The sequence below is a fragment of the Arthrobacter wenxiniae genome (genome assembly GCF_013376105.1).
Taxonomy (GTDB): domain Bacteria; phylum Actinomycetota; class Actinomycetes; order Actinomycetales; family Micrococcaceae; genus Specibacter; species Specibacter wenxiniae.
In genome coordinates, this window is the sequence record NZ_JAAMFM010000006.1 from 115,108 (window position 1) to 166,818 (window position 51,711).

Annotated in this window: 43 protein-coding genes and 1 pseudogene; 36 read left to right on the forward strand and 8 right to left on the reverse strand. The window is 69.2% G+C overall.

The features are described 5' to 3' along the window. Nucleotides 1-530: 530 nt before the first annotated feature. Nucleotides 531-1,175, reverse strand: a complete 645-nt coding sequence (locus G6034_RS06580; protein WP_343037961.1) for an acVLRF1 family peptidyl-tRNA hydrolase — start codon at nt 1,173-1,175, stop codon at nt 531-533. 43 nt (nt 1,176-1,218) lie between these two features. Here G6034_RS06580 and G6034_RS06585 point away from each other — a divergent pair, with 43 nt between their 5' ends. The 14 genes from G6034_RS06585 (at nt 1,219) to nusB (ending at nt 14,452) form a co-directional block, all read left to right on the forward strand. Next, on the forward strand, nt 1,219-2,661 hold the full coding sequence (locus G6034_RS06585) for a replication-associated recombination protein A (protein ID WP_343037962.1): 1,443 nt from the start codon (nt 1,219-1,221) through the stop codon (nt 2,659-2,661). A 236-nt stretch (nt 2,662-2,897) separates the two neighbouring features. Then, entirely contained in the window at nt 2,898-3,524 is a 627-nt protein-coding gene (gene rpsD, locus G6034_RS06590; RefSeq protein ID WP_176634301.1) for a 30S ribosomal protein S4, read from the forward strand. A 133-nt stretch (nt 3,525-3,657) separates the two neighbouring features. After that, nucleotides 3,658-4,032 (forward strand): DUF948 domain-containing protein, encoded by a 375-nt coding sequence (locus tag G6034_RS06595; protein WP_176634302.1) that lies wholly within the window; start codon nt 3,658-3,660, stop codon nt 4,030-4,032. A gap of 103 nt (nt 4,033-4,135) precedes the next feature. After that, nucleotides 4,136-4,372: a hypothetical protein gene (locus G6034_RS06600; RefSeq protein ID WP_176634303.1), complete on the forward strand. Its 237-nt coding sequence runs from the start codon at nt 4,136-4,138 to the stop codon at nt 4,370-4,372. Between the two features lie 85 nt (nt 4,373-4,457). Continuing rightward, the gene (gene alaS / locus G6034_RS06605; protein WP_176634304.1) at nt 4,458-7,136 is read left to right on the forward strand and encodes an alanine--tRNA ligase; all 2,679 of its coding nucleotides are present in this window, start codon (nt 4,458-4,460) and stop codon (nt 7,134-7,136) included. Between the two features lie 58 nt (nt 7,137-7,194). Next, nucleotides 7,195-7,764, forward strand: a complete 570-nt coding sequence (gene ruvX / locus G6034_RS06610; RefSeq protein WP_246295384.1) for a Holliday junction resolvase RuvX — start codon at nt 7,195-7,197, stop codon at nt 7,762-7,764. Further along, nucleotides 7,761-9,068 carry an endolytic transglycosylase MltG gene (gene mltG / locus G6034_RS06615; protein WP_176634306.1) on the forward strand — a complete coding sequence of 436 codons (1,308 nt, stop codon included), beginning with the start codon at nt 7,761-7,763 and terminating at the stop codon, nt 9,066-9,068. Before ruvX ends, mltG begins: the two co-directional genes overlap by 4 nt. Continuing rightward, nucleotides 9,069-9,965, forward strand: a complete 897-nt coding sequence (locus tag G6034_RS06620) for a shikimate dehydrogenase (protein WP_176634307.1) — start codon at nt 9,069-9,071, stop codon at nt 9,963-9,965. A gap of 29 nt (nt 9,966-9,994) precedes the next feature. Beyond that, nucleotides 9,995-11,194 carry a chorismate synthase gene (aroC, locus tag G6034_RS06625; RefSeq protein ID WP_176634308.1) on the forward strand — a complete coding sequence of 400 codons (1,200 nt, stop codon included), beginning with the start codon at nt 9,995-9,997 and terminating at the stop codon, nt 11,192-11,194. After that, a complete protein-coding gene (locus G6034_RS06630; protein ID WP_176634309.1) occupies nt 11,194-11,772 on the forward strand; it encodes a shikimate kinase in 579 nt (192 codons plus the stop codon). Before aroC ends, G6034_RS06630 begins: the two co-directional genes overlap by 1 nt. Then, nucleotides 11,769-12,860 carry a 3-dehydroquinate synthase gene (aroB, locus tag G6034_RS06635; protein WP_176634310.1) on the forward strand — a complete coding sequence of 364 codons (1,092 nt, stop codon included), beginning with the start codon at nt 11,769-11,771 and terminating at the stop codon, nt 12,858-12,860. Before G6034_RS06630 ends, aroB begins: the two co-directional genes overlap by 4 nt. Further along, nucleotides 12,861-13,361 (forward strand): tetratricopeptide repeat protein, encoded by a 501-nt coding sequence (locus G6034_RS06640; protein WP_176634311.1) that lies wholly within the window; start codon nt 12,861-12,863, stop codon nt 13,359-13,361. A gap of 81 nt (nt 13,362-13,442) precedes the next feature. After that, nucleotides 13,443-14,006 carry an elongation factor P gene (gene efp, locus G6034_RS06645; protein WP_176634312.1) on the forward strand — a complete coding sequence of 188 codons (564 nt, stop codon included), beginning with the start codon at nt 13,443-13,445 and terminating at the stop codon, nt 14,004-14,006. Between the two features lie 32 nt (nt 14,007-14,038). Further along, nucleotides 14,039-14,452, forward strand: coding sequence for a transcription antitermination factor NusB (gene nusB / locus G6034_RS06650; protein WP_176634353.1), 414 nt, complete (start codon nt 14,039-14,041; stop codon nt 14,450-14,452). A gap of 60 nt (nt 14,453-14,512) precedes the next feature. Here the strand turns inward: nusB and G6034_RS06655 are convergent, their stop codons facing one another. Beyond that, complete coding sequence (locus G6034_RS06655; RefSeq protein WP_176634313.1) at nt 14,513-15,790, reverse strand: PrsW family intramembrane metalloprotease; 1,278 nt, start codon at nt 15,788-15,790, stop codon at nt 14,513-14,515. Nucleotides 15,791-16,041: 251 nt separating this feature from the next. Between G6034_RS06655 and pyrR the strand changes: the two genes are divergently transcribed. The 13 genes from pyrR to G6034_RS06720 all read left to right on the forward strand — a co-directional run bounded on the left by pyrR (nt 16,042) and on the right by G6034_RS06720 (nt 31,362). After that, the gene (gene pyrR / locus G6034_RS06660) at nt 16,042-16,650 is read left to right on the forward strand and encodes a bifunctional pyr operon transcriptional regulator/uracil phosphoribosyltransferase PyrR (RefSeq protein ID WP_176634314.1); all 609 of its coding nucleotides are present in this window, start codon (nt 16,042-16,044) and stop codon (nt 16,648-16,650) included. Beyond that, a complete protein-coding gene (locus tag G6034_RS06665; RefSeq protein WP_176634315.1) occupies nt 16,647-17,669 on the forward strand; it encodes an aspartate carbamoyltransferase catalytic subunit in 1,023 nt (340 codons plus the stop codon). Before pyrR ends, G6034_RS06665 begins: the two co-directional genes overlap by 4 nt. Next, entirely contained in the window at nt 17,666-18,991 is a 1,326-nt protein-coding gene (locus tag G6034_RS06670; RefSeq protein WP_176634316.1) for a dihydroorotase, read from the forward strand. Before G6034_RS06665 ends, G6034_RS06670 begins: the two co-directional genes overlap by 4 nt. Next, nucleotides 18,991-19,566, forward strand: a complete 576-nt coding sequence (locus G6034_RS06675; RefSeq protein WP_176634317.1) for a PH-like domain-containing protein — start codon at nt 18,991-18,993, stop codon at nt 19,564-19,566. Before G6034_RS06670 ends, G6034_RS06675 begins: the two co-directional genes overlap by 1 nt. Further along, nucleotides 19,559-20,770 (forward strand): glutamine-hydrolyzing carbamoyl-phosphate synthase small subunit, encoded by a 1,212-nt coding sequence (gene carA, locus G6034_RS06680; protein WP_176634318.1) that lies wholly within the window; start codon nt 19,559-19,561, stop codon nt 20,768-20,770. Before G6034_RS06675 ends, carA begins: the two co-directional genes overlap by 8 nt. After that, nucleotides 20,770-24,096 (forward strand): carbamoyl-phosphate synthase large subunit, encoded by a 3,327-nt coding sequence (gene carB, locus G6034_RS06685; protein ID WP_176634319.1) that lies wholly within the window; start codon nt 20,770-20,772, stop codon nt 24,094-24,096. Before carA ends, carB begins: the two co-directional genes overlap by 1 nt. After that, the gene (gene pyrF, locus G6034_RS06690; RefSeq protein WP_425485467.1) at nt 24,071-24,940 is read left to right on the forward strand and encodes an orotidine-5'-phosphate decarboxylase; all 870 of its coding nucleotides are present in this window, start codon (nt 24,071-24,073) and stop codon (nt 24,938-24,940) included. The genes carB and pyrF overlap by 26 nt, the downstream gene beginning before the upstream one ends. A gap of 114 nt (nt 24,941-25,054) precedes the next feature. Next, nucleotides 25,055-25,375 carry an integration host factor, actinobacterial type gene (gene mihF / locus G6034_RS06695; protein ID WP_176634321.1) on the forward strand — a complete coding sequence of 107 codons (321 nt, stop codon included), beginning with the start codon at nt 25,055-25,057 and terminating at the stop codon, nt 25,373-25,375. Nucleotides 25,376-25,392: 17 nt separating this feature from the next. Then, the gene (gene gmk / locus G6034_RS06700) at nt 25,393-25,992 is read left to right on the forward strand and encodes a guanylate kinase (RefSeq protein ID WP_343037964.1); all 600 of its coding nucleotides are present in this window, start codon (nt 25,393-25,395) and stop codon (nt 25,990-25,992) included. Nucleotides 25,993-26,027: 35 nt separating this feature from the next. Further along, nucleotides 26,028-26,285 carry a DNA-directed RNA polymerase subunit omega gene (gene rpoZ, locus G6034_RS06705; protein WP_176634322.1) on the forward strand — a complete coding sequence of 86 codons (258 nt, stop codon included), beginning with the start codon at nt 26,028-26,030 and terminating at the stop codon, nt 26,283-26,285. 25 nt (nt 26,286-26,310) lie between these two features. Beyond that, the gene (locus G6034_RS06710) at nt 26,311-27,705 is read left to right on the forward strand and encodes a bifunctional phosphopantothenoylcysteine decarboxylase/phosphopantothenate synthase (RefSeq protein ID WP_176634355.1); all 1,395 of its coding nucleotides are present in this window, start codon (nt 26,311-26,313) and stop codon (nt 27,703-27,705) included. A 79-nt stretch (nt 27,706-27,784) separates the two neighbouring features. Beyond that, nucleotides 27,785-28,987 carry a methionine adenosyltransferase gene (gene metK, locus G6034_RS06715; protein ID WP_176634323.1) on the forward strand — a complete coding sequence of 401 codons (1,203 nt, stop codon included), beginning with the start codon at nt 27,785-27,787 and terminating at the stop codon, nt 28,985-28,987. 203 nt (nt 28,988-29,190) lie between these two features. Then, nucleotides 29,191-31,362, forward strand: coding sequence for a primosomal protein N' (locus G6034_RS06720; protein ID WP_343037965.1), 2,172 nt, complete (start codon nt 29,191-29,193; stop codon nt 31,360-31,362). A 201-nt stretch (nt 31,363-31,563) separates the two neighbouring features. On the opposite strand, the gene G6034_RS06725 is transcribed toward G6034_RS06720, so the two are convergent. Further along, nucleotides 31,564-33,354, reverse strand: coding sequence for an HNH endonuclease signature motif containing protein (locus G6034_RS06725; protein ID WP_176634324.1), 1,791 nt, complete (start codon nt 33,352-33,354; stop codon nt 31,564-31,566). 464 nt (nt 33,355-33,818) lie between these two features. On the opposite strand from G6034_RS06725, the gene G6034_RS06730 reads away from it, so the two are divergent. Further along, nucleotides 33,819-34,313: a VanZ family protein gene (locus G6034_RS06730; protein WP_218063653.1), complete on the forward strand. Its 495-nt coding sequence runs from the start codon at nt 33,819-33,821 to the stop codon at nt 34,311-34,313. A 150-nt stretch (nt 34,314-34,463) separates the two neighbouring features. Here G6034_RS06730 and G6034_RS06735 read toward each other — a convergent pair. The 5 genes and pseudogenes from G6034_RS06735 to G6034_RS06755 all read right to left on the reverse strand — a co-directional run bounded on the left by G6034_RS06735 (nt 34,464) and on the right by G6034_RS06755 (nt 39,688). Further along, a pseudogene (locus G6034_RS06735) lies at nt 34,464-35,388 on the reverse strand (IS1595 family transposase). Between the two features lie 312 nt (nt 35,389-35,700). Then, on the reverse strand, nt 35,701-36,759 hold the full coding sequence (locus G6034_RS06740; RefSeq protein ID WP_176634357.1) for a glycosyltransferase family 4 protein: 1,059 nt from the start codon (nt 36,757-36,759) through the stop codon (nt 35,701-35,703). Nucleotides 36,760-36,812: 53 nt separating this feature from the next. Beyond that, on the reverse strand, nt 36,813-37,736 hold the full coding sequence (locus G6034_RS06745; RefSeq protein ID WP_176634326.1) for an alpha/beta fold hydrolase: 924 nt from the start codon (nt 37,734-37,736) through the stop codon (nt 36,813-36,815). A gap of 19 nt (nt 37,737-37,755) precedes the next feature. Continuing rightward, on the reverse strand, nt 37,756-38,589 hold the full coding sequence (locus G6034_RS06750) for an aldo/keto reductase (protein ID WP_176634327.1): 834 nt from the start codon (nt 38,587-38,589) through the stop codon (nt 37,756-37,758). Nucleotides 38,590-38,677: 88 nt separating this feature from the next. Next, nucleotides 38,678-39,688, reverse strand: coding sequence for a sugar-binding transcriptional regulator (locus G6034_RS06755; RefSeq protein ID WP_176634328.1), 1,011 nt, complete (start codon nt 39,686-39,688; stop codon nt 38,678-38,680). A 120-nt stretch (nt 39,689-39,808) separates the two neighbouring features. On the opposite strand from G6034_RS06755, the gene G6034_RS06760 reads away from it, so the two are divergent. The 8 genes from G6034_RS06760 (at nt 39,809) to holA (ending at nt 51,688) form a co-directional block, all read left to right on the forward strand. Then, nucleotides 39,809-41,593, forward strand: a complete 1,785-nt coding sequence (locus G6034_RS06760) for a glycerol-3-phosphate dehydrogenase/oxidase (protein ID WP_176634329.1) — start codon at nt 39,809-39,811, stop codon at nt 41,591-41,593. A gap of 80 nt (nt 41,594-41,673) precedes the next feature. Beyond that, nucleotides 41,674-42,414, forward strand: a complete 741-nt coding sequence (locus G6034_RS06765) for an MIP/aquaporin family protein (RefSeq protein ID WP_176634330.1) — start codon at nt 41,674-41,676, stop codon at nt 42,412-42,414. Nucleotides 42,415-42,530: 116 nt separating this feature from the next. Continuing rightward, nucleotides 42,531-44,045, forward strand: coding sequence for a glycerol kinase GlpK (gene glpK / locus G6034_RS06770; RefSeq protein ID WP_176634331.1), 1,515 nt, complete (start codon nt 42,531-42,533; stop codon nt 44,043-44,045). Nucleotides 44,046-44,285: 240 nt separating this feature from the next. Beyond that, complete coding sequence (gene leuS, locus G6034_RS06775) at nt 44,286-46,787, forward strand: leucine--tRNA ligase (RefSeq protein WP_425485471.1); 2,502 nt, start codon at nt 44,286-44,288, stop codon at nt 46,785-46,787. Between the two features lie 20 nt (nt 46,788-46,807). Then, a complete protein-coding gene (locus G6034_RS06780) occupies nt 46,808-47,785 on the forward strand; it encodes a DegV family protein (protein ID WP_176634333.1) in 978 nt (325 codons plus the stop codon). A 60-nt stretch (nt 47,786-47,845) separates the two neighbouring features. Further along, entirely contained in the window at nt 47,846-48,667 is an 822-nt protein-coding gene (locus G6034_RS06785; protein WP_176634334.1) for a ComEA family DNA-binding protein, read from the forward strand. Nucleotides 48,668-48,723: 56 nt separating this feature from the next. Continuing rightward, nucleotides 48,724-50,622 carry a ComEC/Rec2 family competence protein gene (locus G6034_RS20280; protein WP_218063654.1) on the forward strand — a complete coding sequence of 633 codons (1,899 nt, stop codon included), beginning with the start codon at nt 48,724-48,726 and terminating at the stop codon, nt 50,620-50,622. 70 nt (nt 50,623-50,692) lie between these two features. Beyond that, nucleotides 50,693-51,688, forward strand: coding sequence for a DNA polymerase III subunit delta (holA, locus tag G6034_RS06795; protein ID WP_176634336.1), 996 nt, complete (start codon nt 50,693-50,695; stop codon nt 51,686-51,688). Nucleotides 51,689-51,711 lie beyond the last annotated feature (23 nt).

Genomic DNA, 51,711 nt, shown 5'->3' on the forward strand with positions numbered 1-51,711 from the left:
CTGACCTCTGCCGTGGTGGAGGACCGCCTGCGCGCAATCGTCGTGGGGGCCTGGTGAAACTCTAGATCGTGCACGCGGCGCTGGGCAGTGGCAGGCGGAAATATCTGGCCGGCGGCTCGCGTGCCATGCTGCAATGACCCACGCCGCCCAGCCCCCGGTTGAACTGGACGAACTCGAATTGTTGATGGATCGGGCGTGGCTGGCGCCCGACCGGGAGGGACTCGACGGCTGGATCCTGCGCTCTGCCGCCGGCCTTGACATTTTTCGGTCCTGGACGCACGGCTCGCCGCCGGAGAGGAATCCGGCGCAGCCAATTTCCGGCTCATGGCCACCGAGGCCGATGGCGGGGCCCGTGGGCTCTACGAAAGTGCCGGCTTTGCCGGGGCCGGCCGCCACCACTGCCGCCAGACCCCACCTCGGAGGGCACCGAGCGCCTGCTGACTGCCCTGCACCCGAACGCGGCCATCCCTTTACGCTGGTCTTCCGCCGACGCGCCATCACCCCGGTGGTGCGGCGTCGGGCGCAGGGGGTCAGGCGGCGTCGGTGACCTGGATGCGGACGGCACAAAAGTCGGCGGCGGCGCGTGAGAGCACGGCCAGGTTTGGGTCCACCACCGCCAGCGGCGCGAGCCGGGGCCGGGCTGCCCAGGGCCGCAGCACGGATTCGGCCAGCACTGCCTCCACGAGCGCCCGGTCCCCACCCGTGGCCAGGTACTCGAAACCGTGCCCGGTGAAAATGCGGGCGGCTTCCCGGGCCGCCCGCACCACCAGGGCGTCGGCCTGGTTGCCGCGGCGGCGGGCAAACCGGTGCTGCGACTGCCCGCCGGCGGCCGAACGCGACTGCACATGCTTGGTGCCGTTCTTGTGGGCCAGCAGCCTCCCGCCCACCGCAACTCCCACGGCATACCCGCCGCGGCGGACCAGGACCAGCCCCAGGGACCGTTCCTGGGACGCCAGCGACTCCAGCCGTTCCAGCAGCCCGGCACCGCGCCCCGGACGGCCGTCGTCGGGCCAGGGAGGGGCGAGGAGGGCCGCGGCGCCGTCGTTCATGCGCAGCTCGAGGCCGCCGTCCGTGTCCGCCATCAGGGACTGGCCACCGTGCGCGGCGGCGAAGCGCGCCACCCAGCCGGACAGGCGGGCGGCGGGGACCAGGGCGGTGCGGCTGGGCTCTCTCACGCCTGCCACGATACCTGTCAGCGGCGGCGGATAGGCTACAGGGGTGACTGACCTCTTTGACAGTGCCTTCGGGGACGATGACGGGAACGACGACGGCACCCCCACCTTTGGTGCCGCCGCCCCCGCCAGCGGGTCCCGCCCCCGGAGCCCGCTGGCCGTCAGGATGCGCCCGCGCACCCTCGACGAAGTGGTGGGGCAGCAGCACCTGCTGGGTCCCGGCTCGCCGCTTCAGCTCCTGGCCGGCGGCGGGGCCTCGGGCGGCCCGGCCGGCCCCGCCTCCGTCATGCTGTGGGGCCCGCCCGGGACGGGGAAGACCACGCTGGCCCACGTCATTGCCCGCGGCCCGGGCCGGAAGTTCGTCGAACTCTCCGCCATCACGGCCGGCGTCAAGGACGTCCGGCGCGTCATGGACCAGGCGCTGACGGACCGCGACCTGCACGGGCGCACCACCGTGCTGTTCCTGGACGAGATCCACCGCTTCAACAAGGCCCAGCAGGACGCCCTGCTGCCCGGCGTCGAAAACCGCTGGGTGGTGCTCATCGCCGCCACCACGGAAAACCCGTCGTTCTCGGTTGTCTCGCCGCTGCTGTCCCGCTCCATCCTGCTGACACTCAAGCCGCTGACCAGCGCTGACATCCAGGCCCTGGTGGAGCGCGCCGTCACCGATCCCCGCGGCCTGGACGGGCTGGTCACGCTGACCGACGAGGCCCTGGACCACCTGGTCCGGCTCGCCAGCGGCGACGCGCGCCGGGCGCTGACCACCCTGGAGGCCGCGGCCGGAGTGGCGCTTTCCGAGACGGAGGGCCCGCACGACGCCGGGACGCCAGTCGAGGTGGACCTCGCCATTGCGGAGCGCGCCATCGACGCCGCCGCGGTGCGCTACGACAGGGCGGGGGACCAGCACTATGACATCATCAGTGCCTTCATCAAGTCCGTGCGCGGCTCCGATGTCGACGCGGCCCTGCACTACCTGGCGCGGATGCTGGAGGCGGGGGAGGACCCCCGCTTCATCAGCCGGCGCATCATGATCTCCGCTGCCGAGGACGTGGGCATGGCGGACCCGACCGCACTGCAGACGGCTGTCGCGGCAGCCCAGGCTGTGGCGCTGATCGGCATGCCCGAGGCCCGGATCATCCTGGCGGAGGCGGTGGTCCATGTGGCCACGGCGCCGAAATCCAACGCAGCCTACCTGGGCATCAATGCGGCAATATCCGACGTGCGGGCCGGGCGCGGCACCATGGTGCCGCCGCCGCTGCGCGACGCCCACTACGCGGGGTCCGCCGCGCTGGGCCACGGCAGGGGCTACATCTACTCCCACGATTCCCCGCATTCCATCGCCACCCAGCAGTACGCGCCGGACGACCTGGTGGGGCGGGACTACTACCAGCCCACGGGCAACGGCCTGGAGCGGGACCTCTCGGTGCGGGTGGAGCGCCTGAGGGCGATCATCCGCGGGACCGAGGCCCCGCCAACGCCCTCCACCTGAGGACGGCCGCCCGGGCGGCAGGGCACGGAGGAGGCCGCGCCGGTGGTAGAGTTGAGGGCGCACTGGCAAGCCCCGGCTCCATGCCCAACCCCAGGAACGACTGACGCGGCCCTACCGCCGCTAAGACGTGCGCGGATGGCCATGCCCGGGTGCTGCAGCGGAAGGGCCGCAACAGCCCCAACTCTCCACAATGGAGGCCAGGACACACACTTGTTGCACATATTGGAAGGACACAAGTGGCTAACAGCACACGTGCCCGCCGGCAGGCCCGCCTTTCGCGGTCCCTCGGCATTGCTCTGACCCCCAAGGCAGCGAAGTACCTCGAGCGCCGCCCGTACGGCCCCGGCGAGCATGGACGCGCCCGCAAGAAGCAGGACAGCGACTATGCCGTCCGTCTCCGCGAAAAGCAGCGTCTGCGCGCCCAGTACGGCATCCGCGAAGCACAGATGACCCGTGCCTTCGAGGAAGCCAAGCACACCAAGGGCATGACGGGTGAAAACCTGGTTGAGATCCTGGAAACCCGTTTGGACGCCCTGGTCCTGCGTGCGGGCTTTGCCCGCACCACCGCCCAGGCACGCCAGCTGGTTGTGCACCGCCACATCATGGTTGACGGCGCCCGCGTGGACCGCCCGTCGTTCCGCGTTGCCGAGGGTCAGCTGATCCACGTGCACCCGCGCAGCCAGACCATGGTTCCGCTGCAGCTTGCTGCGGCCGGCGCCCACCGCGACGTGCTCCCCAACGTCCCGGCCTACCTGGATGTGAAGCTGGAGAGCCTGCAGGCCCGCCTAGTTCGCAGGCCCAAGCGCGTCGAGGTTCCCGTAACCTGTGAAGAGCAGCTGGTCGTCGAATTCTACTCACGCTAAATCCATAGCGGACAGTAGGGCCGGCGTGATCCGGCCCGACACCTTGGGAGCAGCCCGCGGCACTCGCCGCGGGCTGCTCTTGGCTAAGGTATTCAAAGAGACATTTGGCTAAACGGAAATGAGGCGGCCCTCCATGACTGGTGGAGACATTGCGGGACTGATAGCGGCAGGCGTATTTGCCATCCTGGTTGCCTTGCTGGCCGTGCCCATCTTCAAGCTCGGCCGCGTCCTGGACGAAGTCCGGACCACCATCAAGCAAATCGGAGACGGGACCACGCCGCTCATCGACGAGGTCACCAGCACGGTGGCCACCACCAACACGCAGCTTGGCAAGGTGGACGGGATCTCCAACAACATCTCCGACGCCACCGCCAACATCTCGGCGCTCACGTCCCTGTTCGCCGCCACCCTGGGCCAGCCGCTGATCAAGGTCGCGGCGTTCTCCTACGGCGTCCGCCAGGCCTTTGCCGGCCGCAAGAAGCCAGTCCGGGCGCGCCGGAGCCGCTGAGGCACGGGCGGGAACCGCCGGGGCACAGGCGGGAGCCGCCGGGGCACGGCGGCCGTGCCGGGGCGCGACGCACCATGGAGGACAATTTGGAGGGAAAGCACGCATGAAGAAGATCTTTTGGCTGGGCGTTGGCATCACCATTGGGGTGGTTGCCGCCCGCAAGCTTGCCGCGGCCAAGGGCGCCATCGGCCCCGAGGGGCTCAACCGGGCCGTGGGCCGGGCGGCCGACGCCGTCCACGACTTCGCCGACGCCCTGCGCGAGGGCATGGGGGAGCGGGAGGACGACCTCCGCGCCGCACTGGGGCTGGACCCCGGGCGTCCCGTGGGCCCGCGCCACTAGCTGTCCGGCCCGCGGGCCCGGGCATTGCCACCTCGCTTGAACCGCCGTTTTTGACCAGGAACCATTGAAGGAGCCACCAGGTACGATGAAATCCCACGACATTGCAGATCGCTGGATCACGTTCTTCTCCAGCAAGGGCCACACGCCGGTGCCCTCGGCATCCCTGATCTCGTCGGATCCGTCGCTGCTGTTCACGGTGGCCGGCATGGTGCCCTTCATCCCCTACCTGACCGCCCGCGAGGAGCCGCCCTACAAGCGGGCCACGAGCGTGCAAAAGTGCATCCGCACCGGCGACATCGACGAGGTCGGCAAGACTGTCCGCCACGGCACGTTCTTCCAGATGTGCGGCAATTTCTCCTTCGGCGACTACTTCAAGGAAACCGCCATTCCCTACGCGTGGGAGTTGCTCACCACCCCGGTGGCGGACGGCGGCTACGGGCTGCCCGCTGACAGGCTCTGGGTCACCGTCTATTCGGAGGACGAGGAGGCGCTGGCCATTTGGCGCGACACGGTGGGCGTTGCCCCCGACCGCATCCAGCGGATCGGCAAGGAGGACAACTACTGGTCCACCGGCCAGCCCGGCCCCGCCGGCCCCTGTTCGGAAATCTTCTACGACCGCGGCCCCGAATACGGCGTCGAGGGCGGCCCCATCGCCGACGAGACGCGCTACATCGAGATCTGGAACCTTGTGTTCATGCAGTACCAGATCGACAACGTGCGCTCCAAGGTTGACTTTGACGTGGTGGGCGAGCTGCCCAACAAGAACATCGACACGGGCCTGGGACTGGAACGGCTTGCCATGATCCTGCAGGGCGTTGAGAACATGTACGAGACCGACCAGGTCCGCCCGGTCCTCGACAAGGCGGCCGAACTCTCGGGCAGGAAATACACCTCCACCGAGGACCCGGCGGACCCCCACCACACCGACGACGTGCGCCTGCGCGTGGTCGCGGACCACATCCGCTCGGCGTTGATGCTGATCTCCGACGGCGTCACCCCCTCCAACGAGGGCCGCGGCTATGTGCTGCGCCGCCTGATCCGCCGTGCCGTGCGCGCCATGCGCCTGCTCGGCGTGGAAACCGCCGTGCTGCCGGAGCTGCTGCCCGTCTCGCGCGACGCCATGAAGGGGGCCTACCCGGAAGTCGAAAGCGACTTCGCCCGGATTGCCAGGATCGCGTACGCCGAGGAAAAGTCGTTCCTGCGCACCATCGCCAGCGGCACGGCCCGGCTGGAGGAGTCCGTCAAGGAATCCAAGGCAGCCAACACCCCGCTGTCCGGCGCCGAGGCCTTCGCCCTGCACGACACCTACGGCTTCCCGATCGACCTGACCCTGGAAATGGCCGCCGAGGCCGGCCTGGCCGTGGACGAGGCCGGATTCCGCACGCTCATGCTCGAGCAGCGCGACCGCGCCCGCAGGGACGCCAAGTCCAAGAAGAGCGGCCACGCGGACCTGACCGTCTTCCACGAGCTGCTGGCCCGGGGCGAGACCGTCTTCACCGGCTACACCGAGCTGGAGGGGCAGGGCCGGGTCCGGTCCATCCTTTCCAACGGGGCGGCGGTGGCCCACGCGTCCATGGGCGAGGAGGTCTCGATCGTGCTCGATGCGACCCCGTTCTACGCCGAGGCCGGCGGCCAGGCCGCCGACACGGGGCTGATCACCGGCGACGGCTTCGTCGTCGAGGTCCTCGACGTGCAAAAGCCCATCAAGGGCCTGAGCGTGCACCAGGCCATCGTGCGCGAAGGTGAACTGCCGGCGGACGCCGTGGTGCGGGCCGCCGTCGACCGTGAACGCCGCCACGCCGCCGAGCAGGCGCACACCGGCACGCACATCGTGCACGCCGCCCTCCACCAGATCCTCGGCCCGGAGGCGCTGCAGCGAGGCTCCTTCAACAAGGCCGGCTACCTGCGCTTCGACTTCGCCTGGGGCGAGGGCCTGAGCGCCGCCACCCGCTCGGAGATCGAGGAAGTGTCCAACATCGCCATCCGCAACAACTTCCGCGTCGACACCAAGGTCATGGCCCTGGACGCCGCCAAGGCCCTCGGCGCCACGGCGCTCTTCGGCGAGAACTACGGTTCCGAGGTGCGCGTGGTGGAGATCGACGGCGCATGGTCCCGCGAGCTGTGCGGCGGCACCCATGTGGACAGCACCTCCCGCATCGGCTCCCTGACACTGCTGGGCGAGGCGTCCGTGGGCTCCGGCAACCGACGCGTCGAGGCCTTCGTGGGGATGGACGCCTTCCGGCACCTGGCCGCCGAACGCGCCCTGGTGTCGTCCCTGACGGACCTGCTCAAGGTGCCCTCCAACCTCCTGCAGGAGCGCGTTGCCGCCACCCTGGCCAAGCTCAAGACGGCGGAGAAGGAGCTGGAGCGCCTGCGCCGGGACCAGCTCAGCGCCGCCGCGGCGGGCCTGGCGGGCACGGCCGTCGACGCCAACGGCGTCCAGGTCATCGCGCACGACGCCGGTGAGGTCTCGGGCGCCGACGATCTCCGCGCGCTGGCCCTGGACCTGCGACAGCGGCTGGGCTCCGCGGCCGCCACTGTGGCCGTGGCGGGCGCCAGCGGCGGCCGCCCGGTGATCCTCATCGCCACCAATGAGGCAGCGCGCGACGCCGGGGTCAAGGCAGGCGCGCTCGTGAAGCTGGCCGCCGGTGTCCTGGGCGGCGGCGGCGGCGGCAAGCCGGATGTGGCCCAGGGCGGCGGCACCGATGTGTCGGCCATCCCGGCAGCGCTGGCAGCCGTCACGAACGCCGTCAAGGACCGCTAGGGACGTTACTGTGCAGCCAGGCTACCTTCACGGCGTGAAGCTGGGCATCGACGTGGGCATGGCCCGCGTCGGCCTGGCTTCCTGCGACCCCGGCGGCATCCTCGCCACGCCCGTTAAAACCCTGGCGCGGGACGCCAAACGGAACTCCGACATCCGGGTCGTCGTCAGCGAGGCCGCCGGGCGTGGCGCCGTGGAGATCTTTGTGGGGCTGCCGCGCACGCTCAAGGGCGCCGAGAAGGGCTCCGCCCGGATGGCGCGGGACTATGCGCAGCTGCTGCTTGCCGCGCTCGGCAGGGCCGGACTGGACGTGCCCGTGCGGCTCATTGACGAGCGCCTGAGCACCGTCAGCGCACACCAGGCGCTGCACGCGGCTGGCATCGGGAGCCGTGATCATCGTAAACTGGTGGATCAGGCAGCGGCCGTTGGCATCTTGCAGCAGGCCCTTGACATGCAAAAGGCACGCAACACAAGCGTTGGCGAGCTTGTGCGTGCACCCAAGCCGGGCACCGTGGGGAATGCCATTCCGTCCGAAGAAGAAGAAGGTTCGGCCATCTCCGATTCAATGCCAATGCCAACCAGCGGGCCCGTGCCGCCGCAGGGGCCCGCCCACCAGGAAGGGCCGCGATGAGCGGGGGCGCCGGCGGCGGCCACCACCCGTCCCACCTGGCCGACGCCCCGGAGCAGCACTGGTCCGAGGAACACGACCTGCCCGTGGAAGGGGCCTGGCAGGAGCCCGGCGCCGGCCACGCGGCCTATCATGGGGAGCCCCAGGAGGCGCACTACACCGGGCCCTGGGCGGCGGAGCCGGAAGAGGCACCGCTTTTCGACGGGGCCCCGCTCCCGTCCCGGCGCAGCACGCGCGTGTCCAAGCGCGTCCGCCGGCGCCGCCGCACGGTGGTCTTCTTCATCGTCCTGGCGCTGTTCGCCGTCGTCGTTTTCTTCGTGGTCCAGACCGTCAGGCCCCTGCTGGGCGGCTTCCAGGCCGCGGACTACCCCGGCCCCGGCACGGGCGGCGTGCAGGTGGTGGTCCCGGAAGGGTCCACGGCCCGCTCGGTTGCCTCGGAACTGCGCACGCAGGACGTGGTTGCCAGCGAGCAGTCCTTCCTTGACGCCCTTGACGCAGCCCACGGGGCGGGATCGCTGCAGCCGGGCTCGTTCCAGATGCGCAAGCAGATGAAGGCGTCGGACGCCGTCTCCGTGCTGCTCTCCAAGGACGCCGCCAAGGTCCACTACGCGGCCGTGGCGCAGAACCTGCGCATCGGCGAGACGCTGGCAGTGCTGGCCACGAGCACGGGCATTCCGAAGGCCGAGTTTGAACAACTCGCCAACGACCCCAAGGCCTTCGGCCTGCCCGCGCAGGCAAAAAACCTGGAGGGCTACCTGTCGCCGGGCGAGTACCGCTTCCCGGTCGAGCTCGGCGCCAAGGCGATCCTGGCCCAAATGGTCGACGCCACGAAGGCCCGCCTGGTCAAGGCCGGCATCACCGACCCCGCCGCGCAGTACCGCACCCTCATCATTGCCAGCATCATCGAATTCGAAGGCAACGAGGCGAACTACGCCAAGATCTCCGGCGCCATTGAAAACCGCATCAACAACCCCAACGGCGAAACCGGCGGCAGGCTGGAATCCGACGCCACCGTCGCCTACGGGCTGGGCATCAAGACCTACAACATCACGGACGCCCAAAAAGCGGACAAGAAAAACCTGTACAACACCTTCGCCAACCCCGGCCTGCCCGTGGGTCCGATCGGTTCCCCGGCCGGTGCCGCCATCGAGGCGGCCGCCCATCCGGAAGCCAACCCCTACTATTTCTGGGTCACGGTCAACCTGAAGACGGGTGAGACCCTGTACGCCACCACCTTCGCCGAGCACCTGAAGAACGTTGCCAAGTACACCGCCTGGTGCGGCGCCAACCCGGGGGAATGCAAATAGATGGCGGCAGCACTTCAAGGCGCCGTGCTGGGGCACCCCATAAGGCACTCCCAGTCACCGGCAATGCACCGGCGCGCCTACGCCGAGTTGGGCCTTGACTACAGCTACGGTGCCGTCGACCTGGACGTGGCGGACCTGGCGCCCTTTCTGCAGCGGGTGCGCGCGGACGGGAACTGGTACGGGCTGTCCGTGACCATGCCGCTGAAAAACCGGGCGGCCGAACTGGTGGACGCCCTCACCCCGGCGGCCCGGTCCTTGGGGTCCGTAAACACCGTGGTGGTCACCCGGACGGACGACGCCGGCACGCACCTGTTGGGGGACAACACCGACGTCGCGGGGATCGTCAACGCGCTGCGCCATGCCGGCGCGCCCCGGCAGCCCCGGGCAGCCGTGCTGGGCGGGGGAGGCACCGCCGTCTCCGCCGTCGCGGCCCTGGCGGACCTTGGTGCCGCCGCCGTGGACATTTACGTGCGCCACCCGGGCAAGTCCGCCGGGACGCTCGAGCTGGCCCGGAGGCTCGGCCTTTCCGCCTCACTGGTGCCCTTCACGGCCGCGGCCGGCGCCCTGGCAGGATACGGGGTCGTCATTTCAACACTGCCCCCGCACGCGCCGGACGCGCTCGCGGCGGACCTTGCCGCCACCGCCCCGGACACTTCGGGCCGGTGCCTCCTGGACGTCGCCTACGACCCCTGGCCCAGCGCCCTGGCCGCCGTCTGGGAACGGCACGGCGGCACTGTCGTTCCGGGGATTGAGATGCTTTTGTACCAAGGCGTGGAACAGGTGCGGCTGTTTGCCGAAGCCGGCGGTTTCCGGGAGCGGGCAGATGAACACGCCGGAGCCGTCCTTAATGTGATGTGCGACGCACTTGGGCTCCCCCGGCGCCCCGCGCACGAATAGCTCCCGCAGAACATGGCAGGATGGATGATATGTTGCGTTGGTTGACCGCCGGGGAATCACATGGACCGGCCCTTGTGGGAATTATCGAAGGCGTGCCGGCCGGGGTGGAACTCACCAGCGCCCTCATCCGGGACGCACTGGCCCGGCGCCGGCTCGGCTACGGCCGCGGGGCGCGGATGAAGTTCGAGCAGGACGTGGTCACCATTGTGGGCGGCGTGCGCCACGGACTCACCCAAGGCGGCCCCGTCGCGATCCAGATCGCCAACTCCGAATGGCCCAAATGGGAACAGGTCATGTCCGCGGACCCCGTGGACCCCGCCGAACTGGCCGAGCAGGCCCGCAACGCCCCCCTGACCCGCCCCCGTCCCGGCCACGCCGACTTCACGGGCATGCAGAAGTACGGCTTCAGCGAAGCGCGCCCCGTGCTCGAACGCGCCAGCGCCCGCGAAACCGCCACCCGCGTGGCCCTGGGCGCCGTGGCGGCGCAGATCCTGGCCGCCGTGGGCGTGGAGCTCGTCAGCCATACTGTCCAGATTGCCGGCGTGGCGTCCCCGCAGGACGCCGCCGTCCCCGCCTTCAGCGACGTGGCGGCCCTTGACGCGGACCCGCTGCGCTGCTTCGACGCCGCCACCTCCGCCGCCATGGTGGCCGAGGTTGATGCCGCACACAAGGAAGGCGAGACGCTCGGCGGCGTCGTGGAGGTCCTCGCCTACGGCCTGCCGCCGGGACTGGGCAGCTACGTGCACTGGGACCGGCGCCTCGACTCCCGCCTAGCCGGCGCCCTCATGGGCATCCAGGCCATCAAGGCCGTGGAGGTCGGCGACGGCTTTGCCACCGCCGCCCGGCGCGGCTCCGCCGCACACGATGAAATTGTGCGCGACGCCTCCGGCCGCATCGCCCGTACGTCCAACCGCGCCGGCGGCATCGAAGGCGGCATGAGCATCGGGGACGTGCTGCGCGTGCGCGCGGCCATGAAGCCCATCGCCACGGTGCCCCGCGCCCTGCAGACCATCGACGTTGCCACGGGCGGCGCCGCCAAGGCCCACCACCAGCGCTCGGACGTGTGCGCCGTGCCGGCCGCCGGCGTCGTCGCCGAGGCGATGACCGCCCTGGTCCTCGCCGATGCCCTCGTGGAAAAGTTTGGCGGGGACTCGATGTCCGAAACCAAGCGGAACATGGAGAGCTACCTGGCCGCCATCCCGGCCAATCTGGACACCTTGGGGCACTGATGGCAGCGGGGACGGGACAGCCCGTGGAGCCGCAGTACCTCCCGGAACGCCCCATCGTCATGGTCGGGCCCATGGCGGTGGGCAAGTCGGTGATCGGCGCCGAGCTGGCACGGAGGCTCGGGCTCGAATTTGTCGACACCGACCAGCGCATTGTCGCCCGGCACGGCTCCATCGGACGGATATTTTCCGCCCGCGGGGAGCACCACTTCCGCCAGCTGGAAGCACGCGCCGTGGCCGACGTCCTGGACGCGCCACAGGCGAAGGTCGTGGTCCTCTCGCTGGGCGGGGGGGCGGTGCTGGACACCGGAACGCAGCAGCTGATGGCCCGGGCCACCGTGGTTTATCTGCGGGCCACCCTGGACATCATCAAGGAAAGGATCATTCGCAGCTCCGGCCGCCCCCTGCTGGCCTCCGACCCCCTGGCAGCCTGGTCGCGGCTCGCGGCCGCCCGCGGCCCCGTCTATGCCCGCCTGGCCGACATCACCATTGACGTAGGCACGTCAAGCGTGCCGGAGCTGGTTGACCGGCTCATTGGCCTGCTGGCCGCTGAATCCAGAAAAGAGAACACCGCACCGTGAATGCATTGAACACCGTCATCAAGGTCACCGGCACCGCCCCCACCGATAACTACGACGTCGTGGTGGGCCGCGGGCTGCTGGCCCGGCTTCCCGGCCTGCTGGGCGAGCGGGTCAAACGCGTGCTGGTCATCCACCCGCGCGCACTTCGCGCCACCGGCGAGGCCGTGCGGGAGGACCTTGCCGCCGCCGGGTTCACCTCCCTCACCGCCGAGATCCCGGATGCGGAAGAAGGCAAGCACATCCAGGTCGCCGCGTTCTGCTGGCAGGTGCTGGGCCAAAACGACTTCACCCGCTCGGACGCCATCGTGGCCGTGGGCGGCGGGGCCGTGACGGACCTCGGCGGCTTTGTGGCCGCCACCTGGCTGCGCGGCGTCACGGTGGTCCATCTCCCCACGTCCCTGCTGGGCATGGTAGACGCCTCGGTGGGAGGCAAGACCGGCATCAACACTGCCGAAGGCAAGAACCTGGTGGGCGCCTTCCACCCGCCGGCCGGAGTGCTGGTGGACCTGGACACCCTCGACACGCTCCCGCCCAACGAGCTGCTCTCCGGCATGGCCGAGGTGGTCAAGTGCGGCTTCATCGCCGACCCCGCCATCCTGGACCTCATCGAGGCCAACCCGGAGGCCGTCAAGGATCCGCGCTCCGACGTGCTGCGCGAGCTGATCGAGCGGGCCATCACGGTCAAGGCCAGGGTTGTCTCGGAAGACCTGACGGAGAAGGGCCTGCGTGAAACCCTCAACTACGGCCACACGCTGGGCCACGCCATCGAACATGCCGAGCGCTACTCGTGGCGGCACGGCGCGGCCGTCTCGGTCGGCATGATGTTCGCTGCCGAGCTGGCCCGCAGCGTGGGCCGGCTCAGCGACGCCGAGGCTGACCGCCACCGCAGCATCCTGGAGCTCATGGGCCTGCCCCTGACGTACCGCAAGGACCGCTGGCAGGCGCTGCTGGACGGCATGCGCAGGGACAAGAAGACCCGCGGGGACCTCCTGCGCTTTGTGGTCCTGGACGGGATTGGCCGGCCCGGCATGCTCGACGTGCCGGACCCGTCGCTGCTCTTTGCCGCCTACCAAGAGATTGCGTCCTAGATGGGGCTGAAGGATTGGCCGTCGGCGGGGTTCCCGGGAACGGCCGTGAACCCGGAGACCCTGCTGCCCGAGGTGGTGGACGAGGACGAGTGTGCTGCCGCCCTGGAGGAATCCGGCGACGCCGCCGACCACGTGTTCGTGCTGCTGGCGCGCGGGCTCAATGCCGAGGCCGCCGAGATGGCGGCAGACGCCCGCCTGCTGGACCCGACGTCGCTGCGGTTGCAGGTCCTGGACGCCGAGGTGCTGCGGGCCATGGGGCAATTCGACCGGGCCGAGCGCGTGCTCAAGGGCCTGCTTCCCACCGTGGCGGACTCCTCCATGGAGGCGTGGGTCAACCAGCAGCTGGGCAAGGTGTACTTCTCCAACGGGAACTACCCCGCCGCCGCACGGTGCTTTTCCGCGGCGCTGGAGCGGCGTGTTGCCGCCGGCGCGGACGCGTCGGCCATCTATTCCTCCACGGTTTCACTGAAACGCGCCCTGGACCTGGCCGAGCGCGGCTAGCCGGGCCCGCCGGGCGGCCGCCACCCGATGCGGTAGTATGGTCAATGGATTTTTGATAACACTTATACGTAAGAGGCTACTGTGGCAACGACCAACGACATTAAGAACGGCACCGTTCTCAAACTTGAGGGACAGCTCTGGAACATCATCGAGTTCCAGCACGTGAAGCCGGGCAAGGGCGGGGCCTTTGTCCGCACCAAGATGCGCAACATCCTCTCCGGCAAGGTCGTTGACAAGACGTTCAACGCCGGCCTGAAGATCGAGACGGCCACGGTCGACCGCTCCGACTACGAGTACCTGTACCAGGACGGCGACGACTTCGTCTTCATGGACACCCAGAACTACGACCAGCTGACCGTCTCCGGCGCCACCGTCGGCGACGCCACCAATTTCATGCTGGAGAACCTGCACGTCACCATCGCCCTGCACGAGGGCAACCCGCTGTACCTGGAACTGCCGCCGTCGGTCCAGCTGCGCATCACCTACACCGAGCCCGGCCTGCAGGGCGACCGCTCCTCGGCCGGCACCAAGCCAGCCACCGTGGAAACCGGCTACGAGATCCAGGTGCCCCTGTTCATCGAGAACAACACCCTGGTCAAGGTCGACACCCGTGACGGCAGCTACCTGGGACGAGTCAGCGAATAGTGGCAGGCAGTCAAGCGGGCCCTTCAGGCAAACTGAACTCCGCCCGCAGCAAGGCGCGCCGCCGCGCCCTGGACATCCTGTTTGAGGCCGAGCAGCGCGGGGTGACCGCGTTCTCCGCCCTGACGGCGCGGCGGGAAAAGACGGACCAGATCATCAACCCCTACACGGTTGACCTGGTCGAGGGCGTCACCGCCATGCAGGAAGGCATCGACGAGCACCTGCAGACGTATTCCCAGGGCTGGACGCTCGAGCGCATGCCCGCCGTCGACCGCATCATTTTGCGTGTCGGGGCCTGGGAGCTGCTGTACAACGACGACGTTCCCGACGCGGTCGCCGTCAGCGAAGCCGTTGAGCTGGCCAAGGTGCTCTCCACGGACGAGTCCCCGCAATTCATCAACGGGCTGCTGGGCCGCCTGCAGCAGGTCAAGCCCACCCTGCTCGCCTAGCCAGCCCGCCGCGCGCCCAATTGTTTCCGCGCGCCCAATTGTTCCGCGCGCCCAATTGTTTCAGGGGCGGTGCCGGGCATTCCAGGCGGCGGCGCCGTGGCGCCTCAGCAATTCGCTGCGCGCCGCCGTCGCGGCGTTGAGAAGTTCCAGCTCCTGCACCTGGGCCGCGGCGAAGCGTGCGGCCGCGGCCGAGCCGGCGGCTCCCTTGGCATCCACCAGGAGGCGCTGGCGGGTGAACGCCAGCCGCGTCGCCAGCCGGATGAACTCCTTCATGATGTTTCCCGCCCCAAAGGTCCTTGACCACGCCAGCACACGGCGCCGGCCGGAAGCCGAGGCGAGCATCGGCACCTCGGGCTGGCTGAACCAGCCGGACGGGACGTAGTCCGAGAGTCGCCGGCGCGTCAGCCGGGCTTCAGCGCGCCGCAGGAAGATGATCCCGGTGATGAACAGGACAAAGACCGGGACCTGCAACACCAGGTACAGCACAAAGAAGTTGCCATGGATGAACGTCAGGCTGTTCCACAGACCGTGCAGCAGCATGGCCGGGACCAGGCCCACGAACCAGGCGCCAAGCACCATGGCCGGACCGCCGTGGCGGGCGGCGTAGCCCACGCAGGCACCCAGGGCGCCGGTGAACATGACATGCGCAAACGGGGACATCAGCCCCCGCATGATGAATATCCCCACGAGCCCGCCCGGCTGCCCGCCGCTGTCGTTGAACGCCTGCCCGAAGTAGAGGATGTTCTCGGTGAAGGCGAAGCCGGCCGCAATGATGCCGGCATAGACCACGCCGTCAACGGGTCCGTCGAAGGTGCGGCGCCGCAGGAAAAACAGCAACAGCACGCCGGCGCCCTTGCAGATTTCCTCCACGAGGGGCGCCTGGACCACGGCGCCGACCATGTCCGGATCGGCAGAGGCATTGGAGGCCATGAGCAGCGGCTGCACCCAGCCCCCCACCACCAAGGCGGTCACCACGGCCGTGCCCGCGCCCCAGCAAAACCCGAGGGCCAGGGCCGACTTCGGCTCCGGCTCCCACCGGTCAATCCACATGAGCGTCGTGACGCAGATGGCCAGCGGGATCAGGGCCAGCGCCCCGCACACCAGGAAGACGCTGGCGCCGATCGAGAAAGCGAACACCGCCAGGGTGCCCACGGCCACGGTCAGGAACACGCACAGCAGGATGAGGTTCGTCACCTTGGCCCCCGGGTGCAGCCGCCTGGAGCGGTGGGATGCCGGCGCCGGATGCGACCAATATTGGGCGGCCGGGGTCAGCTGCGTGCCCGGTTCCCCCAGCGGAGGCCGCCCCGCCTGGTCCTGCCAGTTACCCGGTTCGCTCATAAGTCCAAGCCTAGCGGCCGAGGGGCCCCGCACGTGGGCCCACGGCGGCGAGGGTCCCGCTGCGAGCTTGCGAGCGGTGGGAGCCGCTGGGGAGCCAGCGAGTGTGGGGAGGGCGCGACGGCGCTAGCGGCCGAGGGGCCCCGCACGTGGGCCCACGGCGGCGCTGGCGGCCGAGACGCTGTGATAGTTTTGGGACAGCAACCAACCTTTTAATTCCGTCCAGTGAGGCGGGGAAAGGGGACGCGAGAAAATTGGCCAGCACCCCTGCACCATCCGGGCAAAGCCCGTCCAGCGCGGCAACGCCCAACTCGTCCCGTACGGTCCTGTCAGCGGCGGACATTGACCGCGCATTGACCCGCATCGCCTATGAAATCCTGGAAGCCAACAAGGGCTCGGCGAACCTCCTGCTCCTGGGCATCCCGCGGCGCGGCTTCCCGCTCGCGCAGCGCCTGGCCGCCAAGCTGGCCGCCACCGATCCAAGCATCGACCCCGCAGCCATCACCGGACAGCTTGACGTGACCATGTTCCGTGACGACCTGGCCCACCAGCCCACCCGCGCACCCCAGCGCACCGAGCTGCCGGCGACTGGCATAGACGGAAAGGTGGTGGTGCTCGTAGACGACGTCCTGTATTCCGGGCGCACCATCCGCGCGGCCCTGGACGCCCTCGTTGACCTGGGCCGCCCCCAGGCAGTGCGCCTGGCCGTCCTGGTGGACCGCGGCCACCGGGAGCTTCCCATCCGCGCCGACCACGTGGGCAAGAACCTGCCCACCTCCTCGTCCGAGAAGGTTCGCGTGCGCCTCGCCGAAATTGACGGCCCGGGCACCGCGGACGAAGTTGTGATCGAGGCCGGCGCATGAGGCACCTGCTGGACACGGAAAGCCTCGGCAGGGACAACGCCATCGCCATCCTGGACACCGCCCAGGAAATGTCGGCCGTGGGCGAACGCGAGGTCAAGAAGCTGCCGGCCCTGCGCGGGCGCACCGTGGTGAACCTGTTCTTCGAGGACTCCACGCGCACCCGGATCTCCTTTGAGGCAGCCGCGAAGCGCCTTTCCGCGGACGTCATCAACTTCAGCGCCAAGGGCTCCTCGGTCTCCAAGGGGGAATCCCTGAAGGACACGGCGCAGACCCTGGAAGCCATGAGCGCGGACGCCGTCGTCATCCGGCACTGGGCCTCCGGCGCGCCAGCCCGGCTGGCCACCTCGGGCTGGATCGACGCTGCCGTCATCAACGCCGGCGACGGCACCCACGCCCACCCCACGCAGGCCCTCCTGGATGCATTCACCATGCGCACCCACTGGGCACGGCTGACGGGCACCCCGTCCGTGGGCGGCGACCTCGCCGGCATGCGCGTGCTGATCGTCGGGGACGTGCTGCACTCCCGCGTGGCCCGCTCCAACGTCTGGCTGCTGCGCACGCTTGGAGCCCGCGTCACGCTCGTCGCCCCGCCCACCCTGCTGCCGGTCGGCGTCGAACACTGGCCCTGCGAGGTCAGCTATGACCTCGACGCGACGCTGGAGGCCGGCGTCGACGCCGTCATGATGCTTCGCGTGCAGGCCGAGCGCATGAAGGCGTCATTCTTCCCCTCCGCCCGCGAGTACGCCCGCCGGTGGGGCTTCGACGACGCCCGGCTCGCCAGGCTCGACGCGCTGGCGCTCAAGGACACCATCGTCATGCACCCAGGCCCCATGAACCGCGGCCTGGAGATCTCCTCGGGCGCCGCGGATTCGCCCCGCTCCACGGTGCTGGACCAGGTCCGCAACGGCGTCTCCGTGCGCATGGCCGCGCTGTACCTGCTGCTCTCCGGGGACATGAAGGCCGTCCCGACACCCGCCCTGCCTGCCTTCGCGCAGCCTGCCGCAAAGGACCACCCATGATCCACGCAAGCCACCTCATCCGTTCGGCCTCCCTGCTGGGCAAGGGCACGGCGGACGTGCTGGTCCGTGACGGTGTCATCGCCGCCGTGGGTCAGGACCTGGGCGGGGCTGCCATCGACGGCGCCACCGTCATCGACGCCGCCGGCCTGGTGGCCCTGCCCGGCATGGTGGACCTCCACACCCACCTGCGCGAGCCCGGCCGCGAGGACGCCGAAACCGTCGAGACCGGCACCCGCGCCGCGGCGCTGGGCGGCTTCACCGCCGTGCACGCCATGGCCAACAGCTCTCCCGTGGCGGACACCGCCGGCGTTGTCGAGCAGGTCTGGCAGCTGGGCCGGGAATCCGGCTGGGTGGACGTGCACCCCGTCGGTGCCGTGACCGTGGGCCTGGCGGGGGAGCAGCTGGCCGAACTTGGCGCCATGGCCGACTCCCGCGCCCGCGTGCGCGTGTTTTCGGACGACGGCATCTGCGTCAGCGACCCCGTCATGATGCGCCGGGCACTGGAATACGTGAAGGCGTTCGACGGCGTCATCGCCCAGCACGCGCAGGAGCCCCGCCTGACGGCCGGCGCCCAAATGAACGAGGGCAAGGTTTCGGCGGTCCTCGGGTTGGCCGGCTGGCCCGCCGTGGCCGAGGAGTCCATCATCGCCCGCGACGTCCTGCTGGCCCAGCATGTGGGTTCCCGGCTCCACGTGTGCCACGTGTCCACGGCCGGCTCGGTGGAGATCATCCGCTGGGCCAAGGGGCGCGGCATCTGTGTCACGGCGGAGGTCACCCCGCACCACCTCCTGCTCACCGAGGAGCTGGTGCGCAGCTGGGACCCCGTCTACAAGGTCAACCCGCCGCTGCGGGCGGACGAGGACGTCCATGCGCTGCGCGCGGCGCTGGCCGACGGCACCATCGACATCGTCGGCACCGACCACGCCCCGCACCCCAGCGAGGCCAAGGAGTGCGAGTGGGCGGCCGCCGCCATGGGCATGACAGGGCTGGAAACGGCGCTGTCCGTGGTCCAGGAGACCATGATCGAATCCGGCCTCATGACGTGGGCGGACTTTGCCCGCGTCACCTCCGCCGCCCCGGCGGCCATCGGGAGGCTCGGGGACCAGGGCCGCCCCCTGGAGCCGGGCGAGCCGGCAAACATTGTGCTGGTGGACCCCGCCGCCCGCTGGAACGTGGACCCCGCCGCCATGGCCACCAAGGGACGCAACTCCCCGTTTGCCGGGATGGAACTGCCCGGCCGCGTGGTGGCCACGTTCTTCCGCGGCCACCCCACGGTCCTGGACGGCAGGCTGAACACCCCCTACCTCCACGGGGCGCGGTAGTGGGCGCGCGCACAGTCCCCGTCCTCATCACCCTGGCGATCCTGCTGGCCATCTTTGCCCTCATGTGGTGGGGCTGGCGCGGGAGGCTCCGGCGACAGGCCGGCGTCGCCGACCTCCCCGCCGTCCCGGACGACGCGGCACCGGCGGTCCTGAGCGTGGCCGGCCAGTACGTCACCACCACCTCGGCCGGCGACTGGCTGGACAGGATCGCCGTCCACGGGATGGGCATCCGCACCAACGCGGTATTGGAACTGCGCGACACCGGCGTGCTCCTGCTCCGCAAGGGGGCCCCGGACATCTACATCGCCGCCGGCGCCCTTGAGGAAGTCACCACGCAGGCGGGCATGGCCGGCAAGTTCGTGGAAGCGGACGGCCTGGTCGTCATCACCTGGCGGCTGGGCGGCAAGCTGGTCGACACCGGATTCCGCACCACCGAGGCCACGGCGAAGAAACCGCTGCTCCAGGCCCTGAAGGCCCTGGTCCCGGCCGAAGCCCCGCAGGCGCATTCCCCGCAGGCGCAGCGCACGGAACTACCTGAAGCAGACACGACGAGAAGGAACGATGAGAATGAGTGAAGCACGCGTGCCCGCACGTACAACAACACCAGCACTGCTGCTGCTGGAAGACGGCCGCGCCTTCCGCGGCACCAGCTACGGCGCCGTGGGAACCACGCTCGGGGAGGCGGTGTTCACCACCGGCATGACCGGCTACCAGGAGACGTTGACCGACCCCTCCTACGCCCGCCAGCTGATCGTCCAGACGGCCCCGCACATCGGCAACACCGGCGTCAACGCCGCGGACAACGAGTCGACGCGGATCTGGGCCGCCGGCTACGTGGTCCGCGACGCCGCCCGCCGCCCGTCCAACTGGCGCTCGGAAGGAACGCTCGACGACGAACTTTCCACCCAGGGGATCGTGGGCATCCAGGGGGTGGACACCCGCGCCATCACCCGGCACCTGCGCGAACGCGGCGCCATGAAGGCCGGCATCTTCTCCGGCGACGCCGCGGGCCGCCCTGCGTCCGATCTCCTGCAGGAGGTCCTTGCGCAGCCGTCCATGGAGGGCCTCCAGCTCGCGGAGGAGGTCAGCGTGGGCCAGGCCTACGCCGTCGAACCTTCGGAACACGGCTGGAACGGGGAGCCGGTCTTCACCATCGTCGCCCTGGACCTGGGCATGAAGTCGATGACCCCGCACCGCTTCGCCGAACGCGGCGTGCGCGTGCACGTGCTGCCGGCCGCCACCACCTTTGAGGAGGCCATGGCGTTCAAGCCCGACGGCGTGTTCCTCTCCAACGGCCCCGGCGACCCCGCCACCGCGGACCGCCAGGTCGGCTTTGTGCGCAGCTTCCTGGAGGCCGGGGTGCCCTACTTCGGCATCTGCTTCGGCAACCAGATCCTGGGCCGCGCCCTCGGCTTTGGCACCTACAAGCTGCGCTACGGACACCGGGGAATGAACCAGCCGGTCATGGACCGCGGCACCGGCAAGGTGGAAATCACCAGCCAGAACCACGGCTTCGCCGTTGACGCGCCGCTCGACGGCTCCACCCTGGCCCCCGAGGAGCGCTTCGGCAAGGTCGAGGTCAGCCACATCAGCCTCAACGACCAGGTGGTCGAGGGCCTGTCCTGCCTGGACATCCCCGCCTTCTCGGTCCAGTACCACCCGGAGGCGGCGGCCGGCCCACACGACGCCGCCTACCTGTTTGACCGGTTCATCGCACTGATGGGCCAGTACCAGAGCAACCCCGCAGCCGCCCAGACCGAGACCGAGGAATCCAAGTAATGCCGAAGAGAGAAGACCTGAAGTCCGTCCTGGTCATTGGATCCGGGCCCATCGTGATCGGCCAGGCCGCCGAGTTTGACTACTCCGGCACCCAGGCGCTGCGCGTGTTGAAGGAGGAGGGCCTGCGGGTCATCCTGGTCAACTCCAACCCGGCCACCATCATGACCGACCCCGAATTTGCCGACGCCACCTACGTGGAGCCCATCACCCCCGAAGTGGTGGAAAAGATCATCGCCAAGGAGCGCCCCGACGCCATCCTGCCCACCCTGGGCGGGCAGACGGCCCTGAACACGGCCATCGCCCTGGACAAAGCGGGCGTGCTGGCCAAGTACAACGTGGAGCTGATCGGCGCCAACATCGCCGCGATCGAGCTTGGCGAGGACCGCGAAAAGTTCAAGGGCGTCGTGGAGCGCTGCGGCGCGGAATCGGCCCGCAGCCACATCATCCACACCATGGAGGAGGCGTTCACGGCCGCCGAGGACCTGGGTTACCCCATGGTGGTCCGCCCCTCCTTCACCATGGGCGGGCTGGGCTCCGGCCTGGCGTACAGCCCGGAGGACCTGGAACGCATTGTGGGCCAGGGCCTGCAGTACAGCCCCACCACCGAGGTCCTGCTCGAGGAGAGCATCCTGGGCTGGAAGGAATACGAACTGGAGATGATGCGCGACAAGAACGACAACGTCGTTGTTGTGTGCTCCATTGAAAACTTTGACCCGGTGGGCGTCCACACGGGCGACTCCATCACGGTGGCCCCGGCCATGACCCTCACGGACCGCGAGTACCAGAACCTGCGCGACATCTCCATCGCCGTCATCCGCGAGGTGGGCGTGGACACCGGCGGCTGCAACATCCAGTTCGCGATCGAACCGGACACCGGGCGCGTCGTCGTCATTGAGATGAACCCGCGCGTCTCCCGCTCCTCGGCGCTGGCCTCCAAGGCCACCGGCTTCGCGATCGCCAAGATCGCCACCAAGCTGTCCCTGGGCTACACGCTGGACGAGATCCCCAACGACATCACGCAGAAGACGCCCGCCTCCTTCGAACCGACGCTTGACTACGTCGTGGTCAAGGTTCCCCGCTTCGCGTTTGAGAAGTTTCCGGCGGCGGACCCCACCCTGACCACCACCATGAAGAGCGTCGGCGAGGCCATGGCGATCGGCCGCAACTTCACCGAGGCACTGCAGAAGGCGCTGCGGTCCCTCGAGCAAAAGGGCGCCAGCCTGGACTTCAGCTCGGTCAACGCCCTGGACGTGCCGGACCTCATTGAGGCCGCCAAGCGCCCGACGACGGACCGGCTGTCCCAGGTGCAGCGCGCGCTGCTGGGCGGCGGGACCGTCGAGGAGCTGTACGCGGCCACCTGGATCGACCCCTGGTTCCTGGACCAGCTGGTGCTGCTGAACGAGATCTCGGCCACGATCCGCCAGTCTACGGCGCTCACGCCGGAGATGCTGAGGCTGGCCAAGCGCCACGGCTTCTCCGACGCCCAGATCGGCGCCCTGACGCACAACTCCGAGGCCGTGGTGCGCGGCGTCCGCCAGGCGCTGGACATCCGCCCCGTGTACAAGACGGTGGACACCTGCGCCGCGGAGTTTGCCGCCTACACCCCGTACCACTACTCGTCCTACGACGAGGAGGATGAGATCGGCCTGCACGCCAAGCCCTCCATCATCATCCTCGGCTCCGGCCCCAACCGGATTGGGCAGGGCATCGAGTTCGACTACTCCTGCGTCCACGCCTCCATGGCGCTGCGCAAGGCCGGCTACGAGACCGTCATGGTCAACTGCAACCCGGAAACCGTCTCCACCGACTACGACGTCTCCACGCGCCTGTACTTTGAGCCGCTGACCCTCGAGGACGTGCTGGAGGTCATCGCCGCCGAGGAACGCACCGGCGGCGTCATGGGCGTCTTTGTCCAGCTCGGCGGGCAGACCCCGCTGAAGCTGGCGCAGGCCCTGGCCGACGCAGGCGTCCCGATCCTGGGCACCTCGCCGAAGGCGATCGACCTGGCCGAGCACCGCGGCATGTTTTCCCGCGTCCTGGACGAGGCCGGGCTGATTTCCCCGAAGAACGGCACGGCCGTCTCCTTCAACGACGCCAAGAAGATTGCCGACGAGATCGGCTACCCCGTCCTGGTCCGCCCGTCCTACGTGCTGGGCGGGCGCGGCATGGAGATCGTCTATGACGAGGCGAACCTCTCGCGCTACATCAAGAACGCCACCGAAATCACCGAGGCGCACCCGGTCCTGATCGACAGGTTCCTCGAGGACGCCATCGAAATCGACGTCGATGCGCTCTTCGACGGCAAGGACATGTACCTGGGCGGCATCATGGAGCACATCGAGGAGGCCGGCATCCACTCCGGCGACTCCGCCTGCGTGCTGCCGCCCATCACGCTGGGGCAGGACGTGCAGGACCGCGTCCGCGCGGCGACCCGCGCCATCGCCGAAGGCGTGGGGGTGCGCGGCCTGATCAACATCCAGTTCGCCCTGGCCTCCGACGTCCTGTACGTGCTCGAGGCCAACCCGCGCGCGTCACGCACCGTGCCGTTCGTCTCCAAGGCCACGGGTGTGCAGATGGCCAAGGCGGCCGCCCTCATCGGCACCGGCGTGTCCATCGCCCACCTGCGCAGCGTCCACCACATCCTGCCCGAGGTGGGGGACGGCGGCTCGCTGCCCGACTCGGCCCCCGTGGCCGTGAAGGAAGCCGTCATGCCGTTCAACCGCTTCCGCACCCCGGAAGGCCATGTCGTGGATTCCCTGCTGGGCCCGGAAATGCGCTCCACCGGGGAGGTCATGGGCATTGACAAGCACTTTGACACCGCCTTCGCCAAGAGCCAGGCCGCAGCCAACGGCGCCCTGCCCGTCTCCGGCAAGGTGTTTGTCTCCGTCGCCAACCGGGACAAGCGCTCCATCATCATGGCCGTCAAGCGCCTTGTCGACCTCGGCTACGAGATCGTCTCCACCGGTGGCACGGCGGACGTCCTGCGCCGCAACGGGATCCATGCCACCAGGGTCCGCAAGATTGGCGAGGGAACCTCCGACGACGGCGAAGGCACCATTGTGGACCTGATCAACAATGGCGGGATCGACATGATCTTCAACACCCCCTCCGGCGGGCAGGCCCGCGGCGACGGCTACGAGATCCGTGCGGCGGCGGTCTCCAACGGCCGCCCCTGCATCACCACCGTGGCAGAATTCAACGTGGCCGTCCAGGCCATGGAGGCCCTGCGCAGCTACGAATGGGACGTGACGAGCCTGCAGGAACACGCCCTGGTCCTGCAGGCCGGCCTGGCCGCGCAGCATGCCCTGGCGTCGCAGCATGCCTAGCGCGCACGACGCCGGGCGGTTGCCGTTCGGCGCGCGCCTCGCCGCCGCCATGCAGGCACGCGGCCCGCTCTGCGTCGGCATCGATCCGCACCCGGGGCTGCTGGCGGCCTGGGGGCTGGGCGACTCCGTGCAGGCCCTGCGCACGTTTTCGCTGACGGTGCTGGAGGCCGTGGCGCCGGTGGCCACGGCCGTCAAGCCGCAGGTGGCGCTCTACGAGCGCCACGGCTCGGCCGGCTTCGCCGTGCTCGAGGAGCTCCTCGCGGCAGCGGCCCAGGCCGGGGTAATGACCATTGCGGACGCCAAGCGCGGGGACATCGGGTCCACCATGGCCGGCTACGCCGATGCGTGGCTGCGCGACGGCTCGGCCCTGGCCGCCGACTCCGTGACGCTGAGCCCGTACCTGGGCTTTGAGTCGCTGCGCCCCGCACTGGACCTGGCAGCCGCCAGCGGACGGGGGGTGTTCGTGCTCGCACTGACCTCCAACCCGGAAGGCGCCTCCGTCCAGCATGCGGGCGGCACCGAGTCCGTGGCGCTGCGCATGGCGCAGGCGGCCGCCGTCGAAAACCAGCACTGGGCGGAGCGGGCCCTCGGCTCGGTGGGTCTGGTGGTGGGCGCCACGGTGGGGACGGCGCTGGTGGACCTGGGCATCGACCTGGCCGCCGTGCACGGCCCCATCCTTGCCCCGGGTCTCGGTGCCCAGGGGGCAACGGCGCGGGACCTCAGGGACACATTCGGAGCCGCCTACCCGGCGGTCCTGGCCACGTCCAGCCGCGGCATCCTCACGGCCGGTCCGGAGGTTGCGGCACTGCGCCGGGCCGCGGAGGACACCGTGCAGGGACTCTGAGGCACGCGGACCCGGCGCCCGTGGATTGATTTTGGCGCCCAGGTGCGGATAGGTTCAATTCACACCCCGTTGTGCAGAACCTGTCCGCACCGCTGCCACGCCAAGGAGCCCGTTGTGAGTTTGCCGCCACTCTCAGACCAGGAACGCGCGGCGGCACTGCGGAAGGCGGCGGCGGCACGCACCCTCCGCTCGTACACCAAGGCCAGGCTGAAGGCGGGGGCCGTGTCCGTGGCGGAAGTCATAGCCGCCTCAGCGGAGGAACCCGCCCTGGGCCGGCTGAAGGTGACAGACTTATTGGAAGCCCTCCCGGGCATTGGAAAGGTACGTGCAACTGTGATCATGAGCGAGCTGGGCATAGCCCCAACCCGCCGCTTGCGGGGCCTGGGCATCCACCAGCGCCGCATGCTTGTGGACTATCTGGGCCCGGAACTGTGAGCGGTACGGCCGTCCACGTGCCTGGCGAAAACACCGTGCGGGCCAAGCCCCGCAGCGGCGTGACCGTCCTGGCCGGGCCCACCGCCGTCGGGAAGGGCACGGTCTCCACCTTCATCCGGGACAACTACCCGCAGGTGTGGCTGTCCGTTTCCGCGACCACCCGCAAGGCCCGGCCGGGCGAGGTGGAGGGCGTGCACTACTTCTTCAAGACGCCCGAGCAGTTTGACGAGCTCATCGGCCACGGCGACCTGCTCGAATGGGCCGTGGTCCACGGGACCAACCGCTACGGCACCCTGCGCAGCACCGTTGAGTCGGCCGTTGCCGCCGGCCGATCGGTGCTTCTGGAGATCGACCTGCAGGGTGCCCGGCAGGTAAAAGCCGCCATGCCCGAGGCCGATTTCGTGTTTCTCTCCCCGCCCAGCTGGGAAGAACTGGTCCGTCGGCTGGTGGGCCGCGGCACGGAATCGCCGGAGGAACAGCACCGCCGTCTGGAAACCGCTAAACTGGAACTTGCTGCCCAACCGGAGTTTGACTTCACCATCGTCAACGATGATGTCAGCCGCGCCGCAGCCGAGCTTGTCACCCTGATGGGGCTAACGCCCTGCCACGATGACTGACCCGGCACCACCCACACAGATTTTGGAGAAGTACATTGACTACACAGCCCGAAGGCATCATCAACCCGTCCATCGACTCCCTGCTTGAAGCCGCGGACTCGAAGTATGGGCTGGTCATCTTTGGTGCCAAGCGCGCACGCCAGATCAACGCCTACTACGCGCAGCTCCACGAGGGCCTGTTCGAGTACGTCGGCCCGCTGGTGGATACCAAGCTGAACGAGAAGTCGCTCTCCATCGCCTTCCGCGAGATCGACGAGGGCCTGCTGGTCTCCACGCCGATCGAAGCCGCTTAAGGGCGGTCCCCGGCCCGTGGCCGTGCTGAACATTGTCCTGGGGGTGGGCGGCGGCATCGCCGCCTACAAGTCCGCCCTGCTGCTGCGCCTCTTCACGGAAGCCGGCCACCGCGTCACTGTCATCCCCACGGAGGCCGCCACGAAGTTTGTGGGCGTGGCCACGTGGGAGGCCCTCAGCGGCCGGCCCGCCACCAACAGCGTCTTTGACGCGGTGGAAACGGTCAACCACGTGCGGATCGGCCACGAGGCCGACCTCATCGTGGTGGCCCCGGCCACGGCTGACGTCCTGGCCAAGGCCGCCGCGGGCCTGGCCAGCGACCTCCTGACCACCACGCTGCTCATGGCGCGCGGGCCGGTTCTGTTCGCCCCGGCCATGCACACCGAAATGTGGCGCCATGCCGCCACCCAGGCCAATGTGGCCACGCTGCGCTCCCGTGGCGTCCATGTCCTGGAGCCCGCCACGGGCAGGCTCACCGGACCCGACACCGGCCCCGGCCGCCTGCCGGAGCCCGAAGAAATCCTTGCCGCGGCCCTGGCCCTGGTGCACGGCGTCCCCGCCGACCGCTACGCCGCGGGGTCCCCGCCCTCCGAGCCGTCGCCCTCCGAGCCCCCGTCCTCCGCCGCGCACGGTTCCGACCCTGCGCCGGATGTGTCGGCGGCCCTCCCGGCCGGCGCCGACCCCGGGGCCGAAGGCACGGTTGGGGATCAAGCCGCCGGCCGCAGCCAGCTCCTGCAGGGCAGGCGGGTGGTCATCACGGCCGGCGGCACGCGCGAACCCCTGGACCCGGTGCGGTTCCTGGGCAACAAGTCCTCGGGCAAGCAGGGGGTGGCCCTGGCCGAATCAGCCCTCGCCGCGGGTGCCGAGGTCATCCTGATCCACGCCCACATGGACGTGGCGCCGCCGCGGGACGCCAAACAGCACAGCGTGGACACGGCGTTGGAACTGCGGGCGGCAACACTGTCCGCGGCGGCGGGCGCGGATGTGGTGATCATGGCCGCCGCGGTGGCCGACTTCCGCCCGTCCACCGTTTCCACGGGCAAGATCAAGAAGCGCGACGACGTCGCGGACCCCGTCATCAAGCTGGTCCGCAACCCGGACATCCTCGTGGAGCTCGTCGCGCACCGGGCAGCGCAGAACCTGTCCCAGCTCATTGTCGGCTTTGCCGCCGAGACCGGCGACGACGAACACGACGCCCGCAGCTATGCCGAGGCCAAGCTGGCCCGCAAGGGCTGCGACCTGCTGGTGGTCAACGAGGTGGGCCCGGGGGAGACCGGGCAGGAAAAGGTATTTGGCCGGGACGGTAATCAGGTCGAGATCCTGTCCCGCGACGGTGCCGGGCCCGTGCAGGCCGCAGGGTCCAAGCGCCAGGTGGCGGACGCCGTCGTGCGGGTCATAGCGGAGCGGCTCGGCGCCACGTGAGGCGCGGCCCGTGACCCAAGTGTGTCAGCCCGTGCCCCGCACCCGCCGGCGGCCGCCCACGACCCAGTAGAGTAGAACAGTGACTTTAGCCAACCCCTTGCGCCTTTTTACCTCCGAATCAGTGACCGCAGGCCACCCGGACAAGATTTGCGACCAGATCAGTGACGCCATCCTTGACGCCCTGCTGGCCGAGGACCCCAATTCCCGCGTCGCCGTGGAAACCATGGCCACCACCGGCCTGGTCCATGTGGCGGGCGAGGTGACCACGGACGCCTACGTGGAAATCCCGCAGATCGTCCGCAACACCATCCTCGGCATCGGCTACGACTCCTCGGCCAACGGCTTCGACGGCGCCCGCTGCGGCGTGTCCGTCTCGATCGGCCAGCAGTCCCAGGACATCTTCGACGGCGTCTTCAACTCCCTGGAGGTCCGGGAAGGCACGGCCGTGGACGACGACGACACCCAGGGCGCAGGCGACCAGGGCCTCATGTTTGGCTACGCCAGCAACGAGACCGCGTCCTACATGCCCACCCCGATCCACCTGGCGCACCGCCTCTCCGAACGGCTCACGGACGTGCGCCAGTCCGGCCTGCTGGCGTACCTGCGCCCCGACGGCAAGACGCAGGTGACCATCGGCTACGACGGCGACGTCCCCGTCTCCGTCGACTCCGTGGTCATCTCCAGCCAGCATGCCGAGGGCACCTCCCTGGACCGGTTGCGGGCGGACCTGCGCGAGTTTGTCATTGCCCCGGTCCTGGAGGCGTCGGGGCTGGACCTCTCCGCCGTGAAGATGCACCTGAACCCGGCCGGCCCCTTTGTGGTGGGCGGGCCCGTGGGCGACGCCGGGCTCACGGGCCGCAAGATCATCGTCGACACCTACGGCGGCATGGCCCGCCACGGCGGCGGCGCGTTCTCCGGCAAGGATCCGTCAAAGGTTGACCGCTCCGCCGCCTACGCCATGCGCTGGGTGGCCAAAAACGTGGTGGCCGCCGGGCTGGCCTCGCGGGCCGAAGTGCAGGTTGGCTACGCCATTGGCGTGGCCCGCCCCGTGGGCATCTATGTGGAGACGTTCGGCACCGAGACCGTGGATCCACGCCGGATCGAGGAGGCCATCGGCTCCGTCTTTGACCTGCGGCCCAGCCCCATCATCCGCGAACTGGACCTCAAGCGCCCCATCTACGCCAAGACCGCGGCGCACGGCCACTTTGGCCGCGACGACCCGGACTTCACGTGGGAAAACCTGGACCGCGTGGAAGCCCTGAAGGCCTTCTTCAACGCCTAGCCCCGGGCTTCAGCCTTCCGGCTGCGGCGCTTCCGGTTTCGGCGCCTGGCGCCTGGCGCCGCAAGTTATCCACAGCCAAGCGCAGGGACCGCGGCGAATGTCGGCGGCCTGTGCTTAGCTGGTTCTGGGGCCGGGCGGCAGAGCCGGCGTCCGCCTGGCGCCGCGTGTGCGCCCGGGGCACGCATCAAGGGAGGGAGGACGCCGTGGCGGGACAGCCGGAAAATCATCCCGAACAGGGCGTTCAGCTGACCCTGCTCAGCGGCTTCGTGGGCCGTGAACGTGTGGCCGACCCCCACAGCGGCGTGGAACTGGCCCCTTCGCTCCCCGTGGCGCAGGTGGCCATCGACTCTCCCCTGCCGCATCTGGACCGGTTCTTTGACTATTCCGTGCCCAAGTCCCTGGACGCCGACGCCCAGCCGGGCGTGCGGGTGCGGGTGAAGTTTTCCGGCCAGGACCTCAACGGGTTTCTGGTGGCCCGCGCTGCCACCTCGGAATCGGAGCGGCTGGTGCCGCTGTTGCGCGTCTATTCGGCCGTGCAGGTCCTCACGCCCCAAGTCCTTGAACTGGCGCACCGGCTGGCAGCCCGCTACAGCGGAACCGTGGCCGACGTCCTGCGGGTTGCCGTCCCGCCCCGCGTGGCAAGCCTGGAAAAGGCTTATGTGCTCACTGCCAGGGAGCGCGGGGCGGCCGGCGCACGTGGCACGGCCGATCCCGGCGCCCCCGTTCCCGGCCGGGTCGCCGTTCCGGAACCCGAACCGGCCGCGCACCCCGGTCCGTCGCTGTTCACCGGCCATTCGCATGCCGAGGAGTTCCTGGCGGAGCTGGCCATGGGTGCCTCGCCGAAGGCGGTGCTGCAATCGCTGTCGGGCTACGGACCGCACTCGTGGCACCACCAGCTGGCGCAGGCTGCGGCGTACTGCCAGCTCTCGGGGCGCGGCGCCATCGCCGTCGTCCCGGACCTGCGGGACCTTGAACTGCTTGACGCCGCCTTTGCCGCCGTCCTGCCCGGGGGCAGCTACGTTAGGCTGACCGCCGACGACGGTCCCACCCTGCGCTACGACAACTTCCTGCGCATCCTGCACGGCGACGTGAGGATTGTCATCGGAACGCGTTCGGCGGCCTACGCACCAGTGCAGGACCTGGGCCTGGTGTGCTGCTGGGACGACGGCAACGAGCTTCACATTGAACGCCGTGCCCCCTACCAGCACAGCCGCGACGTCCTGCTGCTGCGCTCAGAGGTGGAAAACGCCGCCGTGCTCATGGCCGGGCACAGCCGCAGCATCGAATCGCAGCGGCTGGTCGCCACCGGCTGGGCGCAGTCCCTCGTGGCCGTGCGTTCCGTGGCACGCACCGCCACCGCGCGGGTCATCAGCACCTCGGACAGCTACGAACAGGAACACGACCCCCTCGCGTCGCTGGCACGGCTGCCGCACCGCGCCTGGGAGACCGCGCGGGCCGCCCTGGCGTCAGGTCCGGTCCTGGTCCAGGTGGCCCGGACCGGCTACGCCCCGGCCCTGGCCTGCCAGCGTTGCCGCGACGTGGCCCGCTGCACCGAATGCACCGGACCGCTCATGCAGGGACGCGCCGAAGGCTCCGCCGCCGTGCTCACCACCTGCCGGTGGTGCGGACGCGCAGAAACCAGCTTTAGCTGCCCCACCTGTGGGAACCGGACCCTGCGCGCCCTGGCCGTCGGTGCCTCGCGGACCGCCGAGGAACTGGGCCGGGCCTTCCCGTCCGCCACTGTCATTTCCTCCTCCGGCGACCACATCAAGACCGTGGTGCCTGACCGTCCCGCCATCGTGGTGGCCACGGTGGGGGCCGAGCCCGTGGCGCCGCGCGGCTACGCGGCGGCGCTGCTCCTGGACGGGGACTCCCTCCTCCGGCGCGAGTCCCTGCGCTCTGGCGAGGACACGCTGCGCCGTTGGATGAACGCCGCGGCCCTGGTCCGGCCGGCCCGGGACGGCGGGGTGGTGGTGGTGACGGCCGAGGATTCCGTGGAGGTGCAGGCCCTGGTCCGCTGGGATCCCACAGGCTACGCGGAACGCGAATTCGGGCTGCGCCATGAACTCGGCCTGCCCCCGGCCGTCCGCGTGGCCTCCCTGACCGGGGCGGAACGGGACGTCGCGGCGTTCACCGCCGCCCTTGAGCTGCCCGAAGCCGTGCGTGTCATCGGTCCGGCGCCCCTGGCAGGGACCCGTCCGCCAGGTCCGGGACCGGACCCCGACGGCGCTCCCGACTACCGCGCGCTGCTGTTCTTCCCTTACGGGATTGCCGGGACCGTCACCGCAGCCATGCGTTCCCTCAAGGCATCCAACGCCGCCCGCCGGGTGGGATCGCCGGTCCAGGTCCGCTGCGACGGCGTCGACGTCATTTAGCCGGGTTCCCGCTTTGCCCCGAGCAGCCGTGAAGGGCGCAGCCTGTGTAGGTGACGGGAACTGCAGCGGGCGCGCGGTGGCCCCGGGCGGAGAGGCGGCGCCTGCTCATGCCCTGCACCCTCCATGCCCTGCACCGTCCATGCCCTGCACCGTCCATGCCCTGCACCGCCCATGCCCCGCAGGGCGTGGGAGCAGGCATGGTCAGCCGTCGCCACGCAGTTCCTCGATGGCTTGGATCATGGTCCGGGCCGGAATGATCGGCGGGGTTGTGGCCATTGCATCCGGCGGATAGAGGTAGCCGGCAGGGGAGATCCAGCCAGGCTTTTCATCCGGGGCGTCCGTCTCCGTGGGCGTCCATCCCTGCAGGATTCCTGACTCCCGTCCCGGTGCGCAGTCCCGGCCGCTCCGGCCTTCCCGTGGCCTGGTGGTCCCGTCGCGGGACTTGCCGTCCTTGAAGTGCTTGAGCAGGTGGTGGACGCCACATTCATTCTTGAGGTTTTCAGGAACTGTCGTTCCACCGTCTTCCCAGGCGAGGACATGGTCGAGCTCGGTGTCGTCGGTCACGGTGTTGCAGCCGGGAAACACACACGTGCCGTCCCGTGCGCGCAGCAGTGCCCTGAGGGCGCCGGTGACCCTGTATTGGGTTGGATCCATGGACAAGAACCGGTTCGTGTACGGGTCAACCATGATCCGGTACAACGTTGGACACTCGGCGGCCAATTCCCGGGCCATTTCCGGCGGGATGGGCCCGTATCCTTCAAGCTCGGAGGGATCCTTGGAGCGGCCGAGCAACGTCAAGAGGGGTATGGTGACCAAAACCTGGGCCCGGGGCCGCGGGGTCCCTCCCAACCGCCGCCCGGACCCTGGACCGTCAGCGGCCGGTGGTTCGCCCTCAATGCCGGTACCGGGGCTTGATCGCGGCACACGCCCCGCGCCCGGATGGGCGACCGTTCCGGCGGACCATTCCGTTTCTGGTTCGTTGCCACCGGCCCGGGCCCGGTCCAATGCCGGGCCTTCGTTCCCCTCGGGAACGGCGGTACCGGTTTCAAGCAGCCATTGCGCGAGCACGTCAACGCGCAGTTGGGTCAGGGTCCGGTGTTCATCTGGTCCCTGCAGGGTGCGGGCCGTGCGGGTGGCCTGGTTCCAGATCCCTTGTGCGGAGTCGGCGGGCAGGAACATGGAGAGCCACGACATGCCATCCCTGTCCGGCATCAGGACCAATTTCCGGTCCGCCAATGCCTTTGCGTGCCGCCGGGCGATGCTGTCGGGATGCGCTCGTTCCCTGAGCCGACGGGCCTGGAACTGAAATTTTGCGGTGGTCATCCCCGGAGCCAGATCCAGCAGTTGGTGTTCGAACTCGTCCAGTGAATCGGCGGAAATGGCCCGTTCCCCTGTCTGGCCCTTGAGATCCTCAAGGGTTTCGAGCTGTTCGAGGGCCACGACGGCATTGCGCCATGAGATGGACCCGGTGGACAGCGCTTCCAGCGTGTCCGGGTGCTTCCGGACCAACGCGATGCTTTGGCTTTTCAGCTCCCCGCCCGTGCGTTGGGGGAGCGCAAGTGCGGCGCACAGCTCGGCCGTGGTGGAAATCGCCAGGACCTCCTGTTGCCAGGGTTCAAGTTGGGCAGCAACTCCCAGCCGCGTGGAGGCGGAGTCGAGCCGTTCAATCACTCTCGCCTTCAAGGCTGCCAGCCCGGATTCAGCCAGAGCGAGGCTGCGCAGCGCCGAGACGGCGCAGAGGTATTCGGCCTCTGCCAGCGCCTCCATGGAGTCAATGTCCAGATCCGTGGAGGAGATGTCGGGGTGCGGTTCGCCAGCCAGCTGCCGGGCCACCGCGAACGGCTCAGGTGTGGACTGGTCCTGCAAGGCCGGGGCCGGGGATGGCGGTTCATCCAATGGATAGGCAGCGACGATTCCAGGCGCAGGCGACCAAAACCCGGCGGCACGCTGGCTGCCGCCGCTGAAAGTCGCATCGGGCTGGAAGTTCTCCATGACTCCATTCCATCACAAATACTAGAACGTGTCCACCCTTTAAGTCAATTAGTTGATAATTTACTAGTATATATATCTGATATTTACTTCGATGAAGTCATTCCCCGGCCGCGCTGATGGGGCCTTTAGGGGTCATACCTCCGTTTGCTCACGGTGCCGGGCATTGCCGATCTGATCCAGTGGAAGCCCGGTCCCTCCGAGGCGGCTGCGTCGTCTGGATTGAAGAGCGTGCAACGACCTGGGGAGTGTCGCTAAACCCGGTATCGTCGCGGTGGCTTTCGTGGGGCCAGGATCCACGGTCAGTTACGTTGCGCTCCTCGGCGGCGGTTGTCAAGTCCAGGTCTCACAGGAGCAGGACAGGTTCCCTCTGTACCGTCCTGAAGATGGGCGTACAACCGAAACCCGCCGCAGCCACGCAGGTGCGGACTTGCCGACTCGCCACGAAGCGGGCGAAAGCGGAGACCGTGGCCATCTTCGCCGTCTTCGCCCTCTACGCGGCTTTCCTGTTGAAGCTGCTTCTCTTCTCTCGCGCATTGGGTTCGGAGAGATCGATCAATCTCATCCCGTTCGCGAGCATCGCGAAATATGCGTTCAGCCACTCTCCCGGGACCGGGAAAGTGGCGTTTGCGAACGTCGTCGGGAACATCCTGATCTTCATCCCGCTCGGAGTCTACGCATCGTGGCTCCGACATCGGGCGGCCGCATGGCTGACCGTGCTCACCGTCGCCTCGGTCAGCGTCGCCGTAGAGATCATCCAGGGAGTGTTCGCGGTTGGAGCGTCGGACATCGACGACGTGATCCTCAACTGCGCCGGAGGACTCATCGGAATGCTTGCATTCTGGCTGCTCTCCGCGATCCTGCGTGGGCGATCCCGGGTGCGGACCGCGATGGCCGTGTTGTCACTGCTTTCGATGCCCGTGTGGGGCTACTTCTCCTTCATCATCCGACTACACATGTGAACACAACCACCGCCCTCCGCTTCACAGCTGAGCCGCCCTAGGGTGTGTTGCCAAAGCCGGCGCTGGGCCATGCAAGGATGGCTCGTCAATGAAACGCCCCGCGGGCGGTTCAGTCCTCTCAGTCGCCGTCTAGGGGGATGACGAGATCTTTCAGGGTGCGGGGTCGGTGTTCGTGGCCTGCTGGAGGAGCCGGAAGAAGAGCAGCCCGCGGCTCCCGGCTGTTCTCCGGTTGAACCGGAAGGTGAACTCGTCGAGGTAGCAGGCCAGCTGTTCCCGGGATATGCCCTGGTGCAGGGTGCCGTCGATCCAGCGCTTGAGCTGGGACGCGGCCATGTGGACCGCCGGCATGTTCACGTGCGCTGGGATGCCAGGGCCGAGCTGGGTGAAGTACTCGTATTGATCGCCGAGGTCGGCGAAGCGCCGCAGCTGCCTCGCCCCGTCGGTGCGGATCGTGGAGCCGGGCGCTACGACGCGCTGGCCGAACTTCACCAGCGCGAGCCTGCGGTCGGCCGGCCCGGGCTCGAGGCGGACGCGACCGATCCGGTTGCCGTCGAGGTGCCCGGCCGCGACTAGGACCGAGATCTTGTCCGGGCCCACGTCGGGCAGTCCGCGGTGCACGCCGCCGATGAAGCTCTCATCGACCTCGACCAGCCCGGAGAGAATTTCCCGATCCGGGCGCACCATGGCCCGGCGGAGCTTGTGCATCCAGGCCCACGCCGTCTCATCCGACGTCAGCCCCAGAACCCGCTGCAGCCCAAGGGTGGACCATCCATTCTTCTGCGAGTTCACGAGCCACACCGCCGCGAACCACATCCGCAGCGGCGTGCGGGTCGGGTCGAAGATCGTCCCGGCCGTCACAGACGTCCGCGCGAGCACGCCTTGCACATCCACAGACCGGCGGCTATGTGCCAGTACTCTCGGCCGCCGCACTTCGGGCATGCGAACCCTCGGGCCAGCGCAGCCTCGCCAGGAACTCGAAGCAAGCCTCATCCGTGCCGAACCAGTCCTGGAACTGCCCGAACGTCTCCGGGTGGTCCACCCCCGCCCGCGGCATCCGCGATCGTGAATCGACCATCCATCCAGACCAATTCAGCTCAGCAGATACCTAATATATATACGCGTCGTGAAAACGCGGGATCCGCCGTGGGCACGGCATCATGGCGACCATGTCCGGATCAAGGAAAGCGCGCTCGATGGGGTCTGTTTTCGAATACATCGACGGCATGATCAGCCGCGTTCCCGTCCGCCCGGGAATGGCCGGCGGAGCTGGCGCCTCCCTGGAACCTGCCGGACACCCTGTCACCCGGAGCGGCAGCGGAAGAACCAACCGGCAGCGGAAGAACCAACGTGACGACCACCGGACATCATCCGGGGCAGGCGCACCGCTTCAGCCCTGTCCCCGCAGCTCCTCGGCGATCGCGAGCAGTTCCCGGGCGGATTCGTCCCAGCTGAACGCGGCCGCCTGGGCCACCGACGCCGTCGAGCTGGCTGCCCAGGCGTCGTGATCGTCCAGTGCCCGCACTGCGGCGGCGAAGGCTGTGGGGGAGTCGGCGGGCACATAGTGCGCCGCCACGCCGCCCACCTCGCGGAAGATGTCCGTGTCCGCCACCACCACGGGCGTGCCCAGGGCCATGGCCTCAACGAGCGGGAGGCCGTAGCCCTCGGCCCTGGACAGCGTCACCAGCGCCGTGGTGCGCAGCAGCAGTTCGTCGTACTCGGAATCCGTGACGCCGTTGTGGAACACGACCCGGGCCCCGGCGGGGATGAGCGCTTCCAGCTCCGCCCGCCGCCCGGGGGTGATCCGGCTGAGCAGGTTCAGCGTGAAGTCCGGCAGCAGGGCCATTCCGGCGATGAGCGTTTCAACGTTCTTGTAGGGCATGAAGGACCCCATGTAGGCCAGGGACTTTTCCGGCGCCGCCGCCGGGTCGCGCGGGACGCGCCCGCCTTGGGGCGCGTTGCCCACGATGCGAATGGGCTTGTGGGTCAGCCGGAACTTGGTCATCAGCCCCAGCGTGGTCTCGCTGATGGTGGCGACCACGTCGGCCCGGTTCAACAGCAGCCGCTGCGGCCAGTAGGCCTTGTGGTACAGCCGCCAGAGCACCCGCACCGGCGCTGGCAGGAAGCCGGGCGGTGCCGGGTGCTCGTAGTAGATGAGGTCGTGCAGGGTCAGCACCAGTGGATATTCCCGGCCCCAGCTGCCCATGGTCTGCATGGGGCAGAACACCAGGTCCGCGCCCAGCTTGTTCACGTGGCGGGCCACGAACAGCTCCACGGGGGACAGGGGTGAATTGACCTTGACCCAGGGCAGCTCCGGCAGGAGTGCCAGCTGGCGTTCGTCGTGGATGAGCATGGTGACGTCGGCGTAGGGTGCGACGGCGGCCATGAGACTTGCGCCGTAACGGCTGATCCCGTCGTGGTGGTCCATCCGGGTGAACCGGGCATCCATGACGATCCGGGGCCTGCGCCGGTGGTCCGGGGGAGTGGGGGTGCTGCTGGCGGTCACGGGGCGGGGTGCCTTTCCAGGAAGGAGTCGATGGCCTGGGCCGCCGGCAGCGGCGTTTCGTAATGGATCAGGTGGCCCACGTCGCCGATGACCACCAGCTCGCCGTCGGGCAGCAGGTTCACCAGCTTGTGTTGGTTCGGCAGCGTGGCGATCTCGTCCAGGGCCCCGGCAACGAGGAGCACGGGCAGGGTGAGCCTGTCCGCCACCTGCCGCACGGTGCCGCTGACGGAGGCACGGAACGATTCCAGCAGCATGTCCCGGTTCGCGAAGTCGCTGAAGTAGGCGTGGTGCTGGCCGTGGATGAACGCCAGCAGCGCCTTGTCACGGGTCTTGGCCATGGCCATGCTCATGGCGTGGACTATGAGCCAGTTGCGCAGCAGGGCGTTTCCCAGCGGTGCCGGGAGTTTCGCCGCGGCCCAGTAGTAGAAGACGGCGAGCTTCGTCATCACGCCGCTGGGACCCTCAAGGGCCGGCGCGGCGATCGGGTTGACCAGGACCAGGGGGTGGACCCGGCCGGGGTGCGACGCCGTGAAGTGGCTGGCCACGATCGAGCCGAAGGAATGCCCCAGCAGCACGGTGCCGGCGCCCAGCGCCAGCGCGTCCAGGAAGCCGGCCAGGAACTCTCCATAGCCGTCCACACTGTGTTCGGTGTGGTCGAACGCGGGCGAGGCCCCAAAGCCGGGCAGGTCGGGCATGATGATCCGGTGGTCGGGCAGCAGCTCCACCACGCGCTCCAGCCCGTGGTGGTCGCCGCGGAAGCCGTGCACCATGACGATGGTGCGGGTGGCGGGCGTCCACTCGACGGGCGCGTAGTCCCAGTAGTGCACCCCGGTCCCGGCCACCTCCACCACGTGGCCGGTGGCCCGCCCGGACAGGTCAACAGCGATGGGCGCGGTGCCCGGCGTCGTACTTTTCTTCACGTTCTCCCTCCCCGGCCGTCTAGTTCACGTTGTTGGGGTTGGAACCGGAACGGCGGCCACTGTCCATGGCGGCGACCGCGGCCATGTCCGTGTCGCTGAGGCTGAAGCCAAAGACATCCAGGTTGGCGGCGATCCGCCCGGGGTTCGAGGCCTTGGGGATCACGAGATGGCCGGACTGCACATGCCAGCGCAGCACCACCTGCGCCACGGACCTCCCCCGCGCAGCGGCCAGGGCAGCCAGGGCGGGGTCGTCCAGGAGCTGGCCTCGGGCCAGCGGGCTCCACGCCTGGGTGGCGATCCCCAGTTCGGCATGGAGGGCGCGCAGCTCACGCTGCTGCAGCCAGGGGTGAAGCTCAACCTGGTTGACGGCCGGGACCACCTCGGTGGCATCCAGGAGCCGGCGCAGGTGCTCCGGCTCAAAGTTGCTGACCCCAATGGCCCGCACGCGGCCCTCGTGGTACAGGGATTCCAGCGCCTTGTATGTGGGGATGAACAGGTCCTGGTCCGGGCAGGGCCAATGGATGAGGAACATGTCGAGGTAGTCCAGCTTGAGCCGGTCCATGGTCTCGTCGAAGGCGGCCAGGGTGGAGTCGTAGCCGTGGCGGTCGTTCCACACCTTGGACGTGACGAAAAGCTCCTCGCGCGGCATCCCGGCGGCGACTGCTGCGTTGACCGCCTGCCCCACGCCTTCCTCGTTGCCGTAGAGGGCGGCGGTGTCCACTGTCCGGTACCCGGCGTCGAGGGCGGTGGAGACCAGCGCGGCGCAGTCGGCGGCCGGGACCTTGTAGACGCCGTAACCGAGAGCGTCGATCAGGACGCCGTTGTTAAGGGGGACTTTGGGAGCAAGGTGCATGACTACGACTCTACCGATTAATGCGTGCGCGGCGTTCGCGGCACGGCCCCGCCGCATGGTCCCCCGGCACGGCCCCGCGGCACGCGCCTCAGAGCCCGTCCAGGCTGTTCAGGAAGCCGAAGATCGGGTCGCTGGAATGGGCATCGGCCTCCACGAGCTCCCTCGCGGTGCCCTCATCCAGGATCAGGTCGGTGGCCAGCCCGGCGGCGAGCGCGCCCCGCAGGCCCTTGATCTTCTTGGCGCCTGACACCACACAAATACGACGCCGGACCCTCCTGAGGCTGTCCAGGCTGGGTCCGCTGGAGCGGTCGTTGAGCACGATCCCGGTGTCGCTGCCGTCGTCGCGGAAGAAGACCGTGGCCACGTCGCCGGCCACGCCGCTGGCCTCGAGCTCATCCAGGTCGGTGGAGTCCAGGTAGCCGCCGGCGTAGACGTGGCTGGGGACGTCGGCGTTCATGGAGCCCACGCCGAAGATGGCGATGGTCATGCGTTCCTGCAGGTCCAGGATGCGCCGGACGCTGCGCTCCTCCCACATCAGCCGTTTGGTCTCGGCGTGGTCAAAGAACGCGGGGACGGGAAATTGCTCCACCTTGGCGCCGTAGGCGCTGCCGAAGCGCCGGATGATTTCAGAGGCATAGGTGATGCCCGTGGTCTGGGTGTTGCCCGCCCCGTTGAGCTGGACGATCGTGGTGCCGTGCGTGGTCTTGCGCGTCAGGTGCCGGCTGACCGCACTCAGGGTGGAGCCCCAGGCCACGCCAATGACGGCGTTCGAGTCCACCAGCGGGGTGATGGTGCGGGCGGCCTGCATGCTGACCCGGTCCAGGACGTCCATTTCATCCAGGGTGTCGGACACCGGCACCACGTGGACCTCCACCTGGTACCGCTTGCGGATGGCGCGCTCCAGCTCCGGGGCGCGGTCGGCCGGGGTCTTGACCTGGATCTGCACCAGGCCCGTTTCGCGGGCGGCGGAAAGCAGCCGGGACACCGTGGAGCGGGAGGTGCGCAGCTCCCTGGCAATCGCGTCCATCGTCTGGTCCTGCAAATAGTACATTTGTGCAGCCCGCAGGGCGTCGGACTGCTTTGTTCGCTTGTTCGCCATTGCCGCGGCAGCCTTTCTGCACGTTTGTGCAAACAGGTTGATTATATTTTTCAGCTCATCCAAGAATAGGGGGAACCGGCGCCCCGTGCGCAACAACACAGCTTTGCAAATGAGGTCACCGTGAGATTCCCCGGCACTGCCGCCCAGAACGCCAACGACGCCGGGGCGGCCCCGCGGCCCCACGTGGAGGCCCTGCGCGGCAGGCCCCACGCCCAGGTCCTGGTCATCGGCGGCGGGATCAACGGCGTCGGCACGTTCCGCGACCTCGCCCTGCAGGGCATTGACGTGGCACTCGTGGAGCGCGGGGACTACTGCCAAGGCGCCTCCGGGGCCTCCTCCCACATGATCCACGGCGGCATCCGTTACCTGGAGAACGGCGAATTCCGGCTGGTGCGCGAATCCGTGGTGGAGCGCAACCGCCTCCTGAAGATCGCGCCCCACTATGTGAAGCCGCTGCAGACCACCATCCCGATCTTCAGCACCTTTTCCGGCATCCTGGCCGCTCCCATGCGCTTCCTGACGCACAGGCAGGGCAAGCCCCGGGAACGGGGGGCCTTCCTGATCAAGGCCGGGCTGACCATGTACGACTTCTTCTCCCGCGACGGCGGCAGCGTCCCGCGGCACCAGTTCAAGGGACGTGCCAGGGCGCTGGCCGAGCTGCCTGCCCTGCACCCCGGCATCAAGTACGCCGCCAGCTACTACGACGCCTCCGTGCACAACCCCGAGCGCCTGACCCTGGATGTCCTCCAAGACGGCGAAAAGGCAGGCCAGGCAGGGGCTGGCCGAACCGCGGACGAAACCTCCCGCGCCCGGGCCACGAACTACCTGGCGGCCACCGCCATCACCGGTCAGGGCGTGCAGCTGACCGACCAGCTCACCGGCGAGGCGTTCACGTTCACGGCGGACGTGATTGTCAACACCACCGGCGCCTGGGTCGACGACACCAACGCCGCGCTGGGATCCGCCACGGCGTTCATGGGCGGGACCAAGGGTTCACACATTGTGCTGGACCACCCCGAGCTGCTGGCGGCATGCGGCGGGCGCGAAATCTTCTTCGAGCACACCGACGGCCGGATCGTGCTGATCTACCCCATGGGGGACCGCGTGCTGGTCGGCACCACGGACATTGATGCGGACATGTCGCAGGACGCCGTGTGCACGGACAGTGAAATCGACTACTTCTTCGAGCTGATCGGCCACGTCTTCCCGGCCATCAGTGTCACCCGCAACGAGATTGTGTACAGTTTCTCCGGCGTGCGCCCCCTGCCCCGGCACGACGAAACCGCGCCCGGCTTCGTCTCCCGCGACTATCGGATCGAGCGCGCGGACCGCGCCGTGGCGGGTGCCACGGTCCCCGTCCTGAGTCTGGTTGGCGGCAAGTGGACCACCTTCCGCGCACTCTCGGAGCACCTGGCCAATGACGTCCTGGCCGCGCTGGGCGCGGAACGGAAAACCTCGACGTCGAAGCTCGCCATCGGCGGCGGCGCCGGCTTCCCCGCCACGGATGCGGCCGTGGAGTCCTGGATTGCCGCCCACGCGCGCGGCCCCGTCGACGCGGCCCGGGCCGGCGTCCTGTTCACCCGTTACGGCACGCGGGCCGGCCTGGTGCTGGACTACCTCGCCGCCGGGGACGATGACGCGTTTGAGTCAACGCATGAGCTCAGCCGGCGTGAGGTCGAATTCATGGTGGAGCACGAACAGATCGGCCACCTCGTCGACGTGATGATCCGGCGCACCTCCCTGGCCTTCCGCGGACTGGTCACGGCCGAGCTGCTGGCCGAAACCGCCAACGCCCTTGCGGGTCCGCTGGGCTGGTCGAAGGCGCGCTGCCAGGACGAGATCCACCATGCCGAGGACGTCCTCTCGCGGCTCCACGGCGTGCAGGTCCAAAGCTTGATCGCCTAGACGCCCCAGGGGCAACGGGGCTCAAGAAACGCGGCCAAACAAGGGCCGCGGCACACAAAAAAGAATAGAAGGAGTCAAAGATGTCTCTTGGAATAGTGTTCCTGTCCGAAGTGATGGGAACCATGATGCTCACCCTGCTGGGTTGCGGCGTCGTGGCCAACGTTGCCCTCAGGGGGACCAAAGGCAATGCCGGCGGATTCCTGATGGTCAACTGGGGCTGGGGCCTGGCGGTGATGGCCGGCGTGTTTGTTGCCGCCAAGTCCGGTGCCCACCTGAACCCCGCCGTGACGGTGGGGATCCTCTCCAGCGGTGCCACCGACTACGCACCCAACGTGCCCATCAGCTTCGGCTCGACCCTGACGTACTTCGGCGGGGAAATGCTCGGCGCCTTCCTCGGCGCCGTGGTGTGCTGGCTGGCCTACAAGCAGCACTTCGACGACGAGCCCGACGGCGCCACCAAGCTCGGCGTCTTCTCCACCGGCCCCGCCAAGCGAAGCTACGGCTGGAACGTCGTTACCGAAATCATCGGCACCTTCGTGCTGGTGTTCGTCATCCTTCACTTCGGCGGCGGGGTGACGGGCCTGGGCCCGCTGCCCGTGGCCCTGCTGGTGGTTGCCATCGGCGCCTCCCTCGGCGGGCCGACCGGCTACGCCATCAACCCCGCCCGCGACCTGGGCCCGCGCATCGCCCACGCCCTGCTGCCCATCAAGGGCAAGGGTGCCAGTGACTGGAGCTACTCCTGGGTCCCAATCGTCGGCCCGCTCGCGGGCGGTGCGCTCGGCGGGCTCATGGCACAGTGGCTGCCGCTCGTCACCAAATAGCGCCACGTGGTTCCGGGCGCAAGCCCTTGTTGTTATGTGACTAATGAAGTAGACCAAGTAGTAGTTGGATAGTGGGCCGCAGCCTGCCGGCAGGCTGCACAAACAAAGGAACAATGATGTCTCAGTACGTAATTGCCATTGACCAAGGCACCACCAGCACCCGCGCCATCGTGTTTGACCACGACGGCAACATCGTTTCCACGGGGCAGCTTGAACACGAGCAGATCTTCCCCAAGGCCGGATGGGTGGAGCACAACGCCACCGAAATCTGGAACAACACCCGCGAGGTCATCGGCACCGCGCTGGCCCAGGCCAACCTCACCCGGCACGACATCGTCGGCGTCGGCATCACCAACCAGCGCGAGACCGCCGTCGTCTGGGACAAGACCACCGGCGTGCCCGTCTACAACGCCATCGTCTGGCAGGACACGCGCACCCAGCCGATCGTCGATGAGCTGGCGGCCGACGGCGGCGTCGAGCGCTTCAAGCAAAAGGTGGGCCTGCCGCTGGCAACCTACTTCTCCGGCACCAAGATCAAGTGGATCCTGGACAACGTCGAAGGCGCCCGCGCCAAGGCCGAGGCCGGGGACCTGCTGTTCGGCAACACGGACAGCTGGGTCACCTGGAACCTGACCGGCGGCACGGACGGCGGTGTCCACATCACCGACGTCACCAACGCCTCCCGCACCCTGTTCATGGACCTGGAAACCCTGGCCTGGGATGACGAAATCCTGGCCGTGTTCGGCGTGCCGAAATCCATGATGCCGCAGATCAAGTCCTCCTCGGAGGTCTACGGCACGGTCCATGGCAGCCAGCTGCTGCGCGAAGTCCCCGTCGCCGGCATCCTGGGGGACCAGCAGGCCGCGACCTTTGGCCAGGCGGCGTTCAAGACCGGCGAAGCCAAGAACACCTACGGCACGGGCTGCTTCCTGATCTTCAACACGGGCGAGGAAATCGTCCACTCGAAGAACGGCCTGCTCACCACGCTGGGCTACAAGCTCGGCGACGCCAAGCCCCACTACGCCCTCGAGGGCTCCATCGCCGTCACCGGGTCCCTGGTCCAGTGGCTGCGCGACAACATCGGCATGATCAAGACGGCCCCCGAGGTGGAGGAGCTCGCCGCCGCGGTGGAGGACAACGGCGGCGTGTACATTGTCCCGGCATTCTCGGGCCTGTTCGCGCCGTACTGGCGTGCCGACGCCCGCGGCGCCATCGTGGGGCTGACCCGCTTTGTGAACAAGAACCACATTGCCCGGGCCGCGCTGGAGGCCACCGCCTTCCAGACCCGGGAGGTCCTCGACGCCGTCAACGCGGACTCCGGCGTTGACCTGACGGAGCTGAAGGTGGACGGCGGCATGGTCGCCAACGACGCCCTCATGCAGTTCCAGGCCGACATCCTGGGCGTTCCGGTGATCCGCCCCAAGGTCATCGAGACGACCGCGCTGGGCGCAGCCTACGCGGCCGGCCTGGCGGTGGGATTCTGGAAGGACCTGGGCGAACTGTCCAGCAACTGGTCCGAAGACAAGCGCTGGGTGCCCGCCATGGACTCCGCGGAGCGCGACCGCCAGATGCGCCTGTGGAAGAAGGCCGTGACCAAGTCCATGGACTGGGTCGACGCGGACGTGAAGTAGCGTCCCTGCCCAACTGTGACGCACTTGTTGCTGAGAAGCGCACGATTTTCAGCAACAAGTGCGTCACAGCTTGGGTTGAGGGGAGGGGACAGTGCGCTAAAGTAGGAAGGTGCATACAAGGCTCCCCCTCAACTAGCCGCAACCTGTCGTTGCGGCCGCCCCTTGCGTCAGTCGAGGGGCTTTTGTGTGTAAAGAGCTTGGCAGTGCAAGAAGCCACTGATGACTGAAAAGGCAGGGTACGTGAGCGTGCAGTCCCAGACCGAAGAGAACAGCGACGAGGGCGTCTACAGTTTCGCCGCGATGGAGGCCAGGTGGCCGGCCGTCTGGGAGGACTTGAACGTCTTCGCGCCCCTTGACGACGGCTCGAAGGAACGCCGCTACGTCCTGGACATGTTCCCCTACCCCTCCGGCGACCTGCACATGGGCCACGCGGAAGCCTTCGCCATGGGCGACGTCGTCTCGCGCTACTGGCGCCAGCTCGGCTATGACGTGCTGCACCCGATCGGCTGGGACTCCTTCGGCCTGCCCGCTGAAAACGCCGCCATCAAGCGCAACGCACACCCCAGCGAGTGGACCTACGCCAACATTGACACCCAGGCGGAGTCGTTCAAGCGCTACGCCATTTCAGTGGACTGGTCCCGGCGCCTGCAGACCTCCGACCCCGAATACTACCGGTGGACGCAGTGGCTGTTCAAGCGCTTTTACGAGCGGGGCCTGGCCTACCGCAAGGACTCGCCCGTCAACTGGTGCCCGAAGGACCAGACGGTGCTGGCCAACGAGCAGGTGGTCAACGGCGCCTGTGAGCGCTGCGGCACCATCGTGACCAAGAAGTCGCTGAACCAGTGGTACTTCAAGATCACCGACTACGCCGACCGCCTGCTGGATGACATGGACGCCCTGCAGGGCAACTGGCCGGACCGGGTACTGGCGATGCAGCGCAACTGGATAGGCCGTTCCGAGGGCGCCCACGTCAAGTTCACCGTCGAGGCGGCTGCCGCGCAGCCGGAGATGGAACTGACAGTGTTCTCCACACGCCCGGACACGGTGTTCGGTGCGACCTTCTTCGTGGTGGCCGCCGACGCGCCGCTGGTCCTGGAGCTGGTGGCGCCGGAGCATGCCGAGGCCCTCAGCGAATATCGCGAGCAGGTCAAGGCCCTCAGCGACATCGAGCGCCAGGCCACCGACCGCGAGAAGACAGGCGTCTTCACCGGCCGCTACGCGGTGAATCCGCTGACTGGGGACCGGCTACCCATTTGGGCGGCAGACTATGTGCTCGCCGACTACGGCACGGGCGCCGTCATGGGCGTCCCCGGCCACGACCAGCGCGACCTGGACTTTGCCAGGGCCTTTGACCTTCCCGTGCGCGCCGTCGTGGACACGGGCCAGGAAGACCCCGCGGTCACCGGCGTGGCGACAGGCGGGGAGGGCACGATGATCAATTCGGGCCCGCTGAACGGCCTGGCCAAGGCCGAGGCCGTCCCGGCCGCCATCAAGCTCCTCGAGGACAAGGGCGCGGGGGAAAAGTTCGTCAACTTCCGGCTGCGCGACTGGCTGCTGTCCCGCCAGCGCTTCTGGGGCACGCCGATCCCCATCATCCACTGCGCCGACTGCGGCGAGGTCCCGGTCCCGGACGACCAGCTGCCCGTGCGCCTGCCGGACAACCTGCGCGGCGAGGCCCTCTCCCCGAAGGGCACCTCCCCGCTGGCCGCCGCCGGCGACTGGGTCAACGTCAGCTGCCCCACGTGCGGCGGCGCCGCCAGGCGCGACACCGACACCATGGACACCTTCGTCGACTCCTCCTGGTACTTCCTGCGCTTTGTCTCCCCGCAGTACACGGAAGGCCCGTTTGACCCGGCCAAGGTCAACGACTGGATGCCCGTGGGCCAATACGTGGGCGGGGTCGAGCACGCCATCCTGCACCTGCTCTACGCCCGCTTCTTCACCAAGGTCATCCACGACATGGGCATGCTGGAGGCCACCGAGCCGTTCAGCCGCCTGCTCAACCAGGGCCAGGTGCTCAACGGCGGCAAGGCCATGAGCAAGTCCCTGGGCAACGGTGTGGACCTGGGCCAGCAGCTGGACCGCTACGGGGTCGACGCCGTCCGCCTCACCATGGTCTTCGCCGGCCCGCCGGAGGACGACGTGGACTGGGCGGACGTGTCGCCGTCGGGCTCGGCCAAGTTCCTGGCCCGTGCCTGGCGCCTGGGCCGGGATGTGGACAGCGCCGCCGGCACCGACCCGGCCACGGGCGACGCCGCGCTCCGCTCCATCACGCACCGCACCGTCCACGAGGCCAAGGCCCTGCTGGAGGGCCACAAGTTCAACGTGGTCATCGCGAAGCTGATGGAACTGGTCAACGCCACCCGCAAGGCCATCGACACCGGCGCCGGTGCCGCCGACCCCGCGGTGCGCGAGGCCGCGGAGGCGGTGGCCGTGCTGCTGAGCCTCTTCGCCCCGTACACGGCGGAGGACATGTGGAACGCCCTGGGCCACCCCGCCTCCGTCGCCAACGCCGGCTTCCCCACGGTGGACCAGGCCCTGCTCGTGCAGCAAAGCGTCACGGCCGTCGTGCAGGTCAAGGGCAAGGTGCGCGACCGCCTCGAGGTGTCCCCGGACATCACCGAGGAGGAACTGCGCGAGCTCGCCCTGGCATCGGAAGCCGTGCAAAAGACCCTGGACGGGGCCGGCATCCGCACGGTGATCGTCCGGGCGCCCAAGCTGGTCAACATCGTCCCTGCGTAGCACGGAACCGGGGGAACGGCATGGAAAAGGCGGGAGCGCGTGACTGGCTTCGCCAGCAGGCTGCGCGGCTGAGGCCGCACTCCGCCGGCGAGCCGGCACCCCCGGCGCCGCGCGTGGCGGTCGTCACCGACTCCGCCGCGGCCCTGCCGCCGGAGTGGGTGCGTGAGCATGCGGCCGGCGGCCTTCTCACGGTCGTGCCCATGCCCGTCATCATCGGTGGAGACGTCTTTGCCGACGACGACGCCGGACTTGAGTCGCAGATGTCCCTCGCCCTGGCCTCGGGCACGGAGGTGCGCACCTCGCGCCCCTCCCCGGGACAGTTTGGACGCGCGTACCGGGACGCGGCCGGGTCCGGCTTTGACGCCGTGGTCTCCCTGCACATTTCCGCCAAGCTTTCCGGGACTGTCGACTCCGCCACCCTGGCCGCCGCCGGGGCCCGGATCCCCGTGCACGTGCTCGACACCGCCACGGTCGGGATGGCTCAGGGCTCGGCCGTGCAGGCGGCGGTCCTCGCGGCTGAGGCCGGTGCGCCTGCCGCGGAGGTCATCCAAGCGGGCCGGGACGCCGCTGCCCGTGCCAGCGTGTACTTCTACGTCCCCAGCCTGGAACAGCTGCGGCGCGGCGGGCGGATCAGCCTGGCTTCCTCATGGGTGGGCACGGTGCTGGACATCAAACCCCTGCTGGGCATCGCCGATGGAGCCGTGGTGCCGCTGGAGAAGGTGCGCACCGCGGCGAAGGCGGTGGCCCGGCTGGAACGGCTCGCCGCCGCCGACGTCGCCGCCCGGCCCCCGGGCCGCGCCCGCGTCAACGTGCACCATTTCGGTAATGCCGGACAGGCGCTGGCCCTGGGCGAGGCCCTGCAGGCAGACTGCCCCGGCCTTGACGCCGCCGGGCTGACGCGGCTGCCGGCCGTTCTGGCTGCCCACGCGGGCCTGGGCGTGCTCGTGGTGGTGGTCTCCGACGCGGTGCTCCCTCCACAGGGGATGCCGGGCGCATAGCCGTCCACATTGTTGCACCGGCGTCCGGCAGCGGGCCCGTTCCGTGCCTAGCGTAGGGACATGGGAGGCGATCGCCGTGCGGCGGCATGGACGCCGGATGCCGGTGTGGACGGCTCCGGCCGGGACACAGCGGCGGGCACGGGTCCGCGCTGGTCCACATCCCTGCGCGCGCTCGTCGTGCTCCTGGCCATGGCGGCAGCCGCCGCGGGCGTTGTGTGGCTCAACCAGGCCTGGACCTCTGCCGCGGCGGGGCACCTGGCCTCCCAGGAACCGGCGAAGGTGGCCGTCCCCCCGCTGGGTTCACCATCCCCCGCTGGCACGGGACCGCCTGCGGGCACCGGACAGCCTTCGGGTACGGGACCGCCGGCCGGCGGGGCGTCGGCGCCGCCCCGAAACTCGTCGGGGACCGGTCCAGCCGGGGTGGGCGCCGTCGTCGTTCACGTGGCGGGGTCCGTCCGGCACCCGGGCGTCTACACGCTGCCGGCAGGCAGCCGTGTCCAACAGGCGGTCGAGGCGGCGGGCGGCGCCCTGCCGGGAGCAGGCCTGGACGCGCTTAACCTGGCCGCAGTTGCCGTCGATGGCACCCGGATCCTGGTGCCGGACCGGGCCGGGCTTGACATCGGGGTGGGAGGTGCCGGCGGTGCCGGGGCGGGTGCGGCCGATCAGCCGCCCGCTGCCGGCCCCGGCGGCCTTCTCAACCTCAACACCGCCACGGTGGAACAGCTTGATGCCCTCCCGGGCGTTGGCCCCGTGCTGGCGGGGCGGATCATCGAGTGGCGCACCGGCCACGGACGCTTCACCTCGGTCGACGAACTTGACGCCGTCTCCGGCATCGGGGCAAAGATGCTGGCGAACATCCGGCCGCTGGTGACAGTCCGATGAGGCGCCCCGACCCCAGGTGGCAGCGGTACTCACGGGCCGCCGTTGACGGCACGCCCGTGGATGGCACGCCCGTTGACGGCACGCCCGTGGGCGGGGGCGACGTCGGCCCCAACGCCGGGGCGGGAGCCGGCCACCCGGCGTTCGCCGCGCTGCCGGCGCGGCTGCCGGCTGGGCTGCCGGCCGGGCTGCACCCGGCCCGGGCGCGCCGCTCGCCCGCGGATTCCCCTGCCGCCGCGGTGCGCGCCGGGGTGCGCCGGCTGGCCGCCAGGCCGGCGGGGGCCGTCGACGCTGGGCGGCGCCCCCGCCCGGACCTGCGCCTGTTGCCCGCCGTCGCGGCTTCGTGGGCGGGTGCGGCAATGGCCATTGGCCAGCCCTGGGAGGCTGCCGCCTGCGCGGGCGCAAGCTGCCTGGCCCTGTGCGTCGCGTGGGCCGCGGCGGCGTGGTGGATGCAAGCCGGGCGGCGCCCGGATCCTCGCCGGCCGGCCGCCGGGGGCGGCCGCCTGGCCGGCGCAGCCGCCACAGCGGCGCTGGCGGCATTGTGCCTTGGCACCGTCCTCGTCGCCGTCGCCCTGCGCCAGCACGACCGCCAGACCGCGCCGCTGGCCGTCGCCGCCGCTTCAGGATCGCAGCTCTACCTCACGATCGAGGTGTCCGAGGGCCCCCGCGTCCTCAACCCGGGCATGGGCCCGCCACAGGTGGCCTTCGGGGCCGTCATCCTGCATGCCACCGTCAGGGGGCGCGCGCTTGACGGACCGCTGCCAGTGCGGGTGGTGGCCGGCATGGACTGGGCGCACGTCCCGGCGGGGTCCACTGTTTCGACCGCCGGAGCCGTGGCGCCCGGCGGCGTCCAGGAGCCCGTCGCCGGCATACTTCGGCCGGCAACGGCGCCCCTCGACGTCAGGCCCGCCCAGGGCGGCAGTCCGGCACTCGCCTTCAGGGCCGGCTGGCTCACGGCGGCGCACCAGGCCTGGGCCCGGGCCTCACCCGACGTTGCCGGCCTGTTGCCCGGCATGGTCATGGGGGACCGCAGCGCGAGCCCGCCGGGCCTGGATGAGTCAATGAAGACCGTCGGGCTGACCCACCTGACAGCCGTCTCCGGTGCAAACTGCACCCTGGTGCTGTCGGCGCTGATGCTGGGCCTGCGGACGCTGCACGCCCCCCGCGCGGCGGCCGGTGCCGCCGCCGTGCTGGGGCTGGCCGGCTTTGTGGCCGTGGTGGGACCGGACCCCAGCGTCCTGCGCGCCGCCGTCATGGGTGGGATCGGCTGCGCGGCGATGCTCAGCGGCCGGCCCAGGCGCATCGGCGCGCTGCTCTCGGCAAGCATTGTGGTACTGCTTGCAGCCAATCCCTGGTTGGCGCTGGACTATGCCTTCATCCTTTCGGTGCTGGCAACGCTGGGACTGCATGTGATGGGGCAGCGCTGCGCGCGGTGGCTGGGCGCCTGGATGCCGGCATGGGCGGCGCAGGCGGTGGCCATCCCGTTCGCCGCCCAGCTCTTCTGCGCGCCCGTCATCGTGCTGCTGCAGCCGCGGCTGGCACTGTACACGGTGCCGGCCAACATGGCGGTCGCACCCGTGGTCGCCCTGGTGACCACGGTGGGAACCCTCGGCATGGTGGCCGCGCCCGTCCTCCCCGCGCTGGCCTCGGGGTGTGCGTTGGTGGCCGGAGCCGGCTCATGGTGGGTGTCGGTCGTGGCCCGCTGGATGTCGCAGCTGCCGGCCTCGGCCCTGCCGTGGCCGGAGGGCGGCAAGGGCGTGGTGTTGATGGCGTTGTTGAACACCGGCCTGCTGGGCGCCCTGGTAGCCCTGGTGGAGCGCAGGCGCGTTGCCGAGGGGGTCCGGCGGCTGCGCCGGAGGCTTCCGCCGGAGTGTCGCTTCCTCCTGGGCTTCGGCAGCCTTGCAGGCTGCTCCGCGGTGTCGGCCGCCCTGTGGACCGCCGCGGTGCTGGGGTGGTGAGCCACTTGGGAATCACGGGCCAAGATGGCAAAGTGGGTGCGGTGCACACACCACTGAATGGAACAGCGTCATGACTCCCGCAGCCCGGCCTTCCGCAGGCGCCGACTGGCGGGACGTGCCGCTGGCCCCGGTGGTGCTGCTCTTCGGGCCGGAGGAGTTCATTGCCAGCCGTGCCCTGGACGGGCTGCGCAGGAAACTGCGGGACCAAAACCAGGAACTGGAAATCACCACCCTCGATGCCGCCACGTATTCCGCCGGAACGCTGGGCATGGTCGCCAGCCCGTCGCTGTTCAGCGAACCCAAGCTCATTGAAGCCTCCAACCTGTCCTCCATGAGCGACGACTTCCTGGCCGACGCCCTCGCGTACCTGTCGGATCCGGCGCCCGATGTCACCCTCACCCTGATGCACGGCGGCGGCACGCGCGGGAAGCGGCTTCTTGACGCCCTCAAGGCGGCCGGCGTGCCCCGCGTCGACTGCCTTGCCTTGAAGAAGGACCAGGAGAAGTCGGCGTTCGTCACCGCCGAATTCCAGCTTGCAAGGCGGCGTATCGACGCCCAGGCGGTGCGTGCCCTGGTCGCGGCGGTCGGCGCCAACCTTTCCGAACTGGCCGCCGCCTGCCAGCAGCTAATCGCCGACACCACGGGCATGGTGGACAGCGATGCGGTGGACAAGTACTACGGCGGCCGCGTAGAGGCCACCGCGTTCCGCGTCGCCGACGCCGCGCTTGCCGGCAATGCCCCTGTGGCGCTGTCCAGCCTGCGCCACGCCCTCGCCACCGGCGTCGACCCGGTGCCGCTGGTGGCCGCGCTGGCCATGAAAGTGCGCCAGGTGGCCAAGGTGCACTCGGCGCGCGGCAGCTCGGCCCAACTGGGCCGGGACCTGGGCATGGCACCCTGGCAGGTGGACGCTGCCCGCCGCGACGCCGGGCACTGGACCGCTGAAGGCCTCGCCGCCGCCATCCAGGCACTCGCCGAGGCGGATGCCCAGGTCAAGGGTGCGGCGCGGGACCCCCTGTACGCCGTTGAACGTGCCGTCACGCTCATCGCCACCAGCGCGCGCCGCTAGCCCGGACCGTCAGCCCGCAGGCA

Excerpts from the sequence above, each read along its gene's own strand:
- G6034_RS06595 (WP_176634302.1), top strand. The coding sequence starts at position 3,658 with ATGACTGGTGGAGACATTGCGGGACTGATAGCGGCAGGCGTATTTGCC.
- G6034_RS06600 (WP_176634303.1), top strand. The coding sequence starts at position 4,136 with ATGAAGAAGATCTTTTGGCTGGGCGTTGGCATCACCATTGGGGTGGTT.
- alaS (WP_176634304.1), top strand. The coding sequence starts at position 4,458 with ATGAAATCCCACGACATTGCAGATCGCTGGATCACGTTCTTCTCCAGC.
- ruvX (WP_246295384.1), top strand. The coding sequence starts at position 7,195 with ATGGCCCGCGTCGGCCTGGCTTCCTGCGACCCCGGCGGCATCCTCGCC.
- mltG (WP_176634306.1), top strand. The coding sequence starts at position 7,761 with ATGAGCGGGGGCGCCGGCGGCGGCCACCACCCGTCCCACCTGGCCGAC.
- G6034_RS06620 (WP_176634307.1), top strand. The coding sequence starts at position 9,069 with ATGGCGGCAGCACTTCAAGGCGCCGTGCTGGGGCACCCCATAAGGCAC.
- aroC (WP_176634308.1), top strand. The coding sequence starts at position 9,995 with ATGTTGCGTTGGTTGACCGCCGGGGAATCACATGGACCGGCCCTTGTG.
- G6034_RS06630 (WP_176634309.1), top strand. The coding sequence starts at position 11,194 with ATGGCAGCGGGGACGGGACAGCCCGTGGAGCCGCAGTACCTCCCGGAA.
- G6034_RS06640 (WP_176634311.1), top strand. The coding sequence starts at position 12,861 with ATGGGGCTGAAGGATTGGCCGTCGGCGGGGTTCCCGGGAACGGCCGTG.
- G6034_RS06655 (WP_176634313.1), bottom strand. The coding sequence starts at position 15,790 with ATGAGCGAACCGGGTAACTGGCAGGACCAGGCGGGGCGGCCTCCGCTG.
- G6034_RS06665 (WP_176634315.1), top strand. The coding sequence starts at position 16,647 with ATGAGGCACCTGCTGGACACGGAAAGCCTCGGCAGGGACAACGCCATC.
- G6034_RS06670 (WP_176634316.1), top strand. The coding sequence starts at position 17,666 with ATGATCCACGCAAGCCACCTCATCCGTTCGGCCTCCCTGCTGGGCAAG.
- carA (WP_176634318.1), top strand. The coding sequence starts at position 19,559 with ATGAGTGAAGCACGCGTGCCCGCACGTACAACAACACCAGCACTGCTG.
- carB (WP_176634319.1), top strand. The coding sequence starts at position 20,770 with ATGCCGAAGAGAGAAGACCTGAAGTCCGTCCTGGTCATTGGATCCGGG.
- pyrF (WP_425485467.1), top strand. The coding sequence starts at position 24,071 with ATGCCCTGGCGTCGCAGCATGCCTAGCGCGCACGACGCCGGGCGGTTG.
- G6034_RS06725 (WP_176634324.1), bottom strand. The coding sequence starts at position 33,354 with ATGGAGAACTTCCAGCCCGATGCGACTTTCAGCGGCGGCAGCCAGCGT.
- G6034_RS06740 (WP_176634357.1), bottom strand. The coding sequence starts at position 36,759 with ATGGATGCCCGGTTCACCCGGATGGACCACCACGACGGGATCAGCCGT.
- G6034_RS06750 (WP_176634327.1), bottom strand. The coding sequence starts at position 38,589 with ATGCACCTTGCTCCCAAAGTCCCCCTTAACAACGGCGTCCTGATCGAC.
- G6034_RS06755 (WP_176634328.1), bottom strand. The coding sequence starts at position 39,688 with ATGGCGAACAAGCGAACAAAGCAGTCCGACGCCCTGCGGGCTGCACAA.
- G6034_RS06765 (WP_176634330.1), top strand. The coding sequence starts at position 41,674 with ATGTCTCTTGGAATAGTGTTCCTGTCCGAAGTGATGGGAACCATGATG.
- glpK (WP_176634331.1), top strand. The coding sequence starts at position 42,531 with ATGTCTCAGTACGTAATTGCCATTGACCAAGGCACCACCAGCACCCGC.
- G6034_RS06780 (WP_176634333.1), top strand. The coding sequence starts at position 46,808 with ATGGAAAAGGCGGGAGCGCGTGACTGGCTTCGCCAGCAGGCTGCGCGG.
- G6034_RS06785 (WP_176634334.1), top strand. The coding sequence starts at position 47,846 with ATGGGAGGCGATCGCCGTGCGGCGGCATGGACGCCGGATGCCGGTGTG.
- holA (WP_176634336.1), top strand. The coding sequence starts at position 50,693 with ATGACTCCCGCAGCCCGGCCTTCCGCAGGCGCCGACTGGCGGGACGTG.